General features: G+C 62.6%; 31 protein-coding genes (2 of these 31 only partly in view). 22 read left to right on the forward strand and 9 right to left on the reverse strand.

Annotated features, from left to right (window positions below; all coding sequences use genetic code 11):
• Positions 1-330 carry the start of a fumarylacetoacetate hydrolase family protein gene (locus J3P76_RS11385; RefSeq protein WP_434559207.1) on the reverse strand. Its footprint begins 852 nt before the window's first position, so the window shows 330 of its 1,182 coding nt (coding positions 1-330); it begins with the start codon at positions 328-330; the stop codon falls past the left edge of the window.
• A gap of 114 nt (positions 331-444) precedes the next feature.
• Between J3P76_RS11385 and J3P76_RS11390 the strand changes: the two genes are divergently transcribed.
• The 4 genes from J3P76_RS11390 (at position 445) to J3P76_RS11405 (ending at position 4,621) form a co-directional block, all read left to right on the forward strand.
• Positions 445-1,383 (forward strand): LysR family transcriptional regulator, encoded by a 939-nt coding sequence (locus J3P76_RS11390; RefSeq protein WP_434559205.1) that lies wholly within the window; start codon positions 445-447, stop codon positions 1,381-1,383.
• Positions 1,384-1,627: 244 nt separating this feature from the next.
• Positions 1,628-3,010: an MFS transporter gene (locus J3P76_RS11395; protein WP_434606082.1), complete on the forward strand. Its 1,383-nt coding sequence runs from the start codon at positions 1,628-1,630 to the stop codon at positions 3,008-3,010.
• Positions 3,007-3,747: an SDR family oxidoreductase gene (locus J3P76_RS11400; RefSeq protein WP_420763700.1), complete on the forward strand. Its 741-nt coding sequence runs from the start codon at positions 3,007-3,009 to the stop codon at positions 3,745-3,747. The genes J3P76_RS11395 and J3P76_RS11400 overlap by 4 nt, the downstream gene beginning before the upstream one ends.
• Before the next feature lie 25 nt (positions 3,748-3,772).
• On the forward strand, positions 3,773-4,621 hold the full coding sequence (locus J3P76_RS11405) for an ureidoglycolate lyase (protein ID WP_434606079.1): 849 nt from the start codon (positions 3,773-3,775) through the stop codon (positions 4,619-4,621).
• 12 nt (positions 4,622-4,633) lie between these two features.
• Here the strand turns inward: J3P76_RS11405 and J3P76_RS11410 are convergent, their stop codons facing one another.
• Positions 4,634-5,560 carry a LysR substrate-binding domain-containing protein gene (locus tag J3P76_RS11410; RefSeq protein ID WP_434606077.1) on the reverse strand — a complete coding sequence of 309 codons (927 nt, stop codon included), beginning with the start codon at positions 5,558-5,560 and terminating at the stop codon, positions 4,634-4,636.
• Positions 5,561-5,676: 116 nt separating this feature from the next.
• Here J3P76_RS11410 and J3P76_RS11415 point away from each other — a divergent pair, with 116 nt between their 5' ends.
• The gene (locus J3P76_RS11415) at positions 5,677-6,102 is read left to right on the forward strand and encodes a VOC family protein (RefSeq protein WP_434606075.1); all 426 of its coding nucleotides are present in this window, start codon (positions 5,677-5,679) and stop codon (positions 6,100-6,102) included.
• Positions 6,103-6,160: 58 nt separating this feature from the next.
• On the opposite strand, the gene J3P76_RS11420 is transcribed toward J3P76_RS11415, so the two are convergent.
• The 3 genes from J3P76_RS11420 to J3P76_RS11430 form a co-directional block, all read right to left on the reverse strand.
• Positions 6,161-7,114: a diguanylate cyclase gene (locus J3P76_RS11420; RefSeq protein ID WP_434606072.1), complete on the reverse strand. Its 954-nt coding sequence runs from the start codon at positions 7,112-7,114 to the stop codon at positions 6,161-6,163.
• 3 nt (positions 7,115-7,117) lie between these two features.
• A complete protein-coding gene (locus J3P76_RS11425) occupies positions 7,118-8,077 on the reverse strand; it encodes a response regulator (protein ID WP_434564113.1) in 960 nt (319 codons plus the stop codon).
• A 168-nt stretch (positions 8,078-8,245) separates the two neighbouring features.
• Positions 8,246-9,058: a helix-turn-helix transcriptional regulator gene (locus J3P76_RS11430; protein WP_434627440.1), complete on the reverse strand. Its 813-nt coding sequence runs from the start codon at positions 9,056-9,058 to the stop codon at positions 8,246-8,248.
• Positions 9,059-9,161: 103 nt separating this feature from the next.
• On the opposite strand from J3P76_RS11430, the gene J3P76_RS11435 reads away from it, so the two are divergent.
• Positions 9,162-10,118 (forward strand): threonine dehydratase, encoded by a 957-nt coding sequence (locus J3P76_RS11435; RefSeq protein WP_434606068.1) that lies wholly within the window; start codon positions 9,162-9,164, stop codon positions 10,116-10,118.
• Positions 10,119-10,205: 87 nt separating this feature from the next.
• On the forward strand, positions 10,206-10,826 hold the full coding sequence (locus J3P76_RS11440; protein WP_434606067.1) for a TetR/AcrR family transcriptional regulator: 621 nt from the start codon (positions 10,206-10,208) through the stop codon (positions 10,824-10,826).
• Between the two features lie 53 nt (positions 10,827-10,879).
• On the opposite strand, the gene J3P76_RS11445 is transcribed toward J3P76_RS11440, so the two are convergent.
• Positions 10,880-12,340, reverse strand: a complete 1,461-nt coding sequence (locus tag J3P76_RS11445) for an efflux transporter outer membrane subunit (RefSeq protein ID WP_434606065.1) — start codon at positions 12,338-12,340, stop codon at positions 10,880-10,882.
• A 211-nt stretch (positions 12,341-12,551) separates the two neighbouring features.
• Between J3P76_RS11445 and J3P76_RS11450 the strand changes: the two genes are divergently transcribed.
• Genes J3P76_RS11450 through fabF form a run of 3 tightly spaced genes read left to right on the forward strand, consistent with a single transcriptional unit; the run spans position 12,552 to position 18,015 of the window.
• Positions 12,552-13,661, forward strand: a complete 1,110-nt coding sequence (locus J3P76_RS11450) for an efflux RND transporter periplasmic adaptor subunit (RefSeq protein ID WP_434606063.1) — start codon at positions 12,552-12,554, stop codon at positions 13,659-13,661.
• Positions 13,658-16,720: an efflux RND transporter permease subunit gene (locus J3P76_RS11455; RefSeq protein ID WP_434606061.1), complete on the forward strand. Its 3,063-nt coding sequence runs from the start codon at positions 13,658-13,660 to the stop codon at positions 16,718-16,720. The genes J3P76_RS11450 and J3P76_RS11455 overlap by 4 nt, the downstream gene beginning before the upstream one ends.
• Positions 16,717-18,015 (forward strand): beta-ketoacyl-ACP synthase II, encoded by a 1,299-nt coding sequence (gene fabF, locus J3P76_RS11460; protein WP_434606059.1) that lies wholly within the window; start codon positions 16,717-16,719, stop codon positions 18,013-18,015. Before J3P76_RS11455 ends, fabF begins: the two co-directional genes overlap by 4 nt.
• Before the next feature lie 7 nt (positions 18,016-18,022).
• Here the strand turns inward: fabF and J3P76_RS11465 are convergent, their stop codons facing one another.
• The gene (locus J3P76_RS11465) at positions 18,023-19,237 is read right to left on the reverse strand and encodes a multidrug effflux MFS transporter (RefSeq protein ID WP_434606056.1); all 1,215 of its coding nucleotides are present in this window, start codon (positions 19,235-19,237) and stop codon (positions 18,023-18,025) included.
• Between the two features lie 190 nt (positions 19,238-19,427).
• Positions 19,428-21,638, reverse strand: coding sequence for a TonB-dependent siderophore receptor (locus J3P76_RS11470; RefSeq protein ID WP_434701958.1), 2,211 nt, complete (start codon positions 21,636-21,638; stop codon positions 19,428-19,430).
• Positions 21,639-21,927: 289 nt separating this feature from the next.
• On the opposite strand from J3P76_RS11470, the gene J3P76_RS11475 reads away from it, so the two are divergent.
• From J3P76_RS11475 to J3P76_RS11520, 10 genes are all read left to right on the forward strand, one after another.
• Positions 21,928-22,731, forward strand: coding sequence for an ABC transporter ATP-binding protein (locus tag J3P76_RS11475; protein ID WP_420763715.1), 804 nt, complete (start codon positions 21,928-21,930; stop codon positions 22,729-22,731).
• Entirely contained in the window at positions 22,728-23,711 is a 984-nt protein-coding gene (locus J3P76_RS11480) for a FecCD family ABC transporter permease (RefSeq protein WP_420763716.1), read from the forward strand. The genes J3P76_RS11475 and J3P76_RS11480 overlap by 4 nt, the downstream gene beginning before the upstream one ends.
• Positions 23,708-24,757: a FecCD family ABC transporter permease gene (locus J3P76_RS11485; protein ID WP_420763717.1), complete on the forward strand. Its 1,050-nt coding sequence runs from the start codon at positions 23,708-23,710 to the stop codon at positions 24,755-24,757. Before J3P76_RS11480 ends, J3P76_RS11485 begins: the two co-directional genes overlap by 4 nt.
• Before the next feature lie 63 nt (positions 24,758-24,820).
• The gene (locus J3P76_RS11490; protein ID WP_434606051.1) at positions 24,821-25,750 is read left to right on the forward strand and encodes an iron-siderophore ABC transporter substrate-binding protein; all 930 of its coding nucleotides are present in this window, start codon (positions 24,821-24,823) and stop codon (positions 25,748-25,750) included.
• Between the two features lie 159 nt (positions 25,751-25,909).
• Positions 25,910-26,863 carry a TauD/TfdA family dioxygenase gene (locus J3P76_RS11495; RefSeq protein WP_434702034.1) on the forward strand — a complete coding sequence of 318 codons (954 nt, stop codon included), beginning with the start codon at positions 25,910-25,912 and terminating at the stop codon, positions 26,861-26,863.
• Between the two features lie 70 nt (positions 26,864-26,933).
• Positions 26,934-31,748, forward strand: a complete 4,815-nt coding sequence (locus J3P76_RS11500; protein ID WP_434701959.1) for an amino acid adenylation domain-containing protein — start codon at positions 26,934-26,936, stop codon at positions 31,746-31,748.
• A 41-nt stretch (positions 31,749-31,789) separates the two neighbouring features.
• A complete protein-coding gene (locus tag J3P76_RS11505; RefSeq protein ID WP_434701960.1) occupies positions 31,790-41,254 on the forward strand; it encodes an amino acid adenylation domain-containing protein in 9,465 nt (3,154 codons plus the stop codon).
• Positions 41,255-41,265: 11 nt separating this feature from the next.
• Positions 41,266-50,283, forward strand: a complete 9,018-nt coding sequence (locus J3P76_RS11510; protein WP_434701961.1) for an amino acid adenylation domain-containing protein — start codon at positions 41,266-41,268, stop codon at positions 50,281-50,283.
• A complete protein-coding gene (locus tag J3P76_RS11515; RefSeq protein ID WP_434701962.1) occupies positions 50,280-54,062 on the forward strand; it encodes a non-ribosomal peptide synthetase in 3,783 nt (1,260 codons plus the stop codon). Before J3P76_RS11510 ends, J3P76_RS11515 begins: the two co-directional genes overlap by 4 nt.
• Entirely contained in the window at positions 54,059-55,702 is a 1,644-nt protein-coding gene (locus tag J3P76_RS11520; protein WP_420763723.1) for a cyclic peptide export ABC transporter, read from the forward strand. The genes J3P76_RS11515 and J3P76_RS11520 overlap by 4 nt, the downstream gene beginning before the upstream one ends.
• 18 nt (positions 55,703-55,720) lie before the next feature.
• Here J3P76_RS11520 and fhuF read toward each other — a convergent pair whose 3' ends face one another.
• Complete coding sequence (gene fhuF, locus J3P76_RS11525) at positions 55,721-56,449, reverse strand: siderophore-iron reductase FhuF (RefSeq protein ID WP_434606037.1); 729 nt, start codon at positions 56,447-56,449, stop codon at positions 55,721-55,723.
• Between the two features lie 199 nt (positions 56,450-56,648).
• Here fhuF and J3P76_RS11530 point away from each other — a divergent pair, with 199 nt between their 5' ends.
• Both J3P76_RS11530 and J3P76_RS11535 read left to right on the forward strand, forming a co-directional pair.
• On the forward strand, positions 56,649-56,852 hold the full coding sequence (locus J3P76_RS11530) for an MbtH family protein (RefSeq protein WP_420763725.1): 204 nt from the start codon (positions 56,649-56,651) through the stop codon (positions 56,850-56,852).
• Between the two features lie 48 nt (positions 56,853-56,900).
• Positions 56,901-57,671, forward strand: the 5' portion of a protein-coding gene (locus J3P76_RS11535; protein ID WP_420763726.1) for a diaminobutyrate--2-oxoglutarate transaminase. 660 nt of this gene lie beyond the right edge of the window; only the first 771 of its 1,431 coding nucleotides appear in the window; it begins with the start codon at positions 56,901-56,903; the stop codon falls past the right edge of the window.

The following is a 57,671-nucleotide window of genomic DNA, read 5'->3' on the forward strand; positions in this document are numbered from 1 at the left end:
CGTCACGCCGGCCGCCTTGATCACTTGTAAGTCCAGCGGAGGCAACAGGAACGGCTTGGCCGGGTCGGCGTGGGGGCCGGTGTTGGCCAAGAGTGCTTCGAGGGTGGCGATGAAGGTGCCAGGCGTCTCTCTTACCGTCGCCAGGGGCGAGGGTGTTTCCAGTAGGTCGCTAAGTGTCGCGAACCGATCCGAGAGGTCGAACACCCCGTCGCTGCGCAGCACGATGGGCGAAGGCCCGGCGATCCGCCCCGGGACCCAGGCGCGACCAATCAACGTGCCGGCCACGCCATCGACCGGCAGAGTGTTCTCGGGAGTAAGCAATAGCGACATGGACAGGCTTCCTGGTTCGTAAAGCCTTCACGCTAGGGCCCGTTGTCGATGAACTCCAATGAGATATATTCAGTATCCGATAACGCCTGGTTATTGCGCCGCCGAGGAATACCCATGTCCGATCTGTCCTTTTCCAGCTTTTGCGGCTGGCTCAAATTTCGTCATCTGCTGCTGATCGACACGTTGGGACGCACCTGCAACATGCATTTGGCGGCCGAGCAGATGAACCTCAGCCAGCCGGCCGTGAGCAAAATGCTCAAGGAAATCGAGAGCCTGCTCGGCTTCGCCCTGTTCGAGCGTCGACCGCGCAGCATGCCGCCCACCGCCCTGGGCGAGCACGTGCTGCGCTACGCGCAAATAGCCCTGAATGACGCCCGTTCGTTCGTCGAACAGATCAGCAGCCTGCGAGAAGGTGGCCACGGTTACTTGAAGGTCGGCGGTATTTTTGCCGCGACGGCGGTGGCGTTGCCCGAGGCGATCCTGCAGATCAAGCAGCGCTGGCCCTTGCTGTCCATCGAAGTGGTGGAGCAAACCAGTAATCATCTGATGAAGATGCTCGAAGAAAAGAAGCTCGACCTGGCCGTGGCGCGTTTCACCGATCAAAGCCAGCAGCAGCGCTACGACTTCCAGCCCCTGGCCCCCGAACCGTTCTGCATCGTGGTCAACGATCGCCATCCGCTGGCCAACGCTGGGCCGACATCCTTGCAGCAACTGGTGGACCTGCCGTGGATTCTCTATCCGGTCGGCACGCCGATTCGCGCCCGCATGGAGCTGGCCTTTGCCGAAGCTGGTGTGGGGATGCCGCGCAACACCATCGACACGATTTCGATGCAGACTTTCCTCCAGGTCCTGCAACGTGGCCCCATGATTGGCATGTTGCCCAACGCCATGGTCGACCCGTTGCTCGAAAGCGGCCAGCTCAAGACCCTTGACACGCCGCTGCACCTGGTGCCCCAAGACTACGGCATTCTCACCCGCAAGGACGAGCCGCTGGTGGGCGCGGCCCTGGAGTTCGCCGAGATCCTCAAGGACAACGCCCGCTTGAGTGGTTGAACGTGCCGCCCCATCGCGAGCAAGCTCGCTACCACACAGCCTGCTTGCGCTGAACCCGTGGCGAGGGAGCTTGCTCCCGCTGGGCTACGCAGTAGCCCCCTACGATTTCTGATAACACTGGGTTATCAACTAATCCAAAAATGCCATTGGGAAAGAATCGCTTCCCGACAGTAGAGTCCTCGTTCAATCGCCGGATGACTCGCTCATTCGACGTGACCCAATAAAAACAATCAGGGGTTACCTCATGCAAACCATCTCCGAGCATTCGCCCGCCCAGGCTTCCGCCAGCGGACTCGATTTCGAGGACCGGACCTACCGCAAGGTCATCTGGCGAATCCTGCCTGTCCTGCTGTTGTGCTACATGGCGGCCTACCTCGACCGGGTGAACATCGGTTTCGCCAAGCTCGACATGCTCAACGAGCTGCAATTCAGCAACACGGTCTATGCCTTGGGCGCCAGTATGTTTTTCTGGGGCTATTTCCTGTTCGAAGTCCCCAGCAACCTGTTGCTGCATCGCTTTGGCGCGCGGTTCTGGATCGCCCGGATCATGCTCAGCTGGGCGGTGATCTCCATGGCGGTGGCCTACACTGTGCCGCTGGCGGCGTTCTTCCATATCGAATCCAGCACCATGTTCTATGTGCTGCGTTTCCTGCTGGGTATCTGTGAAGCGGGCTTTTTCCCGGGCGTGATCCTTTACCTCAATTACTGGTTTCCGACCCACCGGCAGAGCCGGGTGATGTCCGGGTTCCTGTTGGCCTTGCCGGTCAGCCTGACCCTCGGCGGGATCTTGTCCGGCTGGCTGATGAATAGCATGCAGGGCGTGCAAGGCCTGTCCGGCTGGCAATGGATGCTGATCATCGAGGGCATTCCTTCGATCATCATGGCTTTCGTGGTAATCGTCTGCCTGGCCGACAACATCGACAAGGCCAAGTGGCTGTCGGCAGCAGAAAAAGCCATGCTCAAGGCCAACCTGCAAACCGACAACCAGGGCAAGGCGTCGCGCTTGAGCGAGGTGTTTTTCAACCCTCGGGTGTGGTTGCTGGTGTTGATTTTGCTGACCTTCAACACCGGCTTCTATGGCCTGGCATTCTGGATGCCTTCGATCATCAAGAGCACCGGCATCACCAACAGCCTGCACATCGGTTTGCTCACCGCCATCCCTTATTCGGTGGCCGTCGTGGCGATGCTGCTCAACGCCCGGCACTCCAACCGCACCGGTGAGCGGCGCCTTCACGCGGCGATTCCAGCCTTCATCGGTGGCGCCGGGCTGATCCTCAGTGCGTTCTTCGCCGATAACCTGGTGCTGTCGGTGCTGTTCCTCAGCGTCTCCGCTTCGGGGATCCTGAGCCTTATGCCGATCTTCTGGACCCTGCCGGGCACCGTGTTGTCGGGCGTCGCTGCCGCTGCCGGGATCGGCATGATCAACGCCATCGGCAACCTGTCGGGCTTCACCGGATCGATGATCACCGCCGTGGCCGAGACGCTTACCGGTAATATCAACAATGGTACGTATGTCCTGGCCCTGTGCCTGTTGGTCAGTGGCGGGCTGATCCTGGCCATTCCGGCCTCGATGCTCGCCAGGGCACCAAAAAGCGCAGTCCCGGCAACGCAACTGGAGACCGCATGAGCTTGCAGAACAAACGGGTACTGGTGACGGCGGCCGGGCAGGGTATCGGTCTCGCCAGCGCGGTGGCCTTCGCCCAGGCCGGGGCCGAGGTGTTTGCCAGTGACATCGATACGCGCGCATTGGCGGGCATCGAAGGGGTGACGGCGGTCACCCTGGATGTCACCTCGGCCAGCGCCATCGAGGCTGTCCGCGACTGGATCGGCGGCCTGGACGTGCTCTTCAACTGCGCCGGCTACGTGCACAGCGGCAACATCCTGGACTGCGACGAAGCGGCCTGGGTGCGTTCGATGGACCTCAACGTCACGGCCATGTACCGGATGATCCGTGCGTTCCTGCCGGGCATGCTGGCGCGGGGTGGCGGGTCGATCATCAACATGTCGTCGGTGGCGTCCAGTGTCAAAGGCGTGCCCAATCGTTTCGCCTACGCTGCCAGCAAGGCAGCGGTGGTGGGGCTGACCAAATCTGTCGCCATCGACTTCGTCAGCCAGGGGATCCGCTGCAACGCGATCTGCCCCGGCACCGTGGATTCACCATCGCTGCGCCAGCGCATTGCCGACCAGGCCGCGCAGCAGGGTGTCGATGTGCAACAGGTCTACCGGCAGTTTCTCGACCGTCAGCCCATGGGGCGCATTGGCAACACTCAGGAAATCGCGCAACTGGCGCTGTACCTGGGCAGTGACGCGTCCGCCTACACCACGGGAGCGGTGCACGTGATCGATGGCGGCATGAGCCTTTGAGTTTTCACTTGAACAGGAGCACTTCATGAAACTGTTGCGATACGGCGAAAAAGGTTCGGAAAAGCCCGGGCTGCTGGATGACGACCATCAGGTCCGCGACCTGTCGGGCCATGTGCCGGACATCGCCGGCAACGTCCTGGAGCCGGAAGGCCTGGCCAGACTCGCGGCCATCGACCCGCACAGCTTGCCGGTGGTGACCGGCCAGCCTCGGATCGGCCCGTGCGTCGGGCAGGTCGGCAAGTTCATCTGCATCGGTTTGAACTACGCCGATCATGCCGCCGAATCTAACATGGAGGTGCCAAAAGAGCCGATCATCTTCAACAAATGGACCAGTGCCATTTGCGGGCCGAATGACGATATCCAGATCCCCCGCGGCTCGCTCAAGACCGACTGGGAAGTCGAGCTGGGCGTGGTCATCGGCAAAGGCGGGCGCTACATCGACGAAGCGAATGCCCTGGAGCACGTCGCCGGATATTGCGTCATCAACGACGTGTCGGAGCGCGAATGGCAGCTCGAACGTGGCGGCACCTGGGACAAAGGCAAAGGCTTCGACACCTTCGGCCCGCTCGGGCCGTGGCTGGTGACCAAGGATGAGATCCCAGACCCGCATACGCTGGACCTGTGGTTGGAAGTCGACGGGCATCGCTATCAGAACGGCAACACCCGGACGCTGATCTTCAGCGTGCCGCAACTGATCGCCTACCTCAGCCGGTGCATGAGCCTGCAACCGGGCGACGTCATTTCGACCGGCACGCCGCCGGGTGTCGGGCTGGGCATCAAGCCCAACCCGGTGTTCCTGCGGCCGGGCCAGACCATGCGCCTCGGGATTGCAGGATTGGGTGAGCAGCGTCAGGTGACCGTGCAGGCGGATTGATCCGGGAAGCGTTCAAGGGTAAGTAGTGCCGCCAATCCTATTCGGGTCTGCGACACCTGACGCGCTTGCGGGCGTGCCTGCTTGCTCGATGACCAGCTCCGCAAGAATCGCAACGGGGTCGGCCAGGCTCTGTCGCGACCGATGGATCAGGCCGATGTCCCGATGAAACGTGTGTGGCCCCAGGTCTAGGGCCCGCACGCCTTTGGGCCACGGCTGATGGGCTGACGTATGCGGCACCAGGGCGACACCGACGCCTTTTTCCACCAGTTTGATGATCGCGTCCAGTTCATCCAGTTCGCACACTTCCCGCAGGGTGAAATGCATCTGCCGCAGGAAACGATCGACCTGCCTGCCGCCGAACGAGGACCGGTCATAACGGATGAAGGGTTGGCTGGACAGCAGCGCCGCCCAATCCTCGCCGGGCATTGCACGGGGAATGATCAGCCGATAAGGCTCCAATGCCAGGGTGGTCCAGCGCAGATCACTTTGCAGCGAGAACGGCGGGCGGATCATCACGGCCATGTCGATTTCACCGGCGTCCACCAGATTGATCAATTCCACCGACAGGCCCGGCACGATGCGTGTGCGGCACTGCGGGCATTGCTGGTGAAACCTGGCGAGAGCGTCCGGCAGGTACGAGCGCTGGACCGAGGCGATCGCGCCGATGTTCACCAGCACGCTGGCGGGAAGCCCGGGGGTGGCGGAGCCGAGACTCTCGTAAAGGCGAAGCAGTTCCTGGGCTTGCAGGAGAACCTGGTGGCCCCGCTTGTTGAGGTGGGCCGTGCGCCCCTTGCGGTCGAATAGCTCGAAGCCCAGCTCGGCTTCCAGGCGCTGGATCTGCGCACTGACCGCCGCCTGGGTGAGGCCGATCTTGTGCCCGGCTGCGGCGAAGGTGCCTTCGCGCGCGACGGCAATGAGGGTCTTGAGTTCTTTGATCATTGATAAAGATTAATGGTCTTTCTAAGAAATTTATATTGATTTTATTGTTCGGTTCCCGCGCCTACGATGGGCAAACGCGCGGTTGCGTATCCCATGATTGAATCTTTGGAGTCCCGATGAGCGTCTCGCCTTTCCATTTAGCAATTCCGGTCTATGACCTTGCGGCAGCCCGTACTTTTTACAGCCAAGTGTTTGGGTTGGAGGAGGGCCGCTCCAGTGAACAGTGGGTCGATTTCAATTTCTACGGTCACCAGTTGGTGATCCACGAGCACCCCAAGACCGCGTCCCAGGAAAGCGTGCACAGCAACGCCGTGGATGGGCACGATGTGCCGGTGCCTCATTTTGGTGTGGTATTGGGGTGGGCTGAATGGGAAGCGCTGGCCGAGCGACTGAAATCCTTCGGCACTCAATTTGTGATCGAGCCCTACGTGCGTTTCAAGGGGCAGGTGGGCGAACAGGCGACGATGTTCCTGTTCGACCCTTGCGGCAATGCGCTGGAGTTCAAGGCGTTCAAGGACATGAGTCAGTTGTTCGCCAAATAACGGCATGCGCATGACCCTGTGGGAGCGAGCCTGCTCGCGATAGGGTTCGGTGCCGTCCTTAGCCATGCACCGTCACGCGATTGCGCCCTGTCTTCTTCGATGTATACAACGCCTGGTCGGCCCGGGCGATCAGCTCGGCGTGGTCGTTCGCCGGCGTGCTCAGGTCGGCCACGCCCAGGCTGATGGTGAACCGAATCTCCTGGCCGTTGTACTGCACCAACAATTGTTCGACAGCCTTGCGCAGGCGCTCTGCGAAAATCCGTGCGCCGGCCTGGTCGGTGTCCGACAGCACCACGCCGAACTCTTCGCCCCCGTAGCGCCCGGCCACGTCGGACTCGCGTACGTGCTCGTGCAATAGCGCGGCAACCTGTTCGATCACCTTGTCGCCGGCCTGGTGGCCGTAGGTGTCGTTGACCTGCTTGAAATGATCGATGTCCAGCATCACCAGGCTCAGGGCGTTGCCATAGCGCTGATGGCGGGCGTAGGCGGCTTTCAGGGTGCCTTCCCAATGGCCGCGGTTATAGAGGCCGGTCAGGCGATCGGTGCTGGAGAGCAATTGCAGTTGTGCATTGGCGGCCTGGATCTGATGGCGATTGGTCGCGACGTCGGTGACGTCATAGATCACCAGGCAGATATGGTTGATTCGGTTGTCAGGCGAGCGCAGCGGCAGCAAGGTGGTGTTCTGGTACATGAACTCTTCCTGGCCGGTGATCGGTTGGTAGCTCTTGAAGCGCATCAGGTACGGGCGCTGCTCCCAGACTGTGAACGCGGGGGTGCCCAGGGTCGCGACGCTTTCCACCTTGCGGCTGAACCATTGGCGGTCGATTTCCGGGAACAGGCTGAAGAAATTCCGGTTCTGGGCGTCCTTGGGTTGGACGCCGGAGCGGTTCTCCATGAAGGTGTTCCAGACCTGAACGCGGTACTCACGGTCGAGCACCACCACGCCGACGTCGATGCTCTGAACGATGGCCAGCAACCAGTGGAATTCGTTCAGATCGATGGAGTCGGTCATGGCTCAGCTCATCAGGTAGGCGAGTTTGTGGGTCAGCCGCTCGATGGAATCCTCCGTGAACAGCAGTAACAGGTCGAAGCGGATATCCTGGCCTTCGAGGCCGTAGCTGATCTCCACCGCGAGGGTTTTTTTCCAATGGACGCGGTTTGCCCGGATCAATTCCTCGATGGCCGCATGCTGGCCGAGGACCTGCGGATGACCTTGGGAGAACACCACATCGATCTGCTCGGCGATGCTGCTCAGGCACGCACCGATCAGGATGCTCGAAAGGTCCACCAGCATCTCCAGGTCTGAATAGTCGGCGCTTTCGCGCTGCATCAACTGGGCGATATCGGCGATTTCCGAATCATGGAAGATCAGCAGGGCTTCGCCGGCAATCCCGCTGCCGATAAACCCCTGGCAGATGGCCGTGAGTTGCTGGGAACCGCCGACGTCGTTCAAGGCCATGTGCAATTCGCCGACTTCGAGCACGTTGACGTTCGGCACCGGCAGTTGCACGAAAACCCCCAGCACCTTGGCAATCAGGGCGGCGGCCTGGCCGATGGCAACGTTGACCGTTTCGCGGAACGCGTCCTGGAAGCTGATGGCCGTGTTCGGTGTCGCTCGGTTCTGCGGCGGCGCCTGAGCGGGCTGGCTCAACAGCCCCACGCGGTTGAGGGTCTGGCGCAGTTCGTTTTCATCGAATGGTTTTTTCAGGAAGGCCAACGCGCCCAGCTCAAGGACGCGGCGCACGGCCTCATCCTGGATGTCACCGGAAATCACGATGACCTGCGCCTTGAGGCCTTCGGCGCGCAACGCGCTCAGGACCTGGTATCCATCCATTTCCGGCATGGTCAGGTCGAGCAGCACCACATGGCCGAGGCCCTGACGTATGGCATCCATGGCCTGGCGGCCATTGACCGCCTCGGTGACTGAAACCGGCCAGTCTTGCGGCAGCGCACGCAACACTTGCTTGCGCGCCATGGTGGAGTCATCGCACACAACCAGAGGGATCAACGGCACTGGGGTGTCCAACGACGAATAGCGGGGGAGTTCCTTCGTGCCTCATTCATAGGCGGCAGTGGCCCTCTGATCAATGAACGGGATGCTGTCTTGGCTTCTTTTAAAAACTGGACCATTAAGTCAAGGGCGTCAAACGCCACTCGTCATCTGGCGCAACTGCGCCGGGCTCACCCCTAGGCGCTGCTTGAACGTTGTTGTCATGTGCGCCTGGGAGCTGAAACCGCAGGCGTGGGCGATTTGTGCCAACGTCGCCGATGAGTCGCGTATCAACGCCCGGGCTTTGGCGAGGCGGCGGTCGATCAGGTAAGCGTGGGGGCTTTTGCCCGTCGCGAACTTGAAGGCGCGCATGAAATAACCTTCGGACAATCCCAGCAACTGCGCCATTGCCGAGACGCCCAGCGGTTGATCGAGGCCGGCATCGATGAACTCGTCGAGCAGGCGCATCCGGCTGTCGGTCATGGAGCCCTGGAGCGTTGCGCAAGAATGTTCGCCCGGCGTCACGCGCTCGGCCAGCGCCACGGCCCAGGCTTGCCAATCATCTTCGACCGAAGCGTGCAGCAACGCCTTGCGCATGCGTTGCGCGAGGGCGCTGGCGCGTGGGTCGACGCGATTGTTGAACGCATGATCTCCAGGCAGCACGACGCCGTCAGTGCGCACCAAACGCAGGTATTCGCCGCCTACGGGTGACTCCGAATACACGTCGCACTGGGCTGGGACGAACGCCAGGCCGTTGGGCTTGGCGTAGAACGGCTGCACCCGGTCGCTGCCAATGGCATGCAGGCCTCGCTGGCTGTCGAAGGCAAAGCCGATGACCGGCTGGGTTGCAACGTATCGAGCCGAATAGGCGCTACCGGGGAGCAGTTCGATGAGCCACGGGCCGGCCTCGACGCGACGGGTCGATTCAGTCGGGCGCGGTGGCTGTGGGCGGTTTCGATGGCTCATCTACCCATAGTAGTGAAGCGAGGGGACAAAAGTCAGGTCAGTTTTTTGAAAGCCCGGCTTCGGCGTCCCTGGCTAGACTGGCCGAAACCCAAGGAGACCCATCATGTACGCACTGACTCTCGACGATATCGAACAAGCGGCTCGCCAGGTCTACCAGGTCATGCCCGCCACGGCCCAGTACGCCTGGCCCTTGCTGGCGCAACGCCTCGGTTGCACGGTGTGGGTCAAGCACGAAAATCATACCCCCACGGGCGCGTTCAAGGTCCGCGGCGGCATCACATTCATGGATTGGCTCAAGCGTGAGCATCCGCGAACGAAAGGCATTGTCACCGCGACCCGTGGCAACCATGGCCAGAGCCAGGCGCTGGCGGCCAGCGCGGCGGGGCTGCGGGCATTGATCGTGGTGCCGGAGGGAAACTCGGTCGAGAAGAACGACGCCATGCGCGGCTTCGGTGGCGAAGTGATCGAATACGGCCGCGATTTCGATGAGGCTCGTGAAGAAGCGGCACGCCTGGCGCAGACCCAGGGACTCTATCTCGTACCGCCGTTTCATACCGAGCTGGTCAGAGGCGTCGCTACCTACGCGCTCGAGCTGTTCAAGGCCGTGCCTGACCTGGACACCGTCTACGTGCCCATTGGCTGCGGCTCCGGGATCTGCGCGGTCATCGCTGCCCGTGATGCCCTGGGCTTGCAAACCCAGGTCGTGGGCGTGGTGTCCACCGAGGCGACGGCGGCGAAACTGTCATTTGAAGCGGGTGAAATCCGCGAAACCGCCTCGGCCGATACCTTTGCCGACGGCCTCGCCGTGCGCAAGCCGATTGCACAGGCCTTCGCCATCTACGGCGCTGGCGCGGCGCGCATCGTAGCGGTCAGCGACCAGGAAATTGCCGAGGCCATGCGCGTCTATTACACCGACACCCACAACCTGGCCGAAGGTGCCGGCGCGGCGGCGTTGGCGGCGCTTATCCAGGAGCGCGGGAAGATGGAAGGGAAGAAGGTCGGGGTGATTTTGTCCGGCGGTAATATCGATCGATCGGTGTATGCCCGCGTAATCGAGTAGTCAGAGACGACAGGGCGATGGGATTGTGACTAAATCCAGGTTTGGTCATAAGTTGTCAACGGTCGTCGGGATGCGTAAGCTGCCCCGATGAACCAGCCATCCATTGCACCACCCAGCGCCCGTGGACCCGCCGATCACGACATTCGTGACCAGATCATAGCGGCCGCCCATGAACATTTCAGCCAGTACGGCTTTGGCAAGACCACGGTTTCCGACCTGGCCAAGGCTATCGGCTTCTCCAAGGCGTACATCTACAAGTTCTTCGATTCCAAGCAGGCGATCGGCGAAGCGATCTGCGCCAACTGCCTGTCGACGATCGTCGAGGCGGTGGAAGAGGCGATCAACGTAAACGGGCTGACGGCAACGGAGCGCTTGCGCAGGCTGGTCAAAACATTAGTCGTCACGGGCGTGAACCTGTTTTTCAACGACCGCAAGCTCTACGATATCGCGGCTTTCTCGGCTTCGGAGCGCTGGCCTAGTTCCCAGGCGTATAACGAACGGATCAAGAGCTTCGTGCTGGAGATCATCCGCCAAGGGCGTGAGCTCGGCGAGTTTGAACGACGCACGCCTCTGGACGAAACGGTGGAGGCCATCCACCTGGCCTTGCGGCCGTTCGTCAACCCCTTGCTGCTGCAATACAACCTCGACTTCGTCGAGGAAGCCCCCACGCTCACGACCAATCTCATCCTGCGTAGCCTGATGCCCTGAGCTTTGGCTGATGGCCACTCTCGCAGCTATTTAGTGACCATTTCTAAAAATGTTCACCTTGTCGCCACAGCTCCTTCCTCGGGAGCTTGCCAACCACCGCCAAGCGCACGGAATGCCGCGACCGCTGCCCGTGCTGATTCCGTTCGAGCCTGCGCTCGGGCATCGGATGCCTGCAGCAACGTCTCGTCGGCGTTGAGCACGTCGATCAGGCTGGCGGTGCCTTTCTGGTAGGCGACGAAGGCCGATTGACGGGCCTGGTTCAAAGACGTTTCGCCTTGGGTGAGGGTGGTCGCCTGGGTTTCGCGATTGACCAGCGCGCTAAAGGCGTTTTCGACGTCTTCAGTGGCGCGCAGCACGGACTGGCGATAAGCAGCCAACGCTTCGGCTTCCTCGCCCTTGGCCTCGTCGATCCGGGCGTTGATGCGGCCAAAATCGAAGAGCCTCCAGCGCAGCCCCAGCACGCCCGCCGATTGGCTGGCGCCGCCACTGAACAAGTTACCGCCGGACACCGCCGTGGCGCTGCCGAGCAAGGCGCTGAGGGAGAACTTTGGATAGTACTCGGCGACGGCCTCGCCGATGCGCGCATTGGAGGCCGCAAGGTGACGCTCGGCGACGATCAGGTCTGGCCGGCGACGCAGCAGGTCCGCCGGCGTTCCGGTTGTGGTTATTTGTGGGGCGAGGGGAATGTCGCGGCGCTCGGCCAATAGCGGCCGATGGGTGCCGGGCGGAGTGCCGAGCATGACATCCAAGGCGTTCATCGCGGCATCCAGGCCGGTCTGCAGGACCGGTAACGTTGCCTGGACTTGTGCCAGTTGCCCCTCGGTCTGGCGAACCTGATAGCTGGCGGCGAGGCCTTTGTTGTACAGCAATTGGATTTTTTTTAGCAGGTCTTGCTGCGTCCTGACCTGTCGGTTTGCAATGTCCAGCCGGGCCTGCAGTCCACGAACGGTGATGTAGGTGTCGGCGACCTGCGCGGCGACCGCCAAGCGCGTGGCGACCGCACCGGCCTCGGACGCCTGGTAGTCCGCCAGCGCTGCTTCGCGTCCACGCCGCAGGCCGCCGAAGGCATCTATCTCCCAACTGGCGCCGAGGTTGAGTTCGTAGGAACTTCCGTATCGATCATAGCCAGGCGTTGAATCGAGCACCTGGCCGAGCGGGGTCTCCACCGACTGGTAGGCGCGCGCGGCCTGGCCACTGATATTTCCCGAGGGCAGCAAAGCGGCGTTCGCTGCGCCCAGTCCGGCCCGTGCCTGCGTCACGCGCGCCGATGCCTGCGCCAAGTCCAGGTTTTGTTCAAGGGCCTTGGTGACAAACACCGTGAGGTTTGGATCACCAAACGCTTCCCACCAGATAATCGAGTCGGCCCGAACGCTCGCGGACCGCTGTTCGACCAGAGGCTGGCCTACGTAACGACTCGAAAGTGGGACTGCGGGACGATGGTAGTCCGGGCCGACCGCGCAACCTGTCAACAAGCCGGTGCTCAGAAAAAAAGCCAGGGGGCGCAGGGGTAGCATGGAAAATTCCTCGAGTCGATGCGGATGGTGACCATATCATAATATGGTCACAAGCTGTCAATTGGCTTCCAGGCAGAGCTAACGGACAGTTGTTAAGCGCAACACGGCTTGAAGGCTGACGGTCTTAGCGTAAATATCGTGACGATTGACAGATATGGTCACTCGAATGAGAATGCGCCTTCCATCCTGTCCGCTCATGAAAAGGGACCTTATGCTCCGGCGCCGACCTGTCACCCTTGCCGCTTGCTTGCTGCCTCTCGTCCTGACGGCGTGTGGCGAGTCATCCACCGAGAAAGATCCACGCACGCTTGCGCCCATCGTGAGGGTCGCGCAAGTTTTGGGTTCGCCCGACCGGTCGCGTTCGTTTACCGGCGTGGTCACGGCCAGGGTCCAGAGCGACCTGGGCTTTCGCGTGTCGGGCAAGGTCCTCGAGCGGCTGGTCGACACCGGCCAGACGGTCAAGCGCGGCCAGCCACTGATGCGCCTGGACCCTGTCGACTTGGGGCTGCAAGCGCGAGCACAACAGGAGGCCGTTGCCGCCGCTCGGGCGAGGGCGAAGCAGACCGCCGATGACGAGGCTCGTTACCGAGACCTCGTCGCTGCCGGCGCCATTTCCGCCTCGGGCTACGACCAGATCAAGGCCGCCGCCGATACCGCAAGGGCGCAACTCAGCGCGGCCCAGGCCCAGGCTGACGTTGCCCGCAACGCTTCTGGTTATGCCGTGCTGCTCGCCGACGCCGATGGCGTTGTGATGGAAACGCTCGCCGAGCCCGGGCAAGTTGTCGCTCTTGGACAAATCGTGGTTCGACTGGCCCGGGCAGGCCAGCGCGAAGCCGTGGTGCAACTGCCTGAAACCCTGCGGCCGACGTCGGGGTCAGTCGCCCAGGCGACGCTGTACGGCAATGCCAGCGAGGCGGTCAATGCGAAGCTGAGGTTGCTGTCGGATTCCGCCGACCCTGTAACGCGCACCTTCGAGGCGCGTTACGTGTTGGAGGGCGCGCTGGCCAGCGCACCGCTGGGATCCACGGTCACGCTCCGGGTCGCCGCGGGGCCTCGGACGGAACAGGCACTGCAAGTTCCGATCGCTGCCATTTTCGACTCGGGCAAAGGCAGTGGTGTCTGGGTCATCACGGGCGAACCGGCGACAGTCGCCTGGCGTCCGGTGAAGGTCGTCGGCTTGAGCGACGACGCCGCGCAGGTCTTGGGCGAGCTGAAAATGGGCGAGCAGATCGTTGCGCTCGGCGCCCATCTGCTGCACGAGGGCGAGGCGGTGCGTCTTGCGCAACCGCAAGACGTGAAGGTTGCGGGGAATCGCCCATGAGCTTCAACCTCTCCGCGCTCGCCGTCCGCGAGCGTTCCATCACGGTATTCCTGCTGTTGCTGATCGCCGTTGCGGGTGTCCTCGCTTTTTTCCAGCTCGGCCGCGCGGAAGACCCACCCTTCACGGTAAAGCAACTGACGGTCATCACCGCCTGGCCAGGCGCGACAGCCCAGGAAATGCAAGACCAGGTCGCCGAACCGCTGGAAAAACGCCTGCAAGAATTGAAGTGGTACGACCGCACGGAAACCTATACCCGTCCCGGCCTTGCGTTCACGATGGTGTCGCTGGTCGATCGGACGCCGCCGTCGCAAGTGCAGGAAGAGTTCTACCAGGCGCGCAAGAAGCTGGCTGACGAGGCGATCAAACTGCCGCCCGGGGTTATAGGGCCGATGGTCAATGATGAATTTTCCGACGTGACCTTCGCCTTGTTCGCCTTGAAAGCCAAAGGCGAGCCGCAACGACGGCTGGTGCGTGATGCCGAAGCGCTACGCCAACAACTGCTGCATGTGCCAGGCGTGAAGAAGATCAATATCATCGGCGAGCAGGCCGAACGGATCTTCGTGTCCTTTTCCCACGATCGCTTGGCGACCCTGGGTGTGTCGCCCCAGGATATTTTTACCGCCCTCAACAGCCAGAACATGCTCACGCCAGCCGGCTCCATCGAAACCGTCGGGCCGCAGGTGTTCCTGCGCCTGGATGGCGCTTTCGACAAGCTGCAGAAGATTCGCGACACGCCGGTCGTGGTACAGGGGCGCTCGCTGAAGCTGTCGGACGTGGCGACTGTCGAGCGCGGCTATGAAGACCCCGCCACGTTCCTGGTGCGCAACGGTGGCGAAGAAGCGTTGTTATTGGGCGTGATCATGCGCGAGGGCTGGAATGGCCTGGACCTGGGCAAGGCCTTGGATACGCAGATCAGCAAGATCAACCAAGACATGCCGCTGGGCATGGCGCTGACCAAGGTTACCGATCAATCGGTCAATATCGACTCGGCGGTCGGCGAGTTCATGGTCAAGTTCTTCGTCGCGCTGCTGGTGGTGATGATTGTCTGTTTCCTCAGCATGGGCTGGCGCGTGGGTGTCGTGGTCGCGGCGGCCGTGCCGTTGACGTTGGCCGTGGTGTTCGTGGTCATGGCCGCCACCGGCAAGAATTTCGACCGAATCACCCTCGGCTCCCTGATCCTCGCGCTCGGTTTGTTGGTGGACGACGCGATCATCGCCATTGAAATGATGGTGGTGAAAATGGAGGAGGGCTACGACCGGATCAAGGCCAGCGCGTATGCCTGGAGCCACACGGCCGCACCGATGTTGTCCGGCACGCTGGTGACCGCCATCGGCTTCATGCCCAACGGGTTCGCGCAATCGACCGCTGGCGAATACACCAGCAACATGTTCTGGATCGTCGGCATCGCGCTGATTGCTTCCTGGGTGGTCGCGGTGGCATTCACACCGTACCTGGGCGTGAAATTGTTGCCCGACATCAAGCAGGTCGAAGGCGGGCACGCGGCCATCTACAACACGCGGCACTACAACCGTTTCCGCCGAGTGCTGACGCGAGTCATCGCGCGCAAATGGTGGGTGGCCGGTACGGTGATCGCGACATTCGTGGTGGCGATCCTCGGCATGGGCCTGGTGAAAAAACAGTTCTTTCCGACCTCGGATCGGCCCGAGGTGCTGGTGGAAGTGCAGATGCCGTACGGCACCTCCATCGAGCAAACCAGCGCCACCACCGCCAGGGTCGAGGCCTGGCTGCAACAACAGGAAGAGGCCCGGATCGTCACCGCCTACATCGGCCAAGGCGCGCCGCGTTTCTACCTGGCGATGGCGCCGGAACTTCCCGATCCGTCATTTGCCAAGATTGTCGTGCTGACGGACAGCCAGCAAGCACGCGAAGCCCTCAAGTTCCGTCTCCGCGAAGCGATCGCCCAAGGGCTGGCTCCCGAGGCGCGGGTGCGGGTCACTCAATTGGTGTTCGGCCCGTATTCACCGTTCCCCGTGGCGTATCGTGTGATGGGCCCTGATTCGACGAAGCTGCGCGAGATCGCCAGTCAGGTCCAGGGCATCATGCAGGCGAGCCCGATGATGAGGACCGTCAACACCGACTGGGGACCCTTGGTGCCGACGCTGCATTTCAATCTCGACCAGGACCGCTTGCAAGCGGTGGGGCTGACGTCCAATGCGGTCGCCCAGCAATTGCAGTTTCTGCTCAGCGGCGTGCCGATCACGGCAGTGCGCGAGGACATCCGTTCGGTGCAGGTGATCGGCCGCGCCGCCGGTGACATCCGCCTCGACCCCGCGCGGATCGAAGGTTTCACCCTAGTGGGCGCGACAGGCCAGCGCATTCCGCTGTCCCAGGTCGGCGAGGTGGATGTGCGCATGGAAGATCCGATCCTGCGCCGTCGTGATCGCACGCCGACCATGACGGTGCGCGGCGATATTGCCGAAGGCCTGCAGCCGCCGGACGTCTCCAGCGCGATTATCAAGCAACTGCAACCGGTCATCGACAGGTTGCCCGCCGGCTACCGGATCGAGCAGGCGGGCGCCATCGAGGAGTCGGGCAAGGCCGGCAAGGCCATCGTGCCGCTGGTGCCGATCATGGTCGCCTTGACGTTGCTGATCATCATCCTGCAAGTGCGCTCGATCTCGGCGATGATCATGGTGTTCTTGACGGCGCCACTGGGGCTGATCGGCGTCGTGCCGACATTGCTGATCTTCAATCAGCCATTCGGTATCAATGCATTGGTCGGCCTGATCGCCCTGTCGGGCATTCTCATGCGCAATACGCTGATCCTGATCGGGCAAATCCATCACAACGCCAACGAAGGGCTGGATCCGTTCCATGCGGTGATCGAGGCCACGGTGCAGCGTGCACGGCCGGTGTTGCTCACGGCACTGGCGGCAATCCTGGCATTCATCCCCCTGACACATTCGGTGTTCTGGGGCACGCTGGCCTACACCCTGATCGGCGGCACGTTCGTCGGCACCATCATGACGCTGGTGTTCCTGCCGGCGATGTATTCCATCTGGTTCAAGATCCGTCCTGATACGAAGAGGGCTCCATGAAAAATCGCGAAGGTCAAAAACGCATCGTCATCACTGGCGTAGGCATCGTCGGCCCGCTGGGCTGCGGGGTGGAAGAGGTCTGGCAGCGCTTGCTGGCCGGGCAATCCGGCATTCGCAACCTGTCCGCCGACGTCACCGACGGGACCGGCGTCGCCGTGGGGGGGCAAGTGCCGACCTTGGAAGAGGACGGTATCGCCGGTTACGACCCGGAGCGCCTCATCGCGCCCAAGGATCGCAAGAAGATGGACCGCTTCATCGAGTTCGCCCTGGTGGCGGCTCACGAAGCCCTGGAGCAGGCGGGCTGGCATCCCGTTGATCCCGTCCATCAGGAGCGGACTGCCACGATCATTTCTTCGGGCGTGGGTGGTTTCGCCACGATTGCCGATGCGGTGCGCACCACCGATGCTCGCGGTCCACGTCGACTGTCGCCGTTCACCGCGCCGGCTTTCCTGGCCAATATGGCGGCCGGGCAGGTGTCCATCCGACATGGTTTCAAAGGGCCGCTAGGTGCGCCCGTTACCGCTTGTGCTGCCGGCGTACAAGCCATTGGCGATGCCGCTCGGCTGATCAAGAGTGGCGAGGCGGACATTGCCATTTGCGGCGGCACCGAGGCGGCGATCGACCGGGTGACGTTGGGCTGCTTCGCGGCGGCGCGGGCACTGTCCACGGGATTTGCCGAGCGTCCACAAGAGGCCTCGCGGCCGTTCGATCGGGAGCGCGACGGCTTCGTCATGGCCGAAGGCGCCGGGTTGCTGGTGATCGAGTCGCTGGAACACGCTCTGGCCCGGGGTGCCAAGCCCCTGGCGGAATTGGTGGGGTATGGCACCAGCGCCGATGCCTACCACCTGACCGCGGGCCCGGAGGATGGCAACGGAGCCCGCCGCGCCATGGAGCAAGCGTTGCGCCAGGCAGGTCTCAACCCCAGCGAGGTGCAGCACATCAATGCCCACGCGACGTCCACCCAGGTGGGTGATGCCGGTGAGCTGGCGGCGATCCGCGCGGTTTTTGGCACGAACGGCGGCGCGGGCGCAGGCGTGGCGATCACTTCTACCAAATCAGCCACTGGCCACTTGTTGGGCGCGGCCGGCGGCATCGAAGCGATCTTCACGGTTTTGGCGCTGCGTGATCAGATCGTGCCGCCGACGCTGAACCTGATGCATCCCGACGAGGCAGCCAACGGCCTCGATCTGGTTGGCCTGAAGGCCCGGAAAATGCCGATCACCCATGCACTGTCGAATGGGTTCGGTTTTGGTGGCGTCAATGCCAGCGTGTTATTCCGTCGTTGGGACGATTGACGCCGCGTCAGCGGCGCAAGCGGAACAGCACCAGCGCGACCAGGCAGGTCAACGCCTGTATCGCGCCCAGTGTGGCGATGGGTGAAAAGCTCAGCACGGCGGCGAGCCAGGTGGTCAACGCTGCCGCACCCATGGAGAGAAAACCCAGCAGCGCCGAGGCCATCCCGGCCTCTTTGCCGAAAGGTCCCATGGTGATTGCCGTGCCTAAGGGGTTCGCCAGGCCCATGCCCCAAAGGAACGTCACCATCGACACCGCATACCAGCCAAGCCCCGGGCTGGCCGGCCCCACGATGAGCAAACCACCGCCGATCATGGCGCAGGCAATGCCCAGCAGGGCGGTGTTACCTGGGCCAAAACGTCGGGCCAGGCGAGGAGCGGCCAGGCCGGCGGCGAACACCACAAACACCGTTGATGCGAAATACAGGCCGGCCTGCAGGGACGTCAGGCCGATGCCTTTCATGAGAATGGCCGGGGCAGCGGCGAATGACGCGAACAGACCGCTGAGCAACAGGCTCATCGACAGGGCAGGGAGGATGAAACGCTTGTCCACCACCAGCCTGGCGTAAGCGCGCACCACACTGCCGGTAGAGTGCGGCGCCCGGCGGTCGGCGGGATGGGTTTCGCCAAGATCGCGTACATAGAAGAACGCCAGCACCACGGCGGCCAATCCCACCAGGAAAAAGATGGCGCGCCATCCGAGCGTGACGGACAGCACGCTGCCCGCCAAGGGTGAGAAACCTGGCGCAGCGGCCGTGGCGACCATCGTCAATGACAGGGCGCGGGCCAGTGTCTCGCCTTCGAACAGATCCCGTGCGATGGCCCGCGACAGCACCGAGGCCGCGCACACGCCCAACGCCTGAACGACGCGGCCGGCAATCAGTACCTCAAGGGTGGTGGCGAGGCCGCCGATGACGGTGCCGACTATGAACACCGACAGTCCGCCCAGCACCAGTTTCTGCCGTCCATAACGGTCAGCCAACGGCCCGACCACCAACTGACCCAGGGCAAAGGTGACGAAGTAACTGGAGAGCGTCAGGCCCAGTTCGCGGGCGGTCACGCCGAGGTCATCACCGATCACCGGGAACGCAGGGAGGATGATATTGGTGGAGAGCATGCCGATGGCCGCGAGGCCGGCGAGCAGTGCGACGATTCGGCCGGTCAGGGCTGGGCTCGATGCGAGTGGCTGCGTTTGCACAATCGCTGATGCATCTGCGGTTTTCATGGATCAACCCTCTGGCCGGTTTTGTCTCGCTTATGATGATCGTAATATGACGATCGTCATCTAGGGCGTCAAGGTCAATGGAAAATTTAGGGGGATGGGTGCGATGAGGGGATTCGAGAGGGCTTACAAAAGTTTATACAGCTGAAATGACTCGGTCGACACCTGGCGGCGCCGACCGAGTCAGGGGCATTTACCAGCGGAAGTTGACGGAGGTCACCAACTCGCGCTCGTCGCCGTAGCGGCAGATGGCAAATTCGCAATAAGTGTATTTTTTGTTCGTCACGTTGTTGGCGTTGAGGGCGATGTCCCAGTTCTTGTCGATCTGGTAGCTGGCCATTGCATCGAACAGCGTGTAGGCAGGCATTTGCGAATCGATGCCCGAAGCTTGGGTGGTTCCCTTGTAGCGCGCGCCGCCGCCGATTTTCAGCTGCGGTACGCCGAAACGGGCGAAGTTGTAGTCGGCCCACAGCGCGGCTTGGTGGTAAGGCGTATCTTCGCTGCGCTGACCCACTTCGCTCTGGATTACGCTTTTGGTGATGCGCGCATCGGTGTAGGCGTACGTCGCGATGACCGTCAGTTGAGGCGTGATGTCGGACTTGGCTTCGAGTTCCAGGCCACGGGAGCGCTGCTCGCCAATCTGCTGGGGATTGAGGCCAGCCAGGTCGCGCTTCACGACGTTTTCCTGCGTCAGTTCATAAACCGCTGCGCTCAACAGTGTATTGCTGCCCGGAGGTTGGTAGCGGATGCCGATTTCGTACTGCTTGCCTTCTGTAGGCTTGAATGTCTGGCCAGGCGCGTCGGCCACCGCAACTGGGAAGAATGATTCGCTGTAGCTGATGTAAGGTGCCAGGCCGTTGTCCGCCTGGTACACCAGGCCGGCGCGCCAAGTGGTGGATTCGTCGTTCTGGCTCAGCTTCTCGCCGGTGGCGAAGCCTTCCTGATCCTGATCTGCCCAATCGTGGCGACCGCCGAGCAGCAATAGCCAATGATCGTCGAACTTGATCTGGTCTTGCAGGTAGATACCTGTCTGGAAGGTATCGATCTGTGAACCGCGGTCGCGGTTCCGGCTCTTGTCCACCACCACTGGCTGACCGTAGTTGTAGTCACCAATATTGATAGAGGTCGAGTTGGCTCGGAAGTTATGCGAGTCGTATGACGCGTCGTAGGTATCGGCACCCACCAGGAAGGTGTTTTCAATCCCGCCAATGTTCCAACGCGTCTCGATGTTGGTGTCGCTGGCCAACGCCCGGGAGCGCTCCCGCCGATCACTGTACTGACGACCCAAAACGCCCGTGGCGGCTGCTGTATTGACTGGATTCCCTGTCCGAATCTGCATGTATTTCCACTTCACATCCGCTTCGTAGTAACGCAACTTGTTGCTGATACGGGTGTGTTCATCAAACCGGTGTTCGAACTCATAACCGATGGCGGACATCTCGCCGTTCATGTCGTCGTAGTCGGGTTCGCCGATGAAATCGTGGCGGCCGATGGTGAAGGGGCCGTTGCCTACGCCTTTGACCAATTGATAGGGCAGCGGGGCGGAGAAACGCGTGTCGCTCTTCTGATAGAACGAGAGCAGGGTCAGGGACGTGTCTTCATCAGGGCGCCAGGTCAGGGCCGGGGCGATGTAGAGCTTGTCGTCGTTGACGTAATCCTGCTGGGTGTCGCTGTCGCGCTTGAGCATGGTCAGGCGGTAGGTGAGGACCTCGCTGTCACCGAGCGGGCCGCTGAAGTCGGCGGTCAGTTGCTTGCGATCATGGTTGCCATATTGCAGCCCCAACTCATGCAGCGGGGTTTCGGTCGGGCGCTTGCTGACACCGTTGACGAAGCCGCCTGGCGACAGTTGGCCGTACAGCACCGACGCCGCGCCGCGGATAACTTCCACGCGCTCTAACCCATACGGGTCCTGGACGCCATCGTAGGAGTTGTTTTGCAGGCGCATGCCGTCGCGCAGGGAGCCGCCAGTGGCGGATTCGACGTCGAAGCCGCGAATGCGGAACCGGTCCGAGGTGCGGTTGAAGCTGCTCGGTTGGCTGGTGAAGCCCGGGGTGTAGCTGAGGGCGTCCGCCATGGTGTCGGACTTGCGATCGCGCATTTCATCGGCGGTGACCACGGACACCGATTGCGGCGTTTCAGTGATGGCCGCGTTGGACTTGGTGGCACTGCCGTTGCGCAGGGCGACTTTGCCGGCCAGCGGCGCCGTGGGGTTTTCCACGGCGGCGGCATTGATGTTGATTTCGCCGAGTTGAAGAGGAGCGTTGGCTGCAGCCTCTTCTTGTGCGGCGAACGCCTGTGCTGAAAAGATGCTCCCCAAAGCCAGGGCCAGAGTGCTCAAGTGAAACGCTGGATGACGCGAGACGTAACGTTTTTCGGTGCCAACTGTTGTTTTTCTTACGAGCATCGAGGAAGTCCTTGAGGATTGTTATTGATCTTCGCAAGCCTATCGTCCCGGTCCGGCGGCAGGGCAGGCGAGCGAAGTTAGTGTCTACTGGCCATAATCTGACTGTGAATGATAAGGGTTTGCATTAATATTGTCAGGCTTGTAGGGAATTTATTTTAGTTTCGACATATTCTGTGCCGCACTTTTCAGCCTGCGGTGGGTTTTCCGGCGTTGTTACCGGGAAACGAATGCGCGGGATCTGTACGATGGACGATTCGATCAGGCCCTCTTGGGCGGTGGAGGGACGGTCATGCTGAAAGCCAGCAATGTGCGGCTGAGCTATGGCGAGCAACAGATTCTCAACGGTGTCAGCCTGGACATTCCCGAAGGCTGCTTCACGGCGTTGATCGGGGCCAACGGCTGTGGCAAGACCACACTCTTGAATGTGCTGGCACATATGCTGCGCCCAAGCGCGGGTGAGGTGCACCTGTCCGGCAAGGCTCTGGGGCAGTATTCGCGCCGGGCGCTGGCGCAGCGCATGGCGTTGTTGCCCCAGCGCACTACGTCACCGGCCGGCATGAGCGTGCGAGAGCTTGTGATGCAGGGACGTTTCCCCTGGCAGAGCTGGTGGCGGCAATGGTCCGAACAGGATCAGCAGGCAATCGACCGTGCCATCGAACTGGCGGGCATCGCACCGTTGCTCGATCGCTCGTTGGCCACCCTGTCGGGTGGACAACTGCAGCGCTGCTGGATTGCCATGACCTTGGCCCAGGACACCCCAGTGATCCTGTTGGACGAGCCCACGACGTTTCTCGATATCGCTCATCAGATCACCTTGCTCGAACTGCTGGTGGACCTGCGCGAGCAAGGCAAGACCGTCGTCGCCGTGCTTCACGATCTCAACCAGGCCGCGCGTTATGCCGATCACCTGGTGATGATGCGTGAAGGCCGCTTGCTGGCCCAGGGCGCGCCCGCTGAAGTCTTTACCCGTGAGAATCTCAAGGCGGTCTTCGACCTGGACGCGCACATCATCACCGACCCTTATTCGGGCGACCCGCTGTGTGTTCCGCAAACCACCCGTAGCCAGCCATCGGCTGTACGGGAGGCGATGTGAGTCACGGTTTGCGAATACCGGTGTGGCTGGGCCTGCTGGTTGCCATCGCCTTGGCCGCGCTGCTGCACCTGGCGGTTGGCGCCAAGAGCATCCCTTGGAACGAGGCCTGGCAGGCACTGGTGGCGTATGCACCGGACAACGCCGATCAGAGCGTCATCCGTGGCAGCCGCCTGCCACGCTTGCTGGTTGCCATGCTGGTGGGCGCCAGCCTTGGCCTGGCGGGAGTGATCATGCAGGCGGTAGGTGACAACCCCCTGGCCGACCCCGGCATTCTCGGCATCAACAGCGGCGCGGCATTATTCGTGGTGTTCGGCTTGCTGGTGCTGCCCGGTCACGACCTGTCGATGATCCCATTGTTTGCTTTCAGCGGTGCCCTGGTGGCAGCCATTGGTGTCCTGCTGCTGGCGGGCAGGGGCCATAACCCGATTCGACTGACCTTGTCCGGCGCGATGATCGCGGCGTTGTTCAGCGCCATCACGTCAATCCTGCTGTTGCTCGACCAGCAGGGGCTCGACAGCCTTCGCCGCTGGCTCACCGGGTCGATCGGCGTGACCGGAGGCTCGATGCAGGCATGGGTCTGGCCTTATGTGGTGTTGGGCATGGTCTTGTGCCTGGTCAATGTCCGGGCCTTGAACGCCCATCGGCTCGGTCCGCAGGCCGCGGCCGGCATGGGCGTCAACTTGTTGAAAATGCGCCTGTTCGGGCTGGCTTCCGTGGTGCTGCTGTCAGGATGCGCCGTGGCGCTGGCGGGACCGATCGGTTTTGTCGGGTTGGTGGTGCCCCATGCGGCGCGGCTGTTGTTTGGCGATGATTATCGACGGCTATTGCTGGCCGCGCCGCTGCTCGGCGCGTTGCTGCTGATCCTGGCGGACATTGCCGCACGAACCGTTGTGCGGCCCTTTGAGCTGAACACCGGGATTGTCACGGCACTGATCGGCGGGCCGATTTTCGTCGCGTTGGTGTTGAGGAAAGTCAAATGACGCGCGTTGGGCTCATCTTGCCCAGGGCACTTCCATTACTGCCTTGGGTGGCCCGGCCCATCGACGTGATTTCGGTGCTGGCCCTGATGTTCGCATTGGTTGCCTTATCGTTGTACGCGTTGACTGTCGGCAGTTATTCGTTGGGGGTTGTCCAGGCCTGGCAAGCGCTGTGGGCGCCTGAACAGGTCGACTCGACGACGCGCAATCTGCTTTGGGAATTGCGACTGCCACGTGTGGCCCTGGCGATCCTCGCCGGCATGGCCATGTCGCTGGCCGGCCTGTTGATGCAGTCGTTGACGCGCAATCCGCTGGCGGCGCCGGGGCTGGTGGGCGTGGAGTCGGGCGCCAGTGTGACGATGCTGCTGATCATTGTGCTCTGGCCCACGCTGTTGCCCCTTGAGCTCTATCCATTGGCGGCACTGGCGGGCGGGTTGGCCGTGGCATTCTTCGTCGCGCTGCTGTCGTGGCGCCAGGGGATTTCGCCGCTGCGGTTGATCCTTGTCGGCGTTGGGCTCACCGCGATGCTCAGTGCAGTAGCCGATTTACTGATCACCTACGGCAACATCGACCAGGTCGAGTCGGCCCTGATGTGGCTGGGCGGCAGCTTGCACCGGGCCGGTTGGCCGCAGGTTCACAGCCTCGGCACCTGGCTGTTGCTCGCGGGGGTTCCCTTGCTGTTTTTTCACCGTCAATTAAACCTGTTGCAGTTGGGCGAAAAAGTCGCGCTCAGCCGGGGCCTGAACGTCACGGGTGTCATGGCTTTCCTATTGCTGTGCAGTGTCATGCTGACAGCGGCCGCCGTGGCGAACGTCGGCACCATGACTTTCGTCGGGCTGGTGGCGCCGCACCTGGCGCGCCAACTGGCAGGCGATCGCCACGGTGCGCTGATGCCTTTGTCGGCGTTGATGGGGGCATTGCTGGTACTGGCGGGGGATACACTGGGCAGGGGGCTGTTCCCACCGCTGCAATTACCGGCGGGGCTGGTGGTTGCAATTATCGGCGCACCTTATCTGATCATATTGTTGGCGCGTCAACGCAGTCGCTGAAAACACAGCGGCGCTTATCTTGAAATTATCGGAGGCAAACGCGTGCGGGTAGGGATGAGAGAAGTGTTCAAGAGGTTGTTTGGCATGCTTTGCGTGCCGTTTGCATTGATGTCGATGCACGCTGGCGCGGCCGAAACCAAAGTGTTCGAGAACAGTTTCGGTCGTGTCGAGGTGCCTGTTTCACCCCACTGCATTGTCTCCCTGCACGATTTCAGCCTGACCGATCAGTTGCTCGAATTGGGTATCAAGCCCTGCGGATCGACAGGCAGGAAGAAGCTGTTTTCGGACGTGCTGTTTCGCGGCGCCCAGGAGCGCTTCGACGTGACAGGCATTCAATACATCGGCTCGCACCAATCTCCTGACCTGGAAGCTATCGCCGCCCTGAAGCCTGACCTGATTGTCGGCCTGTCTTATCACGCGGACCTAAAGGAAAAGCTCAGCAAAATCGCACCGGTCGTGCTGCTGCCCTCCCGGGAAAGCGACATCAAGACCTACGCCAGGCAGCTCGCCGAGCTGGTCGGCAAACAGCAGCGTTACGAAGAAATGCTCCATGAATACGAATGGGTCGTCAGCGAGTTCAAGAAGCGGGTCAAGGACCCTTCGCGGATCACGGTCACGACGCTCGAAGTCTATACCGATGGTTTCCAACTGATCGGCCGTGGCGGTATGGACGACGTCATCAAGGATTTCGGTCTCGGGCGTGTCGCCGCCTATCGTGAGGCGCGCCAGAACGTGCCCTACAGCCTGGAGCGCATCGGTGACTTCGACAGTGATTTCATTATCGACACATACGAGGAGTTACTCGATTCGGAAGCGAGCACGGCAGCGTTTCGCCAGTCGCCTCAATGGCAGAACCTGTTTGCGGTGAAAAACCGCCAGTTTCTCTACCTGAACCGCAGCCGATACGCCGATACGATGCAAGGCTTGCTGGGTTCCGCCTACCTGCTGATGTCCCATATTGCCGAGCGAGAAAGCGTGCTTCAGGCCAAGTGACTTTGTGCCGATTGTTATACAAAAGTCATTAATGACAATGATTCTCTATTGCGGTTGTTACTCGTTTGTATTAGTTTGTGCTCTCGAAAAAAACACGCTTATCGGAATGGCGAGGGATCACAAATGGAAACGGGTTTGGCGCGTGCACAGGTTCAACCCATGGAAGGCGTACCGGGCGACGAACAGACCTTGCCATTTATCTTCCACGCGCCAGGCGCGGGGGCTGCTTGGCAGGACAGCCGGGCGCAGATCCTGCAAGCAGTCGAGGCGCAGTTACCGCGAGCGGGCGGCATCCTGTTTCGTGGCTTTGTGTTCAATGGCGAAGCGGACTTTGAAGCATTCGCCCGCGGTTTCGGTCATGAACTGCTGACCTACGACTACGCCTCAACGCCGCGCACCAAGCTCAACAACCGGGTCTACACGTCGACCGAGTACCCGGCCCACCAAGTGATCCCTCTACACAACGAGCAGTCCTACTCGCTTAACTGGCCAATGAAAATCTGGTTCCACTGCATGCAGGCCTCTGCGGTGGGCGGTGAAACCCCCATTGCCGACAGCCGCAAGGTCTACCAGCAACTCGACCCCGCCATACGTCAGCGTTTCGCCGAGAAGCGCCTGATGTACGTGCGCAACTATGGCAACGGCCTCGACTTGCCCTGGCAACAGGCGTTCAGCACGGAAGACCGTTCACAAGTCGAACATTTCTGCCGCGCCAACCAGATCCAGTTCCAGTGGAAAGAGGACGGCGAGCTGTCCACCCGCCAGATCTGCCAGGCCGTGGCCCAGCACCCGGTGACTGGGGATTGGGTGTGGTTCAACCAGGCGCATCTGTTCCATATCTCCAATCTCGCCGCACCCGTGCGCGAGACGCTGATTTCCATCGTCGGCGAAGAGGGCGTGCCACGTAACGTTTTCTACGGTGATGGCTCGCCTATCGAGCTTGATGCCCTGGAGCATGTCCGTGCCGTATTGCAGCGCTGCCAGGTGAGCTTTCCCTGGCAAGCCGGTGACGTGCTGATGCTCGACAACATGCTGGTGGCCCATGGCCGTTCGACATTCCAGGGCGCGCGAAAGGTCGTGGTCGCCATGGCCGAGCCTGCTTCCGCGAACTGAGCTAGACGCTCTTGCAGACAGCCGTCACATGGGGCGGCTCATTCAGAACAAGCAAAATGAAGGACATCAAATGCTCGATCGCTTGATGCATCGCTGCTGGCTGCGTGGGATTCGCCTATCGAAAGTCGAAGGCCAATTGGTCATCACCCCCGGATCACCTAGGGCGTTGGACGATGAACTGGCAAGCGAACTGACGGCGCACGGCGCCGACGTGCTGCAATGGCTGGCCCGGCACCCCGATTATTTTGAAGCGCGCCCGCTGACGGATAACGAGCAGGCGCTCTGGTTCTTGCAACGACTGGAGCCGGACAGCTGCGCCTATAACATCGCTTACGCAGGGCGCATCAAGGCGCAGTTCGTCACCGACGACTTGCCCCGACGCCTGCAAGGCGCCTGGGAAACGGTGCAGCGACGCTATCCCATGCTGTGCACCGCCTATGCCGAGCGCAATGGCGACCTGTTGCAGTGGAGCGACCGCGAGCGAGTCCGGCCGCTGGAGCGCATCGCGCTGCAGGCGGCCGACAGGCAGGCGTTGCAGCAGCGCGTCACCGAGTGGGCCGATAAGCCTTTCGACTTGGAAGCCGGCGACGTCAGTCGGGTCGTCCTGTTGAGCAACGTTCACGCCGATGATGTCGAGCACACCGTGCTGCTGGTAATTCATCACATCGCCGCTGACCTGGCCACGTTCTACATCGTGCTCAATGAACTGTTCGCGCTGATCAACGAGCAAGCATTGCCCGCTGTGAATCCAGATGCCTATCGCGACTATTGCAGCGAATTGCACATACGCAGCGAAGCTGCCGAACCGATGGAGCTGGCCTGGTGGCAGGCGCAATTGGAAGGCGCCCCGGCACTGGAGCTACCGACCGATTTTCACTACGGCAGCAATCAGGCATTCCAAGGCGGGGAGCTGTCGTTTCGTTTCGACCGGGCCACCACGGCCAGAATTCGTGCCGTGGCCCGTCAATGGGGCGTGACGCCTTATATCTGTTGGTTCTCTTTGTTCCAGCAGTTTCTCGGCGTGCTGTCCGGCCAGGATGACTTTGTGCTGGGCACTCCCAGCGGTTGGCGCCTGCGCCGCGAGCACGTCAATCTGCCGGGCTACCTGGTCAACCCGTTGCCGGTCCGCTGTCGTTTGCAGCGCGAGCTGTCCGGCGGCGATTGGGCCAGGCAGGTGGACGCCAACGTCAAACAAACCTTGCAGCACCGTCATTATCCGTTCTCGCGCCTCGTCAAACAGTTGGATCTGCCCCGGCAGATGGGCAGGGCGCCGCTGTTTCAGCACATGTTCACCCTCAACAAGGAGCGCATCGCGCCGTTCGAGCAGTACGTCGACCGTCTGCTGTCGGAGCAGCGTGGCGCGGCCCATGAGCTGAACATGGTCATGATCGACGAGGAAGACGGCTTCCTGTGCCGGTGGCGTTACAGCAAGGCCTTGTACCGCCACGAAACAGTCCAACGTTTTTGCGAACAGTTCGTTGCGTTGGTCCACGCGGTCATCGAACAGCCGGACGTACCGTTTGCCCAGCTCGACTGGCTGGCACCGGCGCAGCAATCCTTGCTCTGTGGCGAGGACCTGCCGGTCCCGGTCAGCAACGCCTGGCAGGCGTTCGTCCAGCAGTGCGTTCGAAAGCCCGAGTCAATTGCCCTGCAAGACGAACAGGGCACGCTCAGCTATGCCGAATTGGGCCGTGCAGTGGTCGCCCGTGGCGAGCGCTTGCAAGCAGGCGCGAATCTGGAGGGCGCACGCATCGCCTTATGCTTGCCCCGCAGCCGCGAGCTGGTGATGCACATGCTCGCCGCCTGGCAGTGCGGCGCCACCTACCTGGCCCTCGATCCGCAGTGGCCGCAGTCGCGTTTGCAGGACATCTGCCAGGATGGCACGCCCAAGGTCTGGGTCGGCGAGGGCCAGCGTCCCGAGTGGCTGCCTGAAACGGTGCGGTGGCTGTCGTTGCCAACTGAGGCGTTGTCGGGTGAATCGCCGTTGCGCGCGTCCTTGCCCGCTGAAAGGTCGGCCTACGTCGTCTACACCTCCGGCTCCACGGGACGGCCGAAGGGGGTGATGGTCAGCCAGGGCAACCTGATCCATTACGTGGTCGGGTGCCTGGAACGCCTGGATCTGTCCGCCGATGCCAGTCTGGTAAGTCTCGCCAGCTGCGCCACCGACTTGGGGCACACGGCCTTGTTCGGTGCGTTGCTCAGCGGCCGTCGCCTGCGGCTATTGGCTGAGGAACTGTCATTCGACGCCGAGGAGCTGGCGGCCGTGCTTGAGCGCGATCCCGTGGACCTGCTTAAAATTGTGCCTTCACACCTCAACGCCTTGCTGGTCGCCAACGATCCCCAGCGCCTATTGCCGCGCCGATGCCTGGTCACCGGTGGCGAAGCCCTGGGCCATGAGCTGGTTTCGCGCTTGCGGGCATTGATGCCGGACCTGCGTATCGTCAACCACTACGGCCCCAGTGAAACCACCGTCGGGGTGTTGACTCATGAGGTCGATATCGATGGCGCGGCACCGCTGGGACGACCGCTGCCCAATGTCCAGGTCAGCGTGCGTTCGTCCGAGGGCCGTCTGTTGCCGATCGGTGTCAGCGGCGAACTTTGCGTGCAGGGCAAAACGGTTGCGCTGGGTTACCTCAGCGCCAACGATTCAGACCACGCCCGCTTCGGTGCCCATGGCTATCGCACCGGTGACCGGGTGCGGCTCAATCATCGGGGGCAGATGGAGTTTCTCGGTCGGCTCGATGAGCAGGTCAAGATCCGCGGGTATCGGGTCGAGCCGGCAGAGGTTGCGGCACGGCTGCGGGCGATGCCGCAGGTCGGCGACGTACAGGTGCTGAACAACCCATCGCCCCTGACGGGCAACCGCTTGGTGGCGTTCCTGGTCGCACCATTGGCCGCGTTGCCTGATATTCAGGCCGCCCTGCAAGCGCAACTGCCGGACTATATGCAACCGTCCCAGTGGCATTGCCTCGATGGGTTTGCCTTGTTGCCCAACGGAAAAGTCGATCGCAAGGCATTGCAGCATTTGGCCGGGCAAGCGCCGGCCACCGCGCAGACGACGTCTCCCATCGAGGAACCTCTGAATGCGGTTGAAAGCGCGTTGCTGGATATCTGGCGCGGGCTGCTCGGCAACCCCGACCTCGGCCCCGATGACAACTTCTTCGCCTTGGGCGGCGATTCGATCCTCGGCCTGCAGATCATTGCCTTGGCCCGCCAGCAACATATCCTGATGACGCCCAAGCAGTTGTTTGCCGAACAGAGCGTACGCGCCTTGGCCCGAGTGGTGCAGACGCCACAGCGCAACCTCGAACAGCGTCTGCTCAATATCGCTCGTGAGATTCTCAATAACCCCGACCTGAGGGTCGATGACAATTTCTTCAGTGTCGGGGGAGACTCGATCCTGAGCTTGCAGATCATCGCCCGGGCCAAGCAGCACGGGCTGCAGCTCAAGCCCAAGCAGATTTTCGAGTTCCCAACCGTGCGTGGTTGGGCCGAGCAGGTGGTTGATCTTGGCGCGGTGGAGACGGGCGCTACGCCGGCCGTGCTCGAACCTGTCACAGCGTTCGCCCTGACGCCGATCCAGCAATGGTTTTTCGCCCAGGAGCAAACCGAGCCCGAGCATTGGAACCAATCCTTGCTTCTGGCATTGAACGCACCATTGGAACAGGCGCGGTTCATCCAGGCTGTTGGCGCACTGTTACAACGTCATGCCAGCTTGCGCCTGATATTTGAAACGTCGGAGCAGGGTTGGCAACAACGCTACCAGGCGTTTTCCTCGGGCCAGCTCGACGGGTTGTTCCACATCGAAGACCAACCCTTGGACGAAGCGCTGTTGCAGCGCTGGCAACAAGGCTTTGATTTGGGCAAGGCGCCTTTGATCCGCTGGGTGTATTTCTCCCATAGCCGTGAGCTGCTATGCACGGCGCATCACTTGCTGGTCGATGCCGTGTCCTGGCAAGTGCTGCTGGAGGAATTGGAAAGCCTCTACTTGCAACCGAACGCGGCGTTGCCTGCCGTGTCGGCGGGTTTCCACGCATGGAGCGAGGCCTTGCAGCAGCATCGCCGCGAGCCCGCCGTCCTGGCCCAGGTTGGCTACTGGCATGAGCAGGTAGCCGCCGAACATAGCGCTCCTCAACAGCCCAATACATACGGCGAAAGCCGGACACTGGACATGCAACTGTCGGTCGAGCAAACACAATTGCTGTTGGGCGATTGTCACTCGGCCTACAGCACTCAGGTCCAGGATCTGCTGGTGGCCGCGTTGGCCGGTGTCATCGGCCAATGGCAGGGGCGCGAGCGCGTCACCCTGGAGCTGGAAAGCCACGGTCGTAGTGGCTGGGAGCAAGGCCCCGAGCTGTCGCGCTCCATCGGTTGGCACACCAGCCGATATCCGCTGGCCATCGATACTTCCTGGGATTTGGAATCCTCGATCATCGCGGCCAAGGAAGCCCTGCGCCGCGTCCCCGAACAAGGCATCGGCTACGGCCTGCTGCGCCAGGATCCGGCCCACGGCCTGGGTGCCGTCACGCTGCTGACGTTCAACTACCTGGGGCGTGTCGATCAGTGGATCGGCGCATCGAGCCTCTGGCGCCTGGCGCGGCCGATGTGCCCCGGCATGCGCGCCGACAGCACCTGCCGCACCCATTGGCTGGACGTGACGGCGCTCGTCAATGAAGGCCAGCTACACGTCGAATGGCGTTATGCGCCGCAGGTCCACGATCAGGTGTTGGTGAACGAACTGGCGCGGCAATTCCAGCAGCGACTCAGCACCTTGCTGGATCACTGTCAGGCCCCTGCGGCGGGCCGCGCCACGGCTTCGGATTTCGCCGACTCGGGCCTGTCCGACGATGAATTTTTGGGGTTGCTCGAACAACTTGAGCAATGAACCCCCTGCGCCCCCCAATTACAGGTTCGGATACCGTCAGCATGAACGACAAGGTCAAAGCTGTTTCGCGCAATATCGAAGCTATTTACCCGCTGGCTCCCATGCAGCAAGGACTGCTGTTTCACAGCCTGATGCACCCTGGCAAGGGCATGTATCTGCTCCAATATCGCCATGTCATGGTCATGCCGGACCTGGACCTCGCGGCCTTCCGCCAGGCCTGGGCGCAGGTGGTGGAGCGCCATGAACTGCTGCGCACATCGTTCGTCTGGAAGCAGCAGAAACGCCCGATGCAGGTGGTGCACAAGCAGGTCGAATTACCGATCACCTATGAAGATTGGTCGCATCTGAGCGAAGGCGAGCAGCAGGACCGCCTCGAGCAATTGCTCAGCGCGGAGCGTGCCGAAGGCCTGGACTTCACCAAGGCGCCACTGATGCGGGTCAGGCTGTACAAACTGGCGCCCGACACCTACCAGTTCGTGCGCAGCTACCACCACATCCTCATGGATGCCTGGTGCTTCTCGATCATCATGATGGACTTCCTCAACGGCTACCGCGCCGCCCGGGAAGGGCGCCGACTGAGCCTGCCGACACCGCGCCCGTATCGCGACTTTATCCGGTGGCTGGAAACCCAGAAACCGGAAGATCACCAAGCCTTCTGGCAACAGCGACTGGCGGGCTTCGATACGCCCAACGAGTTTGGCTTTGGTCATGTCGGTCGCATCCAAGGTGCTGCCGAACCGGTCGAAGACTGTGTCGAACTCCTGGAGCCCGGGCAGACCCAGGCGTTGCAGAACGTCGCGGCGCAGCACGGCCTGACCCTCAACACCCTGGTGCAAGGCGCCTGGGCGCTATTGCTCGGGCGCTACAGTGGTGATCGCGACTTGGTAATGGGCATCACCGTCGCTGGCCGCCCGGTGCACCTGCAAGGCATGGAAAGCATCGTCGGCCTGTTCATCAATAGCTTGCCGCTGCGCTGGAGCTGTGGTCCGGAGGATAAGCTCGGCCCGTGGCTGAAAGCCTTGCAGACCGAAAACCTGAGCCTGCGCGAACACGAAAGTGTTTCCCTGGCCGACATCCAGCGCTGGAGCGACGTTCAGCGACAGGACTTGTTCCAGAGCCTGTTCGTGTTCGAGAACGCGCCCATTGCCGCCGACTTGCGCCAGGGCCAGTTGGATTACCTGATCAGCGACATGGCCAACCGCACCCACACCAACTACCCGGTCACTGTGGTAATCGTGCCGGGCGAGCGCCTGCACCTGCAGTTGACCTATCAAACCGACTGGTTCCTGCGCGAAGAAATCGAGCAGATGCTGCGGCATTTCCGCACCTTGCTGTTGAACATGGGCGATGCCCTCGGCGCAGACGCCGGCACGCCCTTGCATCATTTGGCGATGCTGGATGAAAGCGAAGTCACTCACCAGCACGAGGTTTGGGCCGGCGGTGGCCTGGCGGCGGACGAGCAACTGCTGCAACCCTTATACATTGAGCGATTCCAGCAACAGGTGCGCCAGACGCCAGAGCGTGTCGCCGTTGTCCATGGCGAGCAAAGCCTGACGTTCGATCAGCTGAACCGCGCCGCTAACCGACTGGCTCGGCACTTGCGCGCCCAGGGTGTGGGCAGCGACGACCTGATCGCGGTGTTCGACGAGCGGGGCCTGGATCTGGTGGTGATGATTGTCGCCACGCTGAAGGCCGGTGCCGGTTGGCTGCCGCTCGATCCGCGCAACCCGGCGCAGCGCCTGGCCCAAGTGCTGCGCCAGAGCCGCACGCCGTTGCTGATCCATAGCGCAGGGCAGGGCGAGCTGGCGATGCAGGCCCTCGACCTGCTCATGCACCGACCCAAGGCCGTTCGCTACGACCCTTCGGTGCTGGGCAGCTATAGCGACGATAACCTCGACATCACGGTGCACGGCACATCATTGGCATACTGCATCTTCACTTCTGGCTCCACTGGCACGCCGAAGGGCGCGATGGTGGCGCAGGCGGGCATGCTCAATAACATTCTCGGTAAATTGCCGGGGCTGGGGCTCGATGCGAACGATGTGATTGCCCAGACCGCGCCGCAGTGCTTTGACATCTCAGTCTGGCAGACCCTCGCCGGCCTGGTGCTCGGAGCCCGCACCGTGATCCTCGGCGACTGCGTGGTGCAGGACCCCGAGGCATTGGCCTCGGCCATCGGGCGGCACGGCATCAGCATCCTCGAAGCGGTGCCGTCCTTGATGCAAAGCCTGCTGGACGCTGGATTGCAAACGTCCCCCCTGCGCTGGGTGCTTGCCACGGGCGAGGCCTTGCCGCCGGCCTTGGCGCGTCGCTGGTTCGAGCGCTACCCGGCGATCCCGCTGATGAATGCCTACGGGCCGGCTGAGTGCTCCGATGACGTGGCCTTTCATCCGCTGCTCGAGCGCCTGCCGGAACAGCGCATCAACGTACCGATCGGCCGCGCCACGCTGAACAATCGCTTGTACCTGCTCAACGCCGATCTGCAGCCGATACCGGTCGGCGCGGTCGGGGAGATCTTCGTTGCCGGTGTCGGCGTTGGGCGCGGTTACATGGCCGACCCTGCGCGTACGGCGGCGGTGTTCCTGCCGGACCCGATCGCCAACGACGGTTCGCGCCTGTACCGCACCGGTGACCTGGCGCGCTTCCTGCCCAACGGCGACCTGGAATACGTCGGACGCACCGACCATCAAGTCAAGATTCGCGGCCACCGCATCGAGCTGGACGAGATCGAGGCATGCCTGACCCATTACCCCGGCGTGCGCGAAGCCGTGGTCGTGGCCCGTGACGACCAGCAACGCGCCAAGGTACTGGTGGCTTACGTCGTGGCCGATGACGCCTGCAGCATCGAGATGTTGCGCGAGCATGTACTGGGCAATCTCCCGGCCTACATGATCCCGAGCGCATTCGTATTCCTGGAGCGTTTCCCGCTCAACGGCAACGGCAAGATCGACCGCAAGTCGTTGCCCTCCCCGGATTTTGCCGCGCAAAGCCAGGCCCGCTATGTGGCGCCGAGCAGCGAGTTGCAAGGCCAGTTGGTGCAAGCCTGGCAAAGCGTGCTCGGCCTGGACCAGGTGGGTGTCGAGGACAACTTCTTCGAGCTGGGCGGCCATTCGCTGCTGGCGACCCAGTTGATCGGCCTGATCGGTAAGCTCAGCGGCAAGGATTTGCCGTTGCGCGTGGTCTTCGAGCGTCCGACCATTACCGCCATGGCGGATTGGCTGGAGAACCAGGCCGGCGCGGTAAAGCCGTCGCCGACCTTGCTGCCGCGCCCGGAAACGCTGCCGCTCTCGTTTGCCCAGCAACGGTTGTGGTTCCTGCAACAACTCGACCCCGACAGCCCGGCGTACAACCTGGCCGGCGCCGTGCGCCTGACTGGCGAGCTGTACGTCGCTGACCTGCACGCGGCGTTGCAAGCGGTCCTCGACCAGCACGAGGTGCTGCGCACCGGGTTCATCGGCGCGGCCCAAGGGCCGAGCCAGGTTGTCCTGGCGCACAGCGAAATTGAGTTGCCGGTCATCGATGTGGCGAGCGAAGACGCGCTGCACGAACGGCTACGCCTGGACGCCATGACACCGTTCGCCCTCGACGCGGCGCCGCTGTTGCGCGCCAGGCTGTATCGCCTGGCGCCGGAGGCGTTTGTCCTGTCGTTGAATTGCCACCACATCGTTGCCGATGGCTGGTCCTTGCAACTGATCATCGACGGCCTCTGCGAGCAGTACCGCAATCGTCGCAAGGGCGTCGCGACCCCACGGCCCGCCCCGGCAATGCAATACGCCGACTACGCCGTGTGGCAACGCCAGTGGATGGGCAGCAAGGCGTGCGAGCAAGAGCTGGCCTACTGGCGCGAGCAACTGGCCGGCGAGCTGCCGGTGCTTGACCTGGCGGCCGATTTCCCTCGTCCCGCCCAGGCGAGCCAGGCCGGTGGACGTGTCGAGCGTCGCTTGCCCGACGACCTGGCGGCGCGGCTCAGGACCTTCAGCGCTCGCCATGGCTGGAGCAACTTCATCCCGATGCTGACCGCTTTCCAACTGCTGTTGCGCAGTCGCAGCGGAGAAAACGACATCCTGGTCGGTGTACCGGCGGCCAACCGGCACCATGCGGCGTTGCAGCCGCTGGTGGGTTGCTTCGTCAACACATTGGTGTACCGCAAGAAAATCTCCGGCGAGCGCAGCCCGCTGCAACTGATGAGCGAATTGCAGGCATTGTCGGTTTCGGTCCAGTCCCACCAGGACTTGCCGTTCGATTACTTGATCGAACAGTTGGGAGTGGTCCGGCAGGTGAGCTACAACCCGCTGTTCCAGGTCATGTTCAATTACTTCCCGGGCAACGCTCTGGAGCGTTTCGAACTCACTGACGTCATCGCCGAGCCGCTGGACAACCGCCCGGAGAGCACCTTGTGCGATCTGCACCTGGACGTGCGCGACAGCGAACACGGGATTAACCTGAGTTTGCAATACAGCAGCGACCTGTTCCGCGAGCAGACGGTGCGAGGCATGGCCGAGCAGTACCTGGCCTTGCTCGATGCGGTGATCCAACAGGCCGGGCGGCCGCTGGGTGAGTTGACATGGCAGCCCGCTGAACGGGCCCTGGCGCGGATCGATGGGCGCGCCCTGGCCGGTCAGCAAGACATCCTTGACGCCTTCGCGCTTCAGGTTGCGCGCCAGCCCGAGGCGATTGCCGTCGTGGCAGGCAATCAACAAATGACCTACGCCGAATTGGACCAAGCCGCCGAGGCACTCGCAACGAGGTTGCAGGTCCAGGGTGTCGGTGTCGAAGACCGCGTAGCGTTGAGCCTGCCGCGCGACGCTCGCCTGCCCATGGCCATGCTGGCGGTCCTCAAGGCCGGGGCGGCGTATGTGCCGTTGGCCGAGGACACGCCGCCGGAGCGCGGCCGCTACATTCTCCAGGCGGCGCAGCCCACGTTGTGCCTGGGCACCGCCGCGAGCCTCGGCGTGTTGGCGCAGTGGAACCCCGGCCTGCCGCTGCTGGACATCGACGCCAGTGGGGCGACCGGTACGCGCAAGCCTGTGGACTGCAACCCCGGTCAACTCGCCTACGTGCTGTACACCTCGGGTTCCACCGGCCAGCCCAAAGGGGTGGCGATCAGCCGTGGCAACCTGATGAACCTGATGCTGGCCGTCGAGCAGGTCCTGCCAATGACGGCCCGGGACCGGGTCCTGGCCTTGACCACCGCGACCTTTGACATTGCCATTGTCGAGTTGCTCCTGCCCTTGGCCCATGGCGCCAGCATCCTGCTGGCCGATCGAGAGCAGGCGCGGGACCCGCAAGCGATCGATCAGTTGCTGATAGGCGGACGACCCACCGTCATGCAGGCCACGCCGGCCACCTGGCGAATGCTCGTGGCGCATACCTCCCGCAGCTGGCGGGGCGTGCGTGCCATCTCCGGTGGCGAAGCCTTGCCGTGCGCGTTGGCCGAAGCCATCGAGGGCAGGGGTGCCAAGGTCATCAACGGCTACGGGCCGACTGAAGCGACCGTCTACAGCACCTTCGAAGTGCGCGGTGGCGAAGAAAGCGCGGTCGAGGTGCCGATCGGGCAACCGGTGGCGAACACCGCCGCATACGTGCTCGACGCTGACTTGCAACCGGTGGCTGCCGGCGTGCCAGGTGAGCTGTACCTCGCGGGGGCCAACTTGGGTCGCGGCTATTTCGCAGCCGCGCGCCTGACCGCCGCCGCGTTCCTGCCGGACCCTTTCGTGGCTGGCGCGCGCATGTACCGCACCGGCGACCGGGTCCGACGCAATGGCAACGGCAGCCTGGATTACCTCGGGCGCCTGGATTTCCAGGTCAAGCTGCGGGGTTTCCGTATCGAACTGGGGGAAATCGAAGCGCTGTTGTCCCGCGTCCCCGGGGTCCGCGAGGCGGCCGTGGTGCTGCTGGGCAGCGGTGACGCGGCGCGGCTGGTGGGCTACTACGCTGGCGATGCGCTGGACGAAACGACGCTGCGCGCCAGCCTCGGCGCCCAATTGCCGGACTACATGTTGCCCGGCCAGTTCGTTCGCCTCGACACCTTGCCGTTGAGCCCCAGCGGCAAAGTCGACCGCAAGGCCTTGCCGGCGCCGCAACAGCGTGACGGCCAGCAGGGCGCGCTGTCGAGCTCGTGGGAACAAACCCTGGCCGGCCTCTGGGAAGAGCTGCTGGAATGCACCGACATTGGCGCCGATGATAACTTCTTTGCCCTGGGCGGACACTCGCTGTTGGCGGCTCGGCTGGTGGCGCGAATCGCCGAACAGCATGGCCGCCGCCTGCCATTGCGCAGCGTGTTCGAACAACCGGTGCTACGGGACTTGGCCGCCATTTTGGCCCAGGCAAGCACCGAGGCTGATCGCATCCTGCGCCCGTTCGCAGAACCCTTGGCGCCGTTGCATTTCACTCAGCAACGCTTGTGGTTCCTTGACCGTTTACAGGGCGATACCCAGGCCTACCATCTGTCCTTGGCGCTGCGCCTGGATGGCATCCTACAACCCGATTTGCTGGAGCAGGCGCTGGCGCAACTGGAGGCTCGCCAACACAGTCTGCGGACGGTGTTCAGCGACACCGCCGACGGCGCACGCCAGCATATCGAAGACCTTGTGGCGGTGCCGCTGAGCTTCGAACCGCTGGAAGTCGATGAGCATTCGAGCGGCTTCGCCCAGAAGCTCAGCCAGGAGGCGCAGCATTCATTCGATCTCACAGCGCCGCCGCTGTGGCGGGTGCGTGTGTACCAGGGCCAGGATCGCAGCGTTCTGCAGGTGACCTTGCATCACATCATCGCTGACGCGCGTTCGCTGGAGATTCTCTTCAATGAACTGCAAGTGATCTACCAGGCTTTGCTGGAAAGGCGTGACGCTTGTCTGCCAGCGTTGCCGTTGCAGTTTTCCGACATCGCGGCCAGTTGGCAGAGCCCGGCGGGGCAGGCGCAGATCGAGTCGCAACTTGACTATTGGCGCCGTACCCTGGCGGGCGAGCCGCCGGTGCTGAACCTGCCGACCGACATGCCTCGGCCCGCCGAGCAGGGCTACAAGGGCCAGCGTCTGCGCTTCAACCTGTCGGCTAGGCTGGTCAAGCACCTGCGCGAGACGGCGCAACGCCATGGCCTGACCGCTTTTGCACCGTTGCTGGCCGCCTGGAAAACCTTGCTGGCCAGGCACTCGGGCCAACGTGAAATCTGGATTGGCTTGCCGGTCGCCCATCGCCATCAGGCTCATACCGACAACCTGATCGGCTATTTCGCCACCACCCAGGTCCTGCGCAGCCATCTCGATCCGCAACAATCGGTCGAACAGTTCTGGCAGCAGTTGCAAACCACGCACCTGGCGGCGCAACAGCACGCCGACGTGCCTTTCGAGCGCCTGGTGGAAGCCCTGCAAGTACGCCGCGATCTCAGCCACACGCCGCTGTTCCAGGCGTTGTTCAACCTGATCCAACGCGATCCCACCGCAACGACCGAGCAGCACTTCGCCGGCTTGCCCGTACAGCGACTCAACGTTGAAAGCGACAGTGCCCTGGTGGACATCGGTCTGCACATCGAGCAGCAGGGCGAGGAGTGGCAATGCGTGCTGGAATACAACACCGACCTGTTCCTGGCGCACACCGCGCAACGTTATGCCGATGAGTTCCGCTACCTGCTCGAAGGCATGTTGGAACAACCCGAAGTGCGCCTCTGGGACATCGACCTGGCCAATGCCGACCACGCCTTGGCCCAGCGTCCTTGGAACCGTCCGGCGCAATCCTCGACGCCAGTGGTGGACGTCATCGCCCGTTTCGAACAGCAGGTCGTCCTGACACCTGAAGCGCTGGCGGTGGATTGCCAGGACCAGCAACTGACCTATGCGCAACTCAACGCCATCAGCAATCGCCTGGCCCAGTGGCTGCGCGCGCAAGGTGTCGGCACGGATGACCTGGTTGCGGTCTGTCTGACTCGCGGTCCATGGCTGCTGCCAACCCTGTTGGCGGCCCACAAGGCCGGTGCGGCGTACCTGCCACTGGATCCGCAGCAGCCGGGCGAGCGCCTGGGCTTAATCATCCGGCATGCGCGTGCGGCCATGGTGCTTACTGAAAGCCTTTGCGCCGGGGCCTTGGGCGGCGTCAACCACTTCCTGCTCGACGGGTTGGCGCTGGACAATTGCAGCGACGCCAACCTTGCATTGCCGATCGATCCACAGCAGCGCGCCTACGTGATCTATACCTCGGGCTCCACCGGCACACCGAAAGGCGTGCAGGTCAGCCGCGGTAACCTGAGCAATCTGCTGGCAGGCCTCGATCGCTTGCTGCCGCTTGGCGCCGAGGATGTTTGGCTCGCCAGCACCACGTACGCCTTCGATATGTGCAAGCCGGAGCTGTTCCTGCCGCTGGTCAACGGCGCGGCCATCCTGCTGGCGCGCCGCGAGCAGGTGGTCGACGGGCATCAACTGTTCGCGCTGCTGCGCCGGGCGACGGTATTCCAGGCTACCCCCGCTGGATGGCAGATCCTGCTGGAAACCGGCCAGGCCGATTGGCCGCCGCTGCGTGGCCTGATCGGTGGCGAGGCGGTGCCCGGTGAGCTGGTGAACGAACTGCGCAGTCGTGGCGTGGCGCTGATCAACGCCTATGGCCCGACGGAAACCACCGTCTGGTCGACCACCCAGGCGTTGCAGGAGGTGCCGTCCGGCGTCGCCGACATCGGCGCGCCGTTGCTCAACACGCTCTGCTACGTGCTCGACGACATGCTCCGCCCGGTGCCGCTCGGCGCGACGGGTGAGCTGTATATCGCCGGCTCCGGCGTCACGCGAGGGTATCAGCATGCGCCGGCCACCACGGCGGCGGCGTATTTGCCAGATCCCTATGCAGGCGAACCCGGTAGCCGCATGTACCGCACCGGCGACTTGGTACGCCGCCGCAACGACGGGCGGCTGGCCTATGTAGGTCGCGGCGATTTTCAGGTCAAGGTGCGCGGTTTCCGTATCGAGCCCGGTGAAATCGAATCGCTGCTGCGCCGTTACCCAGGCGTGGAAGAAGCGGTGGTGATGATCGATCCGTGCAGCCAGAGCCTGTTTGCCTGGCTGCAGACACCGAGCCCGGTCGATCAGGCGGCGTTGCGTCGGTATCTGGAAGGCGTGCTCCCGGGCTACATGATCCCGGCTGGCTTCATCGAGCAGCCACGTCTGGCCCTCAACGCCAATGGAAAGATCGACCGCAAGGCCTTGCCGGCACCACAGCCTGTGGCGATCCAGGGAGTGGCGCCGCGCAGCGAGCTGGAGCGGCAGTTGGCGGTCATCTGGCAGGACCTGCTGGCGTTGCCGCAGGTTGGCGTGTTCAGCAGCTTCTTCGAGCTGGGCGGACATTCGTTGTTGGCCATGCGTTTGATGACTCAGGTCGAGAGCCGTTTCGGCGTCAAGCTCGAACTGCGCAGCCTGTTCCAGAACCCGACGATCGCCGCGCTCGCCGAACAGATAGAAAAACCCCAGGGGCCGTCGACCGACGAAGCCCTGGACGAAATGCAGCGCCTGTTGGCCGAGATGGAAATGTAAGGATGAGTACGATGACGCAACAAGCTTTCCTGGAGATTGCGCAGCGGCTGGCATCCTTGCCCGCGGAGAAGAAAAAGGTCTTTCGCCAACGCCTGTCCGAGAAGGGCATCGACAGCTGGCGCCTGCCGATCGTCCCCGCTCTGCTCGGCGAAGGAGAACACAGGCCGCTGGCGCAGGCGCAGCGGCGCTTCCTGTCGGCTGAAGCCCTGAGCAGCCGGGCCCTTTATAACCTGTGCTCGGTGCTGCGCTTCGATGGGCGCCTGGACGGCGCGCGTTTGCGGCAGGCGATGCAACAGGTGGTCGATCGCCATCAGATCCTGCGCACACGCTACCGCCCTGATGCCAGCGGACAGCTGCAGCCCCATTGCGCGCCACAACAGGTGCAGCTGCCGGGCGTCGAGCGCTTGACCCTCGCCGCATCCGAGCACGAGCAATGGTGTGCCGATGAATATGCCCGCCAACTCGCCGAGCCCTTCGACCTGGCGCAGTCGATGCCTTGGCGCTGGAAGGCATTCAGCGATGCCCAGGAGCATTGCACCTGGCTTTTTTTCACCATTCACCACGTCGCCTATGACGCCTGGTCGGCCCAACAACTGACCCTGGAACTGGCCGAGGCTTACCGGGCACTCGCTTCGAACGAGCCTGCCGCGTTAGCTGAACTGAGTATCCAGTACGCCGATTACGCCGCATGGGAACGTGAGTGGCTGGACAGCGATAGCTGCCGGCAGCATATCGATTTCTGGCGCGACCAACTGGCCGATGCACCGGCGCCGATGGCGTTGCCACTGGACCGTCCGCGCCCCACGCCCACACAACGTCGCCACAGTGGCGCGGTCCTGACCCGGGAGCTCCCGCCGCAACTGACCACGGCAGTCGAAACCGCGATCCGCAATCATGGCGTGACGTTGTATATTTATGGCCTGACGGCATTCACCTGCCTGCTGTCGCGCTATAGCGGCGAGACTGATCTGTGCCTGGGCACCTCGATTGCCCAACGTGACCGTCCGGAACTGGCATCGTTGATCGGGCCGTTACTCAATACCCTGGTGATTCGCCAGCGCCTTCAAGGCAATCCGGACTTCAGCAGCGCGTTGCAGCGCACCCGCGACACCGTTGCGGCGGCGTTCGACCATCAACAGTTGCCCTTCGAAAACGTCCTCGAAAACCTTGAACGTCCACGTTCGAGCCCGTTGTTCCAGGTCATGTTCGTCCAGGTCGATCTGCCCGAAAGCCGCACCCTGGCCTTGCCCGGCGTGGCGGTGGAGGTACTCGACCCGCCGCAACGCCACGCGCGTTTCGACTTGACGTTGCGCATGGTCCGTACCGCCGACGCGCGGCTGCGTTGCGAACTGGAATACAGCGACGAATTGTTCGACACGGCCACGGTCGAGCAAATGCTCGACGACTTGCTGGCGATCTTCCACGAGGTCTCGGCTCATCCGCAGCGGCGGTTGTCGGACCTGCAACTGGTTTCCACGCCGAGTGAAGTGCGCGGCCCGGTCCTGGGCGCGATCACGTTGCCGTTGGACCAGCAGGTGCTGCATTGGGCCACGCACACGCCGAATGCCGTGGCGTTGTGCAGTGTGGGGCAGAGCATCGATTACGCCACGCTCGGCGCGGCCAGTCGCTCGATGGCCGCACGGCTGGCCGCGCAGGGCGTTGGGCCGGGTCAGGTGGTCGCGCTGTGCATGCCGCGCTGTGCCGAACAAGTGCTGGCGACCCTGGCGTGCTGGCAGCGTGGCGCCACCTGTCTGTTTCTCGACCCGGCGCAACCAGCCCGGCGACTCGCACAACTGTTGCACGACAGCGGCGCGAGCCTGTGGCTGACATTGGCGCAAGCACCCGAGACCGGCGTGGGCATCCCATGCCTGGTGCTGAGCGCCGACGATTGGTCTCTCAACGCGAACATCCACCAGTACGAAAGCCTCAGCCAGCCTCAGTTGCCTGCCTACCTGATCTACACGTCGGGCTCGACCGGCCAGCCGAAAGGCGTTCAGGTCACGCATGCCAACCTCGCCCATTACGCCAATGCCGTCGGTGAACGCTTGCAAGCCAAATCGGGTAGCCGCTGGGCGACCTTGGCAACGGTCGCCGCCGACCTCGGCTTGACCTCTGTTTTCGCCGCGCTCAACGCAGGCGACACGCTGGTATTGCCACCGGCGTCGTTGGCCTTCGACCCGCCCGGCTGGGCCGATTTTCTCGACCAATATCCGGCGGATTGCCTCAAGATCGCCCCTTCGCACCTGCGCGGTTTGCTGGCGTTGGACGACGCCCGTCGCGTGTTGCCCAAGGTGCTGTTGATTCTTGGTGGCGAGGGGTTCGACCAGGCGTTATTCGCCAAGGTGCGTGAACTGGCGCCGCAACTCCGTATCTTCAATCACTATGGCCCGTCGGAAACGACTGTCGGCGTGGTCTGCGGTGAAATTCTGGACTCCGAGGCGTTCGTAGCGGGTCAGTATCTGCCGCTGGGCCAGCCGCTGTCCGGCTGTGAGTTGCGCATCGTCGATGGTCAAAATCGGTGCGTACCGCTGGGTGTCGCCGGTGAGCTGCTGATTGGTGGTCCCCAGGTTGCCCAAGGCTATCTCGGCCAGCCTGAGTTGACAGCACGTGCGTTCGGCGTCACGGCCCAGGGCCAACGCTTTTATCGCAGCGGCGACCGGGTTCGCCTGGATCGCGACGGGCGCCTGGTGTTTCTCGGACGTCAGGACGATCAAGCTAAGATCCGCGGGTTCCGCGTCGAACCGGGCGAAGTCAGCGCCTGGCTCAACGCCCAGCCTCAGGTTCGCGAAGGCGCCGTGCTGGCTTGTGAAGTAAAAGGGCGGACGCAACTGGTGGCGTATGTCAGCCCCTCGATGACAACCCAAGCGCTGGCGGCGCTGCAAGCCGAGGCCAAGCGGCAACTTCCGGAACACATGGTGCCGGCCCATTGGTTGGCGCTGGACGCTTTGCCGCTGACTGCCAATGGCAAGCTGGACCGACGTGCATTGCCTGAGCCGACGATCGATGAGCCGGCCGCCGAAGCCACCGAGCAGCCCAGCGGAGCGACCGAACAACGATTGGCGCAACTGTGGTGCCAGATCCTCGGCTGCGCGCCAGTTGGCCGCGCGGACGATTTTTTCGCTCTGGGCGGGGATTCGATTCTCAGCCTGCAATTGATCGGCCTGGCATCCCGGGAAGGGCTCAAGCTGGAACCGCGGGACGTGCTGCAGCATCCGACCCTGGCGGCCATGGCCCTGTGCATCGACTGCCGCGCCGAGCCGGCATTGCTTGCGGTTCTGACGGCTTTTCGCGAGTTGCTCGGACAACCTGGCCTGGGGCCGGACGCCGATTTCTTTGCCATGGGCGGCGACTCGATCCTCAGCTTGCAGTTGATCGCGCGCTTGCGTCAGGCCGACTTGCGCCTGATGCCCCGGCAATTGCTGGAAAACCCGACCCCTCGGCAACTGGCCAAGGTGCTCGCACCGATCGTCGCACCGGTCGCTGATGCCGTGGCGCCGTGCGAGGACGCGGCGCAACCGCAGGCTCTGTCCCATGCCCAGCAACGGGTGTGGTTCATGCAGCAATTCGACCCGGCTGAAACCGCCTACAACGTTACCCAACTGTTGGCCTTGCGCGGCGACCTGGATGTGCCCCGCCTGCAACGCGCCTGTCAGGCGCTGGTGACCCGGCATGACGCATTGCGCTGCCGTTTTTTCGAAGAGCACGGGCAAGTCTGGCAGCGGCTGGACGATACGGCTGCACCGATCTTCAACGTCCATGACATCGGCGCCCTGAGTGACTCGGAACAGGACGCGGCCATTGCCAGTGCCGCCAAGCGGGTGTTCGATCTCACGCGAGGTCCGCTGCTGGCCATCGATGTGTTTTGTGTGGCGCCTGGCGACTATCGCCTGCTGTTCAACGTGCACCACATTGCCGTGGACGGTTGGTCGATGGGCTTGCTCGTCCAGGATCTGGCAGCGCTTTATCAAGATCAGACCCTACCGGCGGCAAGCGCTTTGCTGCCGTTGATCAAGGCGCATCGAGAGCGCTTGGATGGCGCGTATGGCAAGGATTCGTTGGCCTATTGGCAACAACGCCTGGAAGGCCTGGGCAACGAGCCGCTGGAGCTGCCTGAGCAATCCACGCGGCCGGCGGTGCAGGCGTTCGGTGGAGCGCGAGACGAATATGTGCTGCCCGGTTCGCTGAGCACTGCGGTCGAGGCGCGGGCGAGGGTGCTAGGCGTCACGCCGTTCGTGCTGTATTTCGCGGCCTATCAGTTGCTGCTCTGGCGCCACGGCGGGCGCAGTGATTTCGCCATCGGCTTGCCGGTGGCGGGGCGTGAGTCAGTCCAGAGCCAGGCGTTAGTCGGGTTGTTCGTCAACACCCTGGCCCACCGTGTCCAGATCGACGGCCGCCAGAGCCTGCAAGCATTCGTCCAGGCACTGGACAGCACGCTGAATGAGGACCTGGCCCATCAATCGCTGCCGTTCGAGCAGTTATTGGAAGTGCTGGATGTAGAGCGCAGCCTGGATCGCACGCCGCTGTTCCAGACGATGTTCAACTATCAGGTCGACCATCAGGATTCCCGCAGCCTGAACCTGCCCGGCATCAGTGCCCAGGCTTTGGCGCTGCCGGGTGGCGTGGTGAGCGCCAAATTCGACCTGACGTTCAACCTGTTCACCCAGGGTCGCGGTGCCGAGGCCAGCACCGGTTTGATCGTCGAATACGCGACCGCATTGTTGCGGCCCGACATCACTCGCCGGTTGGTAGAGGATTACCAGGCATTGCTCGCCAGCCTGTCGGGCCAGGATCTTGATGCGCGCCTGCTGGAAATCCCGCTGCGTTCGGTTGCGACGTTGGCGACTGCCGGGAAGTCGTTGCCCTTGCACGGCGAAGCGGATTGGGTGACGCGTTTCGAAGTGCAAGCCGCTGTGCATCCCGAGTGCATCGCCGTCTATTGCGCCGACCGCCAATTGAGCTATGCCGCGCTGGAGGCCCAGGCTAACCGCTTGGCTCATTGGTTGCTGGCCCAGGGCGTCGGGCCTGAATCGTTGGTTGCCTTCTGCCTGCCTCGGGATGAACGCCTGTTGGTGTGCATGTTGGGCATCCAGAAGGCCGGTGCCGCCTATTTGCCACTCGACCGCGCCCATCCACCGGCCCGCCAGGCGCAAGTGCTCAACCGGGCGCAGCCACATATGCTGCTTTGCGATTCGACGACAGGGGATTGGCCTGCCGACCTACGTGTTTGCCTGTGGGCAGATCTGCCATTGGCGCAATTTCCCACCCAGGCGCCTGGATTGGCGACGCACCTCGGGCAACTGGCCTACACCCTCTACACCTCGGGGTCGACCGGGCAACCCAAGGGCGTGCAGATCAGCCGCGGTAACTTTGCCAATTTCCTGCTCGCCATGGAGCAGGCGCTGCCCTTGGATAACGTGCAGCGTTACCTGGCCTTGACCACTGTCACTTTCGACATTTGTGGCCTGGAGCTCTGCCTGCCGCTGGTGCGTGGCGGCTCGGTGGTCCTGGCGGACGAGGACGAGCGCCAGGATCCGCTGCTGCTTGCACGCTTGATTGACGAACGGTCCGTTGACCTGATCCAGGCCACGCCCGCTACCTGGGCGATGTTGTTGCAAGGCGACCGCCGGGTGTTGGAAGGGCGAGTGGCCCTGGCCGGCGGCGAGGCGGTGCCGAAGGAGCTGGCCAGCGAGCTGAAGCAGCACGTGGCGCGCTTGATCAATGTCTACGGCCCGACCGAGACCACGGTGTGGTCGACCCAGACGCCGATCGACACACTTCAATTGCCCGTCGCCCCGATAGGCCGGCCGTTGCTCAACACCCGCTGCCATGTTCTCGATGAATACCTGTGTGAAGTGCCGCCAGGCTGCGTCGGTGAACTCTATATCGCCGGTGACGGACTGGCCCGGGGTTATGCCGGGCAGCCGGGGCTGACCGCAGAGCGCTTCATTGCCGACCCGTTCGGTAACGGTGGTCGCTTGTACCGCACCGGCGATCTGGCGCGCTGGCAGCCCGACGGCCAGCTGTACTACCTCGGACGCACCGACGACCAGATCAAGTTGCGTGGCTATCGCATCGAACTGGGGGAAATCGAAGCCGTCCTGCTCAGCCATCCTCAAGTGCTGCAAACGGTGGTGGCCGTGCAAGGCGAGCAGTTGGCCGGATTCTGGGTGGCGAATCCTGACGATGCACCTGGTGAGGCAGCTGTTCGAGATTATTTGCAGGCGCGCTTGCCGGTCTACATGGTGCCGACGCACCTGCAGGCGCTTGAGCAACTGCCGCTCAACAGCAATGGCAAGGTCGATCGCAGACAACTGCCGCGCTTGCAATCGGTTGTCGGCAGCGCGCCAGCAACCGGGCGCCCGCTGTCGGCCGGCGAGGGGATGCTGGCGCAGATCTGGGCCTCGGTGCTGAACGTGCGGGACGTCCCACCCGACGGACATTTCTTCCAATTGGGCGGGCACTCCCTGATGGCGGCCCAGGTACGCGGGCGCCTGCGGGAACAGGGCTTCGAGGTGCCATTGCGCTGGCTGTTCGAAACACCGGTGCTGGCGCGACTGGCCGAGCGAATCGAGGGCCTCGCCGCTGAGCAGGATCTGGCGTCGGTGACGATTCCGGTGGTTGACCAAGGCATCGATCAACCCTTGTCCTCGGCGCAGCAACGGGTCTGGTTGATGCAACAACTGGATGAGGTCGACAGCAGCTTCAACATGAGTAGCAACGTGCGCTTGCGTGGGGAACTGGATAACCAGGCCCTGGAGCGTTCGTTGCAACGGTTGGTGAATCGACATGCCATCCTGCGCACCACCTATCACCAGTGCGGCGGCGAGTTGCGCCAGCGAATCCACCCGCAATTGGCGGTGGCTTTGCAACGCCTGCCGTCGAGCGAATCGAAGTGGTCACTCGATGCCCGGGACATGGCGCTGCGACCGTTCGATCTCGGCAGCGAAGCGCCGCTTCGGGTGGTCCTGTATCGCCTCGGCGAACAGGAGCATGTACTGCAAATGGTCATGCACCACATTGCCTCCGACGGTTGGTCCGGCGCGGTGTTGGTCGATGAGCTGATCGAAGGTTACGAGGCCTACAGCACCGGCGTGCTGCCAACCCAGGAAGCGCTGCCGATCCAATACGTCGACTACGCCGTTTGGCAAGGTTCGGCGGCGGTCCAGTTGCGTCAAAGGGAAGGCTTGGAGTTCTGGCGAAGGACCCTGGCGGGGATTCCCGCGCAGGTGCCATTGCCATTCGATTTCCCGCGTCCGGAGCGAGATAGCGGTGCCGGGGCGGCGGTGGATTTCCAATTGTCGCCCGCCACGGTGGGCCGGTTGAAAACCTTTGCCCAGGACAGCGGCATGTCGCCTTTCATGGTGCTGCTGACGTGTTATGCAGCCGTGCTGCAAGGTGAGACACAAGGCCGCGATCTGGTGATTGGCACGGACGTGGCGAACCGCGACCATCCGGCCACCGAATCGCTGATCGGCTTCTTCGTCAACCTGCTGGCCTTACGCATCCGCGTGCAACCGGAACTGAGCTTCCATGAGCAGGCCATGCAAGTCCGCGAGTTATGCCTGCAAGCGTTCGCCTGGCAGGACACGCCGTTCGAACGCGTGGTTGAATGCCTGGAATTGCCGCGGGTGGCCAATGTGCATCCACTGTTGCAGACACTCTTCGTGCTCGACAACACGCCGCGTCAGCAGCGCCAACTGGGCGATCTGCAGGTCGAGCCGTTGACGGGCGAGCAGCACCACTCCAAGTTCGACATGGCGCTGTTCGCCAGCGAAGACCGCGACGCGCTCAGCCTGCGCTGGGTGTACCGCACCAGCCTGTTCCGTCCGGCCACCATCGAACGCTTGCGCGATGCTTTCGAGTTACTGCTGGAGCGCGCGCTCGCCGCGCCGCAAACCCCTATCGATACCTTGATGCCGACTGTGAAGGGAGCTGCTGCAATGTCCACGGACAACCCGCTGCAACGCAAAATGAGCAAATTGGGCAAGATGCGCCAGGGCGGATCGGCGGCTACCCGTGAGCCCATCGAGGCCCGGCCGCTACGAGCGGACTCGGCATTCCCGTTGCTGGTTTCGTTGCGTGACCGCGAACTGGCCCCGGCCATCTGGGCGCAAGCCAACCGCGACAAGGTCGAGCACTGGTTACGCGAGCATGGCGGCATCCTGTTCCGTGGCTTCGACCTGCCGACCCCGGCGGATTTCGAGGCGTTCTGCCAGGCGCTGTGCCCGCAGCTGTACGGGCAATACGGTGACCTGCCGAAAGAGGAAGGCGGCAAGAACATCTACAAGTCCACGCCATACCCCAAGGACCGGATGATCCTGTTCCATAACGAAAGCGCGCATCAGCACCGCTGGCCACGTCGGCAGTGGTTCTACTGCGAGACGCCCGCGACGTCCGGGGGCGCGACGCCAATCGTTGACAGTCGCCAGGTCTACCGCGAATTGCCGACGTGGTTGCAGGCGAACCTACGAAGCAAACAACTGATGTACGTGCGCAATTTCAGCACCAGCCTGGACGTTAGTTGGCAGCACTTCTTCCAGACCGAGGACCGAGCCGACGTCGAGCGGATCTGTCGTGAGAGCAACATCGAGTTCCAGTGGCGCGGCGCCAATGACCTGCACACCCGGCAGGTGTGCCCGGCGGTGATCCTGCACCCGTTGACGGGCGAAGAAAGCTTCTTCAACCAGATCCAGCTGTACCACCCGGCATTGCTCGATGAGGATGTTCGCGAGCAATTCCTGCGCGACGGCGAATCGGCAATGCCCAGGCAAGTGTTTTATGGGGACGGCTCGGAGCTCGAACCAGCGGCTATCGATGCCATCAATGCCGCCTACGACCGTTGTGCGGTGCGCTTCGACTGGCAACAGGGCGACGTGGTGATGCTCGATAACATGCTAGCGGCCCATGCTCGGGATCCGTTCGAGGGCGAGCGCAAAATCGTCGTCGCCATGGGGGAAATCTATGCCCGCCAGCAAGTCATGGCCGCGCCGGCGCAGACCGAAGAGACACTTGAAGAGTTGACCCCATGATGGACCTTGGACTCACGCTTTCACCCCAGCAGAAACAACTGGCCCAGGCCAACCCACACGCCTGGCGCTGGGTGCGCATGGTGCTGACAGGCGTTCCCGAAGGCATCGTCGAGCAACGCTTGCGCGACAGCCTGGCGCAGCATCAAGCGCTGCGCTTGCGCTATGAGCGGCCACTGGGCGCCACCGGGCTGCGCCAAAGGGTGATCGAACCTCAGGCATTGCGCCTTGACTGGCGCCTGGGGCGCGCAACCGACGGTCACGATGAGCAGGATTGGCTGGAAGAGGCGCGGCGTCGCTGCCAGGCCGAACAGCCCGACGTGCTGGCTTGGCTGCTCGATGATCAATTGTTGCTGGCGGTCCCGGCCTACTCGCTGGACGCGCGCAGCCTGGTCCAGTTGCGCGAGCATTTGCTGGGCCGCGCCGCGCCGCTGGATGACGAGCCCATGCAGTACGTGGACTACGTCGAGTGGATCAACGGCCTGCAACTGGATGAAGACGCTGAGCAGGGCGCACAGTTCTGGCGCAACCTGGCCTTGCAGGACATCCCGGGCATGCGCCTGGTCGAACGTTATGGCATCGCCAGTGGCCGTCATGCCGTCGTCCGTCAGGAGTTGGCGCAAAGCGAGGTGACGGGGCTGACCGCCCTGGCCGAGCAGGAAGGTATCGCTGAGGAGCAGTTGGTCTTGGCGGCCTGGGGATCATTGCTCGGCAGGCTCAATGGCCAACGGCAGGGCCAACTGGGTTTGCAGCATGACCCTCGAGATAACTACGAGGAACTGACCGGCGCGTTTGGTGTGTTCGAACAGACGTTGCCGATGGTGATGCAAATGTCCGAGCACAGCACCCTGGTCAACCTGGCCCGGCAAATGGCCCGGCAACTGGAGAGTGCCGTCGACTGGCAGGAATACGTCGGCCAGGCGCAGTTGTTGCCAGAGTGGCGAGCCAGTTTCCAGGCAGGATTGCAGGTTCTGCAAGTGCCGCAACCGGACGCGTTGCAGTGGCTCTCGTTTGACACGCCGATCGAGCTGCAACTTCAGTTGACCCTCCACACCCAGGGCAATGGCGAGCTGGCGTTGGCGTATGATTGCGGGGTGTATCGCGAGGAGCAGATGCAGGCGCTGCTCAAGCGTGTCAAGCATTGGCTCGGCCAACTGATGCAGTCGCCCAATGAGCTTATCGATGGCATGGATGCGTGTCTGCCCGAGGAGTCGCAGGTGTCCTCGCCGCGTCCTGACCTCGGAGCGGACCTTGACATCATCGTTGCCCTGCGCCGGCACGCCCAGGCACACCCGGATCGCCCGGCGCTGCGGTATGCCGACCAATTTCTCTCATACGCTGAACTCGATGCCTTGAGTGACCGCGTCGCCGGCAGCCTGGATCAGGCGGGCGTGGGCCGCGGCGACGTGGTGGGGCTGTATCTGCCACGCGGCGCGCAGATGCTGGTTGCGATGCTCGCTTGTTTCAAGGTCGGTGCCGCGTATCTGCCTTTGGATTCCCAACAGCCGCCGCTGCGGCTGGCTGCGGTACTGGATGACGCCCGACCTGCGTTACTCCTGCACTTGGAGGGCCTCTTGCCTGACACGTCGACCCGGACGCTGTGCTGGTCCCAGGCAAGCAAAGGGCCTGTGTCAGCTACATCGCACTCCGGCACCGCGCAAGACCTGGCCTACGTGCTCTACACCTCGGGCACCAGCGGCAAGCCAAAAGGGGTGCAGATCGAACAAGGGCAATTGCGCCATTACGTCACCCAAGTAACCCGTGCACTGCAACTGCCCGAGGGCGGGCATTATGGGTTGGTGTCCTCGCTGCTCGCGGACCTGGGCAATACCGTGTTGTTCCCGGCGTGGCTGCAGGGCGGTTGTGTGCATGTGCTGGCGCAGTCGACGGTGACCGACGCCCAGGCCTTTGCCGAGGAGCTAAGGCGTTATCCCCTCGACGTGCTGAAAATCGTCCCATCGCACCTCGAAGCCTTGATGGGCGAGCAAGCCGTCGGCGTACTGCCTCGCCAGGTGCTGGTATTGGGCGGGGAACCGATTGGCGAGGCGTTGCTGACACGCTTGGCCCAGGCCGAGCCGGCCTGCCGACTGTATAACCACTATGGCCCGACCGAAACCACCGTCGGGGTGTTGTGGCGAGCCATTGATCTTGCGCAGGGCGTGACTGGTTGTGCGTTGAATCAAGTGTTGGGTGCCAACCGTATTCATCTGCTTGACGAGCAGCAACGGCCAGTGCCGCCCGGCCAGGCTGGCGAGTTGTACATCAGTGGCGCCAGTGTCGGCAGGGGATACGTCGGCAATGTCGGTGGCGAGGCCTTCGGTGTAGATCCTGCCAGCGGCGATCGCCTGTACCGTACCGGTGACTTGGCCTTGCGCCAGGCCGACGGGGCCCTGCGCATTCTGGGGCGCAATGACCATCAGGTGAAAATTCGTGGGTTTCGCCTTGAGCTGGCGGAGGTCGAGCAGGCGATGCTCGCCCAGCCGGGCGTCTTGCAAGCCGCTGTGCTGCTGGATGGCGAAGGCGATCTCGGGCGGTTGCTGGCATTTGTAGTCACGGACGATGTTCAGTTCCAGGGGACGGATCCGTTGCGCGCCAGCTTGGCTCGTCAATTGCCGGATTACATGCTGCCCAGCGGAATCTTTGCGTTGAAGGCCATGCCTCTGAACAGCAACGGCAAGCTCGATCGTAAGCACCTGCTCGAACGGGCCCGGCAGCGATTGCAGAATACGCGGGTGAAGCCGGAGGGAGAGCTGGAGACGGTGGTCCTTGCGATCTGGTGTGACGTGCTGGGGGTCGATGACCTCGGCGTAACGGACAATTTCTTCAACGTTGGCGGGCATTCGCTGGCGGCGATCAAAGTGGTGTCGCTGATCCGTGAACGGTTGGGCCTCAACCTGCCGACCAATCTGTTGTTCGAGCGGCATACGGTGCGTGATCTGGTGCAGGACCTGGACGATATCGGCAGCGGCCCCTTTAAGATCTTGAGCGACGCCGATCCGCACGCACCGGCCTTGCTGGCGGTGCATGGTGCGCAAGGGCACCTGCAGGCTTACCAGCCGCTGGTGGAAAACCTGCGCGGCGAAGTGGCCGTCTTTGGCCTGGCCGCCCTTGAAAATGACTGGGCCCACGGCGATATGGATGCGCTGTTGCAGCAATACGTGGCGAGTATCCCGGTCCAGCTCAAACAGCGACCGATGGTGTTGTTGGGCTGGAGCCTGGCCGCGCGCCTGGCCTTGTTGCTGGTGCCGCATCTGCAAGCCAGCGGCTTCAGCGTCGAAGGCCTGGTGTTGCTCGATCACGATGCTCAGCGCAGCCTGGCCGGCGAGGGCGACGAAGCGGGCCAGTTGATTGCCGATTTCGCGTTTTATTGCCGCAGCCACGGCCAGCCGATCGGCGAGTCGCTACGGGAACGGTTGACGGGCCTGTTGGCCGGCCTCGACTATGCCGAGGGTGTCGCCCGGCTGCTCGACGATGAACAGGTGCGCGGGCACCTGCAATGGAAAGCGGCGGATGGTGAACTGCTGGCGCTGATGGCGCGATATCGCGCCATCAAGACCCGTTTGTACGAGCAGGCCTTGCCAACCGTTGACGTGCCAGTCTGGTTGTGGCGCGGCAATGCCCACGGCGACTTGCGCGCACAATGGCAAGTCCACGCGCGCCAACCGGTTAGCCAGTGGACGCTGGACGTGGGGCATCATGAGATGCTCGGCGAGCCGCGACTGGTCGAAAACCTGCTGCCTTTACTGTTGCAAACCTCTGCCAAGGTGGTGTCGGTCCCATGATGTTATTGAGAGAACTGCTGCACAACGCGCGATGGCGCATTTTCCTAGCGGTGCTGAGCAGTGCCCTGAGCGCGGCCACCAGTATCGGCCTGATCGGCTACATCAACCGTTGCCTGGAACAAGGTCTCAATGACCTCGGCCAGGGCTTGCTGCTGTTCGGTGGCCTGCTGGTGCTGTTGTTCATCAGCGGGGTCACCGCGCAATGGCTGCTGGTGCAGATCGGCCATCGGCTGGTGTACCAGCTGCGCTTGCGGCTGGTGGGCAAGGTGCTGGGCACCGCGCTGGAACGCATCGAACGGTTGGGCAGCCCACGCATCTACAACGCCCTGACCAAGGACGTGACCACCGTCGCCACGGCCTTCAAGCAATTGCCGATTTCCTTGTACAACGGCTTGCTGCTGTTGGCGGGGCTGGCCTATATGGCGTGGTTGAGCCTGCCGTTCTTCGGCCTGACGCTGGCAGTGATCGCCGCTGGCGTCGGCCTCGACGTGCTGCTCGGGCGCAAGGTCAAGACCTTGATGCAGGCGGTCCGGCAGCAGGACGACCAACTCACCGAGCAGTTCGAAGCCGCCATCCAGGGGCGCTGCGAACTGGGCCTGAGCCGGGAGCGTCGGCATTTGCTCTATCAACGCAAGCTCGAACCCATCGCCCGGGCGTCGCTGGACGCATCGGTACGCGCTGACACTTTGTGGGCCGTCAACCTGAACTGGACGACGTTGCTGGTGTTCGTGCTGATCGGCACGCTGTTTTTCCTCGGCCAGGGGCTGGGATTGCTGAGCCAGCAGGTGGTGGTGGGCTACGTCTTGGCGATCATGTTCCTGCGCACGCCGATCTCGATGATCCTCGACGCTATTCCCGCTGTCATTCGTGGTCATGTCGCTTTACAGGCCATTGATGCCCTGGCACTGGGCGAGACGGTAGAGTTCAAGGCGTCCGCGCAAGCAGCGCAGCCGTTTCGGGATCTGCGTCTGTCGAACGTGCATTACCGGTATGCCGGCAAGAACGAGGAATTTGCCTTTGAATTGGGACCGATCGACCTGACGATCCGGCGCGGCGAGTTGATCTTCATTGTGGGGGGCAACGGCAGTGGCAAGTCGACCCTGGCCAAGCTGCTGACCGGGCTCTATGTGCCCGCTTGCGGGGAGGTTTCACTCAACGGCGTGGTGCTCGATGCCAGCACCAGCGAATGGCATCGCGAGCACTTCGCCGCGATCTTTGCCGACTTCTATCTGTTCGCCGATGTGTTGGGCGAGGCGGGCGACCATGAAGGGCTGGAGGCTCGGGTGGACCATTATCTGGAGCGCCTGGGGCTGGCCCACAAGGTTGAATTCGCCGCTGGACGCCTGTCCACCACCGCGTTGTCCCAGGGCCAGCGCAAGCGCCTGGCCTTACTGTTGCTGATGATGGAAGGCCGTGAAGTGTTCCTGCTGGACGAGTGGGCGGCTGACCAGGACCCGGTGTTCCGCCATGTGTTCTACAACGAATTGCTGCCCGAGCTCAAAGCGGCCGGCAAGACGGTCATCGCGATCACCCATGACGACCGTTATTTCGACGTGGCGGACCGGGTCTATCGTCTCGACTACGGCCACCTCGTCGATTACGACCGGGCGACGGAGAATCCCTTTCAATTGGCAAAATGATCGGCGCGATCAGACGCTTCAATGCTGCCGCTTGCATTCATCGAGGGGGCAACTGCTGCAATAGCCGACGCTGGGAAGGCGATACCGAATGCAGCAGATTCGCCGCAGGCGCTGCGGCTCTTCCTCGCCGATATCGTGGTAACGCACGGGGGCGAACAGCGGGTTGCGCCGACCATCGGGGCGCAGGCGGGCAGTGAGGATTTGCCGGGCGGGCAGGGTGCTCTCGGGATTGGCCAGCGGATGCAGGTCGATCCGCGTGGTGACGAATTCGAAGGTGTTGCCGGCATTGCTCCAGAACAAGCGGGGCGATGCGCGGCTGACACTGGCCAGCGTGTCGATGACCGGTTCCAGGTGTTGTTCGACCAGCGTATGGAACCGTTCAAAGGCTGTGCATTCGGGCAGTGGTTGCCCGGCGTCGCGAACATGTAAGGCCTGTGGCCTGGCGTCGTCGCCGAGTTTCAACCCAACATCGTTCAGAGCGACTGGCAGGTCCCGTTGCAGCAACAGGTTGGCGCCCATCACCGGCGCGAGGAAGGTACTGAAATACCACTTGGACCACAGCGACACCAGGGCCAGGCGTTCATCGGTCTTGTAGCGCGCCAGCAGCTCGTCGACGAACTGACTGAACGTCTCGCGCTGGAAGAACAGTTCCACCGACAGAACGGTGGGCGAGTGGCTGCGCAGTTGCAGTTTTTCTTCGAAGGCCGCGAGCGGCCCGGTGAACAGCGGAGCAAGGCTGGGAATCATTGACTCATCCGTGACCGCGAATTGAGAGACGTTATCGTCCAGAAGGGGCGAAGTATAAACAGCGCACCACCGTCTTGCGACTGCTCGTGGGTGTTGAAGCAGGCAAGCCATGTAAGATTTATAAAATATTAATGAGAATCGATACTATTAGTATTGTATCGTAGCGATCTTTCCCGTCATGCCAGTCAAGGAGCAAGCAATGAGTTTGGATAGCCCGGATACGCGGTTTCTGGTTGTCGTCAACGAAGAGGAGCAGTACTCGATCTGGCCGGACTACCGCAGTGTGCCCGATGGCTGGCGCACCGTAGACATGCAGGGCAGCAAGGAAGAGTGCCTGGCCTACATCGAGAAAGTCTGGACCGACATGCGCCCACTGAGCCTGCGCCAGGCAATGCAGGCATAAGGACAGGGCTGATCGCCCACGACAGCGTTCTCATCTCAGGGAGTCAAAATGGAAAGTGTCCAGCCCCGCTCATCATCCAGCGCCACCTTCACGCTGGAGCAGTTCCGCCAACAGGCGCCTCGCGAACTGAATACCAATCCGTACCTGCAACGCCAGGCGGCCCGGGAATCGAATGCGCGTTCATACCCGCGACGCATCCCGCTAGCCCTGCAAGAGGCTCACGGCCTTTATGTTCGCGACACGCAGGGGCAATTGTTCATGGACTGTCTCGCCGGCGCGGGAACCTTGGCGCTGGGCCATAACCACCCGGTGGCCATTGCGGCGATGCGCCAGACGCTCGATTCCGGCTTGCCCTTGCACACCCTGGACCTGACGACGCCGGTCAAGGATCGCTTTGTCGAGGACCTTTTCAATGCCATGCCGGAAAACTTCGCGCGTCACGCGCGCATACAGTTTTGCGGGCCGACGGGTGCAGATGGCATCGAGGCGGCCCTGAAACTGGCGAGAATCGCCACCGGGCGTAAGCCGATCCTGACGTTCTCCGGCGGCTATCATGGCATGACCCTGGGGACATTGAGCCTGATGGGCAACCTGGGGCCGAAACAGGCGCTGGGCTCGCTGATGGCCGACGTGCAATTCCTGCCGTACCCTTACGACTACCGTTGTCCGTTCGGCATCGGTGGTGAAGCTGGCATCGATGCCGGGCTGCACTTCATCGAACAACTGCTGAGCGACCCGGAATCGGGCGTGTTGCCGCCGGCGGCAGTGGTCGTGGAGGTGGTGCAGGGCGAGGGCGGGGTGATCCCGGCACCGGTACGC

Source organism: Pseudomonas sp. D1-36 (assembly GCF_051132205.1).
Lineage (GTDB): Bacteria > Pseudomonadota > Gammaproteobacteria > Pseudomonadales > Pseudomonadaceae > Aquipseudomonas.

Bases quoted from the DNA above. Each gene is read 5' to 3' on its own strand.
- J3P76_RS11520 (WP_420763723.1), top strand. From the start codon at position 54,059: ATGATGTTATTGAGAGAACTGCTGCACAACGCGCGATGGCGCATTTTC.
- fabF (WP_434606059.1), top strand. From the start codon at position 16,717: ATGAAAAATCGCGAAGGTCAAAAACGCATCGTCATCACTGGCGTAGGC.
- J3P76_RS11430 (WP_434627440.1), bottom strand. From the start codon at position 9,058: ATGAGCCATCGAAACCGCCCACAGCCACCGCGCCCGACTGAATCGACC.
- J3P76_RS11390 (WP_434559205.1), top strand. From the start codon at position 445: ATGTCCGATCTGTCCTTTTCCAGCTTTTGCGGCTGGCTCAAATTTCGT.
- J3P76_RS11405 (WP_434606079.1), top strand. From the start codon at position 3,773: ATGAAACTGTTGCGATACGGCGAAAAAGGTTCGGAAAAGCCCGGGCTG.
- J3P76_RS11515 (WP_434701962.1), top strand. From the start codon at position 50,280: ATGATGGACCTTGGACTCACGCTTTCACCCCAGCAGAAACAACTGGCC.
- J3P76_RS11530 (WP_420763725.1), top strand. From the start codon at position 56,649: ATGAGTTTGGATAGCCCGGATACGCGGTTTCTGGTTGTCGTCAACGAA.
- J3P76_RS11455 (WP_434606061.1), top strand. From the start codon at position 13,658: ATGAGCTTCAACCTCTCCGCGCTCGCCGTCCGCGAGCGTTCCATCACG.
- J3P76_RS11435 (WP_434606068.1), top strand. From the start codon at position 9,162: ATGTACGCACTGACTCTCGACGATATCGAACAAGCGGCTCGCCAGGTC.
- J3P76_RS11510 (WP_434701961.1), top strand. From the start codon at position 41,266: ATGACGCAACAAGCTTTCCTGGAGATTGCGCAGCGGCTGGCATCCTTG.
- J3P76_RS11465 (WP_434606056.1), bottom strand. From the start codon at position 19,237: ATGAAAACCGCAGATGCATCAGCGATTGTGCAAACGCAGCCACTCGCA.
- J3P76_RS11450 (WP_434606063.1), top strand. From the start codon at position 12,552: ATGCTCCGGCGCCGACCTGTCACCCTTGCCGCTTGCTTGCTGCCTCTC.
- J3P76_RS11415 (WP_434606075.1), top strand. From the start codon at position 5,677: ATGAGCGTCTCGCCTTTCCATTTAGCAATTCCGGTCTATGACCTTGCG.
- J3P76_RS11400 (WP_420763700.1), top strand. From the start codon at position 3,007: ATGAGCTTGCAGAACAAACGGGTACTGGTGACGGCGGCCGGGCAGGGT.
- J3P76_RS11445 (WP_434606065.1), bottom strand. From the start codon at position 12,340: ATGCTACCCCTGCGCCCCCTGGCTTTTTTTCTGAGCACCGGCTTGTTG.
- J3P76_RS11505 (WP_434701960.1), top strand. From the start codon at position 31,790: ATGAACGACAAGGTCAAAGCTGTTTCGCGCAATATCGAAGCTATTTAC.
- J3P76_RS11500 (WP_434701959.1), top strand. From the start codon at position 26,934: ATGCTCGATCGCTTGATGCATCGCTGCTGGCTGCGTGGGATTCGCCTA.
- J3P76_RS11470 (WP_434701958.1), bottom strand. From the start codon at position 21,638: ATGCTCGTAAGAAAAACAACAGTTGGCACCGAAAAACGTTACGTCTCG.
- J3P76_RS11495 (WP_434702034.1), top strand. From the start codon at position 25,910: ATGGAAGGCGTACCGGGCGACGAACAGACCTTGCCATTTATCTTCCAC.
- J3P76_RS11410 (WP_434606077.1), bottom strand. From the start codon at position 5,560: ATGATCAAAGAACTCAAGACCCTCATTGCCGTCGCGCGCGAAGGCACC.
- J3P76_RS11425 (WP_434564113.1), bottom strand. From the start codon at position 8,077: ATGGCGCGCAAGCAAGTGTTGCGTGCGCTGCCGCAAGACTGGCCGGTT.
- J3P76_RS11420 (WP_434606072.1), bottom strand. From the start codon at position 7,114: ATGACCGACTCCATCGATCTGAACGAATTCCACTGGTTGCTGGCCATC.
- fhuF (WP_434606037.1), bottom strand. From the start codon at position 56,449: ATGATTCCCAGCCTTGCTCCGCTGTTCACCGGGCCGCTCGCGGCCTTC.
- J3P76_RS11485 (WP_420763717.1), top strand. From the start codon at position 23,708: ATGACGCGCGTTGGGCTCATCTTGCCCAGGGCACTTCCATTACTGCCT.
- J3P76_RS11440 (WP_434606067.1), top strand. From the start codon at position 10,206: ATGAACCAGCCATCCATTGCACCACCCAGCGCCCGTGGACCCGCCGAT.
- J3P76_RS11475 (WP_420763715.1), top strand. From the start codon at position 21,928: ATGCTGAAAGCCAGCAATGTGCGGCTGAGCTATGGCGAGCAACAGATT.
- J3P76_RS11395 (WP_434606082.1), top strand. From the start codon at position 1,628: ATGCAAACCATCTCCGAGCATTCGCCCGCCCAGGCTTCCGCCAGCGGA.